Annotated in this window: 49 protein-coding genes, 4 tRNA genes, 6 rRNA genes and 1 pseudogene (1 of these 60 running past the window's edge); 57 read left to right on the top strand and 3 right to left on the bottom strand. The window is 46.7% G+C overall.

Annotated elements, in window-relative coordinates:
- The 15 genes from RRU94_RS08335 to RRU94_RS08265 form a co-directional block, all read left to right on the top strand.
- Positions 1-54 carry the final stretch of a YaaL family protein gene (locus tag RRU94_RS08335; RefSeq protein ID WP_315693657.1) on the top strand. It extends 165 nt beyond the left edge of the window, so 54 of the gene's 219 nt are visible here — the last part of the coding sequence; the start codon falls outside the window, past its left edge; it ends in the stop codon at positions 52-54.
- 34 nt (positions 55-88) lie between these two features.
- Positions 89-289, top strand: a complete 201-nt coding sequence (locus RRU94_RS08330; RefSeq protein ID WP_309091757.1) for a pro-sigmaK processing inhibitor BofA family protein — start codon at positions 89-91, stop codon at positions 287-289.
- A 294-nt stretch (positions 290-583) separates the two neighbouring features.
- Positions 584-2,136 (top strand): 16S ribosomal RNA (locus tag RRU94_RS08325).
- Between the two features lie 170 nt (positions 2,137-2,306).
- Positions 2,307-5,239 (top strand): 23S ribosomal RNA (locus tag RRU94_RS08320).
- Between the two features lie 89 nt (positions 5,240-5,328).
- A 5S ribosomal RNA gene (rrf, locus tag RRU94_RS08315) occupies positions 5,329-5,444 on the top strand.
- Together the 16S, 23S and 5S rRNA genes form the textbook arrangement of a ribosomal RNA operon.
- Positions 5,445-5,517: 73 nt before the next feature.
- Positions 5,518-6,921, top strand: coding sequence for an aminotransferase class I/II-fold pyridoxal phosphate-dependent enzyme (locus tag RRU94_RS08310; protein WP_315693656.1), 1,404 nt, complete (start codon positions 5,518-5,520; stop codon positions 6,919-6,921).
- Position 6,922: 1 nt separating this feature from the next.
- The gene (gene tmk / locus RRU94_RS08305; RefSeq protein WP_315693655.1) at positions 6,923-7,549 is read left to right on the top strand and encodes a dTMP kinase; all 627 of its coding nucleotides are present in this window, start codon (positions 6,923-6,925) and stop codon (positions 7,547-7,549) included.
- 43 nt (positions 7,550-7,592) lie between these two features.
- Complete coding sequence (locus RRU94_RS08300) at positions 7,593-7,922, top strand: cyclic-di-AMP receptor (protein WP_251274099.1); 330 nt, start codon at positions 7,593-7,595, stop codon at positions 7,920-7,922.
- Between the two features lie 14 nt (positions 7,923-7,936).
- Complete coding sequence (gene holB / locus RRU94_RS08295) at positions 7,937-8,944, top strand: DNA polymerase III subunit delta' (RefSeq protein ID WP_315693654.1); 1,008 nt, start codon at positions 7,937-7,939, stop codon at positions 8,942-8,944.
- Positions 8,937-9,764, top strand: a complete 828-nt coding sequence (locus RRU94_RS08290; protein WP_315693653.1) for a PSP1 domain-containing protein — start codon at positions 8,937-8,939, stop codon at positions 9,762-9,764. The genes holB and RRU94_RS08290 overlap by 8 nt, the downstream gene beginning before the upstream one ends.
- A 49-nt stretch (positions 9,765-9,813) precedes the next feature.
- Positions 9,814-10,128: a DNA replication initiation control protein YabA gene (yabA, locus tag RRU94_RS08285; RefSeq protein ID WP_410493036.1), complete on the top strand. Its 315-nt coding sequence runs from the start codon at positions 9,814-9,816 to the stop codon at positions 10,126-10,128.
- 58 nt (positions 10,129-10,186) lie between these two features.
- Positions 10,187-10,951, top strand: coding sequence for a tRNA1(Val) (adenine(37)-N6)-methyltransferase (locus RRU94_RS08280; RefSeq protein ID WP_315693651.1), 765 nt, complete (start codon positions 10,187-10,189; stop codon positions 10,949-10,951).
- Entirely contained in the window at positions 10,920-11,201 is a 282-nt protein-coding gene (locus RRU94_RS08275; RefSeq protein WP_315693650.1) for a GIY-YIG nuclease family protein, read from the top strand. Before RRU94_RS08280 ends, RRU94_RS08275 begins: the two co-directional genes overlap by 32 nt.
- A complete protein-coding gene (rsmI, locus tag RRU94_RS08270) occupies positions 11,179-12,051 on the top strand; it encodes a 16S rRNA (cytidine(1402)-2'-O)-methyltransferase (protein ID WP_315693649.1) in 873 nt (290 codons plus the stop codon). The genes RRU94_RS08275 and rsmI overlap by 23 nt, the downstream gene beginning before the upstream one ends.
- Before the next feature lie 171 nt (positions 12,052-12,222).
- The gene (locus RRU94_RS08265; RefSeq protein WP_315695875.1) at positions 12,223-13,635 is read left to right on the top strand and encodes a glycoside hydrolase family 18 protein; all 1,413 of its coding nucleotides are present in this window, start codon (positions 12,223-12,225) and stop codon (positions 13,633-13,635) included.
- Between the two features lie 125 nt (positions 13,636-13,760).
- Here RRU94_RS08265 and RRU94_RS08260 read toward each other — a convergent pair whose 3' ends face one another.
- Positions 13,761-14,045 (bottom strand): transition state genes transcriptional regulator AbrB, encoded by a 285-nt coding sequence (locus RRU94_RS08260; protein WP_315693647.1) that lies wholly within the window; start codon positions 14,043-14,045, stop codon positions 13,761-13,763.
- Between the two features lie 365 nt (positions 14,046-14,410).
- Here RRU94_RS08260 and metG point away from each other — a divergent pair.
- The 23 genes and pseudogenes from metG to RRU94_RS08145 all read left to right on the top strand — a co-directional run.
- Positions 14,411-16,423: pseudogene (metG, locus tag RRU94_RS08255) on the top strand (methionine--tRNA ligase); the annotation flags it as partial.
- Positions 16,424-16,456: 33 nt separating this feature from the next.
- Positions 16,457-17,224: a TatD family hydrolase gene (locus RRU94_RS08250; protein ID WP_251274074.1), complete on the top strand. Its 768-nt coding sequence runs from the start codon at positions 16,457-16,459 to the stop codon at positions 17,222-17,224.
- 153 nt (positions 17,225-17,377) lie between these two features.
- Positions 17,378-17,935: a ribonuclease M5 gene (gene rnmV, locus RRU94_RS08245; RefSeq protein ID WP_315693646.1), complete on the top strand. Its 558-nt coding sequence runs from the start codon at positions 17,378-17,380 to the stop codon at positions 17,933-17,935.
- Complete coding sequence (rsmA, locus tag RRU94_RS08240) at positions 17,929-18,813, top strand: 16S rRNA (adenine(1518)-N(6)/adenine(1519)-N(6))-dimethyltransferase RsmA (protein ID WP_315695873.1); 885 nt, start codon at positions 17,929-17,931, stop codon at positions 18,811-18,813. Before rnmV ends, rsmA begins: the two co-directional genes overlap by 7 nt.
- Positions 18,814-18,996: 183 nt before the next feature.
- Positions 18,997-19,254, top strand: a complete 258-nt coding sequence (gene veg, locus RRU94_RS08235) for a biofilm formation stimulator Veg (protein WP_242237000.1) — start codon at positions 18,997-18,999, stop codon at positions 19,252-19,254.
- Positions 19,255-19,393: 139 nt separating this feature from the next.
- Positions 19,394-20,263 (top strand): 4-(cytidine 5'-diphospho)-2-C-methyl-D-erythritol kinase, encoded by an 870-nt coding sequence (gene ispE, locus RRU94_RS08230; protein WP_315693644.1) that lies wholly within the window; start codon positions 19,394-19,396, stop codon positions 20,261-20,263.
- 68 nt (positions 20,264-20,331) lie between these two features.
- The gene (purR, locus tag RRU94_RS08225) at positions 20,332-21,177 is read left to right on the top strand and encodes a pur operon repressor (protein WP_251274067.1); all 846 of its coding nucleotides are present in this window, start codon (positions 20,332-20,334) and stop codon (positions 21,175-21,177) included.
- A complete protein-coding gene (locus RRU94_RS08220) occupies positions 21,174-21,551 on the top strand; it encodes a RidA family protein (protein ID WP_242237007.1) in 378 nt (125 codons plus the stop codon). Before purR ends, RRU94_RS08220 begins: the two co-directional genes overlap by 4 nt.
- A gap of 120 nt (positions 21,552-21,671) precedes the next feature.
- Positions 21,672-21,965 (top strand): septation regulator SpoVG, encoded by a 294-nt coding sequence (gene spoVG / locus RRU94_RS08215; protein ID WP_242237009.1) that lies wholly within the window; start codon positions 21,672-21,674, stop codon positions 21,963-21,965.
- A gap of 172 nt (positions 21,966-22,137) precedes the next feature.
- On the top strand, positions 22,138-23,508 hold the full coding sequence (gene glmU / locus RRU94_RS08210) for a bifunctional UDP-N-acetylglucosamine diphosphorylase/glucosamine-1-phosphate N-acetyltransferase GlmU (RefSeq protein WP_315693640.1): 1,371 nt from the start codon (positions 22,138-22,140) through the stop codon (positions 23,506-23,508).
- 28 nt (positions 23,509-23,536) lie between these two features.
- Positions 23,537-24,496 (top strand): ribose-phosphate diphosphokinase, encoded by a 960-nt coding sequence (locus tag RRU94_RS08205; RefSeq protein ID WP_251274064.1) that lies wholly within the window; start codon positions 23,537-23,539, stop codon positions 24,494-24,496.
- 139 nt (positions 24,497-24,635) lie between these two features.
- Positions 24,636-25,271, top strand: a complete 636-nt coding sequence (locus tag RRU94_RS08200) for a 50S ribosomal protein L25/general stress protein Ctc (RefSeq protein WP_315693638.1) — start codon at positions 24,636-24,638, stop codon at positions 25,269-25,271.
- A gap of 99 nt (positions 25,272-25,370) precedes the next feature.
- Positions 25,371-25,931 (top strand): aminoacyl-tRNA hydrolase, encoded by a 561-nt coding sequence (gene pth, locus RRU94_RS08195; RefSeq protein ID WP_315693637.1) that lies wholly within the window; start codon positions 25,371-25,373, stop codon positions 25,929-25,931.
- A gap of 71 nt (positions 25,932-26,002) precedes the next feature.
- Positions 26,003-29,524, top strand: coding sequence for a transcription-repair coupling factor (gene mfd, locus RRU94_RS08190; RefSeq protein ID WP_315693636.1), 3,522 nt, complete (start codon positions 26,003-26,005; stop codon positions 29,522-29,524).
- An 87-nt stretch (positions 29,525-29,611) separates the two neighbouring features.
- Positions 29,612-30,148, top strand: a complete 537-nt coding sequence (spoVT, locus tag RRU94_RS08185) for a stage V sporulation protein T (protein WP_242237073.1) — start codon at positions 29,612-29,614, stop codon at positions 30,146-30,148.
- A gap of 80 nt (positions 30,149-30,228) precedes the next feature.
- Positions 30,229-31,785, top strand: a complete 1,557-nt coding sequence (locus RRU94_RS08180; RefSeq protein WP_315693634.1) for a putative polysaccharide biosynthesis protein — start codon at positions 30,229-30,231, stop codon at positions 31,783-31,785.
- Positions 31,786-31,791: 6 nt separating this feature from the next.
- On the top strand, positions 31,792-33,258 hold the full coding sequence (mazG, locus tag RRU94_RS08175) for a bifunctional methyltransferase/pyrophosphohydrolase YabN (protein WP_315693633.1): 1,467 nt from the start codon (positions 31,792-31,794) through the stop codon (positions 33,256-33,258).
- Positions 33,255-33,515, top strand: a complete 261-nt coding sequence (locus tag RRU94_RS08170; RefSeq protein ID WP_242237027.1) for an RNA-binding S4 domain-containing protein — start codon at positions 33,255-33,257, stop codon at positions 33,513-33,515. The genes mazG and RRU94_RS08170 overlap by 4 nt, the downstream gene beginning before the upstream one ends.
- A gap of 83 nt (positions 33,516-33,598) precedes the next feature.
- The gene (locus RRU94_RS08165; protein WP_251274047.1) at positions 33,599-33,859 is read left to right on the top strand and encodes a YabP/YqfC family sporulation protein; all 261 of its coding nucleotides are present in this window, start codon (positions 33,599-33,601) and stop codon (positions 33,857-33,859) included.
- Complete coding sequence (gene yabQ, locus RRU94_RS08160; protein WP_315693632.1) at positions 33,856-34,326, top strand: spore cortex biosynthesis protein YabQ; 471 nt, start codon at positions 33,856-33,858, stop codon at positions 34,324-34,326. The genes RRU94_RS08165 and yabQ overlap by 4 nt, the downstream gene beginning before the upstream one ends.
- A gap of 16 nt (positions 34,327-34,342) precedes the next feature.
- Positions 34,343-34,738, top strand: a complete 396-nt coding sequence (locus tag RRU94_RS08155) for an FtsB family cell division protein (RefSeq protein ID WP_315693631.1) — start codon at positions 34,343-34,345, stop codon at positions 34,736-34,738.
- 89 nt (positions 34,739-34,827) lie between these two features.
- Positions 34,828-35,265, top strand: a complete 438-nt coding sequence (locus tag RRU94_RS08150) for a S1 domain-containing RNA-binding protein (RefSeq protein ID WP_050183679.1) — start codon at positions 34,828-34,830, stop codon at positions 35,263-35,265.
- 119 nt (positions 35,266-35,384) lie between these two features.
- Positions 35,385-36,476, top strand: coding sequence for a dipeptide epimerase (locus tag RRU94_RS08145; protein ID WP_315693630.1), 1,092 nt, complete (start codon positions 35,385-35,387; stop codon positions 36,474-36,476).
- Between the two features lie 72 nt (positions 36,477-36,548).
- Here RRU94_RS08145 and RRU94_RS08140 read toward each other — a convergent pair.
- Together RRU94_RS08140 and RRU94_RS08135 are read right to left on the bottom strand one after the other, a co-directional pair.
- Positions 36,549-36,620 (bottom strand) — tRNA-Glu (locus RRU94_RS08140).
- 106 nt (positions 36,621-36,726) lie between these two features.
- Positions 36,727-36,800, bottom strand: a tRNA-Met gene (locus tag RRU94_RS08135).
- Between the two features lie 188 nt (positions 36,801-36,988).
- Between RRU94_RS08135 and spoIIE the strand changes: the two genes are divergently transcribed.
- The 19 genes from spoIIE to rrf (RRU94_RS08040) all read left to right on the top strand — a co-directional run bounded on the left by spoIIE (position 36,989) and on the right by rrf (RRU94_RS08040) (position 57,647).
- Positions 36,989-39,463 carry a stage II sporulation protein E gene (gene spoIIE / locus RRU94_RS08130; protein ID WP_315693628.1) on the top strand — a complete coding sequence of 825 codons (2,475 nt, stop codon included), beginning with the start codon at positions 36,989-36,991 and terminating at the stop codon, positions 39,461-39,463.
- 53 nt (positions 39,464-39,516) lie between these two features.
- Positions 39,517-40,218, top strand: coding sequence for a vWA domain-containing protein (locus RRU94_RS08125; protein ID WP_315693627.1), 702 nt, complete (start codon positions 39,517-39,519; stop codon positions 40,216-40,218).
- Positions 40,202-41,095 carry a protein kinase domain-containing protein gene (locus RRU94_RS08120; RefSeq protein WP_315693626.1) on the top strand — a complete coding sequence of 298 codons (894 nt, stop codon included), beginning with the start codon at positions 40,202-40,204 and terminating at the stop codon, positions 41,093-41,095. The genes RRU94_RS08125 and RRU94_RS08120 overlap by 17 nt, the downstream gene beginning before the upstream one ends.
- Before the next feature lie 78 nt (positions 41,096-41,173).
- Entirely contained in the window at positions 41,174-42,487 is a 1,314-nt protein-coding gene (gene tilS, locus RRU94_RS08115; protein ID WP_315693625.1) for a tRNA lysidine(34) synthetase TilS, read from the top strand.
- 23 nt (positions 42,488-42,510) lie between these two features.
- Complete coding sequence (hpt, locus tag RRU94_RS08110) at positions 42,511-43,065, top strand: hypoxanthine phosphoribosyltransferase (RefSeq protein WP_251274027.1); 555 nt, start codon at positions 42,511-42,513, stop codon at positions 43,063-43,065.
- A 104-nt stretch (positions 43,066-43,169) separates the two neighbouring features.
- Positions 43,170-45,179 (top strand): ATP-dependent zinc metalloprotease FtsH, encoded by a 2,010-nt coding sequence (ftsH, locus tag RRU94_RS08105; RefSeq protein ID WP_251274021.1) that lies wholly within the window; start codon positions 43,170-43,172, stop codon positions 45,177-45,179.
- A 106-nt stretch (positions 45,180-45,285) separates the two neighbouring features.
- Positions 45,286-46,053, top strand: a complete 768-nt coding sequence (locus RRU94_RS08100; protein WP_315693623.1) for a type III pantothenate kinase — start codon at positions 45,286-45,288, stop codon at positions 46,051-46,053.
- Between the two features lie 15 nt (positions 46,054-46,068).
- Positions 46,069-46,944, top strand: a complete 876-nt coding sequence (gene hslO, locus RRU94_RS08095; RefSeq protein WP_315693622.1) for an Hsp33 family molecular chaperone HslO — start codon at positions 46,069-46,071, stop codon at positions 46,942-46,944.
- Between the two features lie 143 nt (positions 46,945-47,087).
- Positions 47,088-48,008: a cysteine synthase A gene (gene cysK / locus RRU94_RS08090; RefSeq protein ID WP_315693621.1), complete on the top strand. Its 921-nt coding sequence runs from the start codon at positions 47,088-47,090 to the stop codon at positions 48,006-48,008.
- 80 nt (positions 48,009-48,088) lie between these two features.
- On the top strand, positions 48,089-48,910 hold the full coding sequence (folP, locus tag RRU94_RS08085; RefSeq protein WP_315693620.1) for a dihydropteroate synthase: 822 nt from the start codon (positions 48,089-48,091) through the stop codon (positions 48,908-48,910).
- Positions 48,903-49,268 (top strand): dihydroneopterin aldolase, encoded by a 366-nt coding sequence (gene folB / locus RRU94_RS08080; protein ID WP_315693619.1) that lies wholly within the window; start codon positions 48,903-48,905, stop codon positions 49,266-49,268. The genes folP and folB overlap by 8 nt, the downstream gene beginning before the upstream one ends.
- Complete coding sequence (folK, locus tag RRU94_RS08075) at positions 49,265-49,777, top strand: 2-amino-4-hydroxy-6-hydroxymethyldihydropteridine diphosphokinase (protein ID WP_315693618.1); 513 nt, start codon at positions 49,265-49,267, stop codon at positions 49,775-49,777. The genes folB and folK overlap by 4 nt, the downstream gene beginning before the upstream one ends.
- Before the next feature lie 20 nt (positions 49,778-49,797).
- Positions 49,798-50,796: a tRNA dihydrouridine synthase DusB gene (gene dusB / locus RRU94_RS08070; RefSeq protein WP_315693617.1), complete on the top strand. Its 999-nt coding sequence runs from the start codon at positions 49,798-49,800 to the stop codon at positions 50,794-50,796.
- A gap of 15 nt (positions 50,797-50,811) precedes the next feature.
- Entirely contained in the window at positions 50,812-52,296 is a 1,485-nt protein-coding gene (lysS, locus tag RRU94_RS08065) for a lysine--tRNA ligase (protein ID WP_315693616.1), read from the top strand.
- A 306-nt stretch (positions 52,297-52,602) separates the two neighbouring features.
- A 16S ribosomal RNA gene (locus RRU94_RS08060) occupies positions 52,603-54,155 on the top strand.
- Positions 54,156-54,257: 102 nt separating this feature from the next.
- A tRNA-Ile gene (locus RRU94_RS08055) sits at positions 54,258-54,334 on the top strand.
- Positions 54,335-54,351: 17 nt separating this feature from the next.
- Positions 54,352-54,427 (top strand) — tRNA-Ala (locus RRU94_RS08050).
- An 82-nt stretch (positions 54,428-54,509) separates the two neighbouring features.
- Positions 54,510-57,442 (top strand): 23S ribosomal RNA (locus tag RRU94_RS08045).
- Positions 57,443-57,531: 89 nt separating this feature from the next.
- Positions 57,532-57,647 (top strand): 5S ribosomal RNA (gene rrf / locus RRU94_RS08040).
- Positions 57,648-57,671 lie beyond the last annotated feature (24 nt).

The following is a 57,671-nucleotide window of genomic DNA, read 5'->3' as shown; positions in this document are numbered from 1 at the left end:
TATTTCTTTTTGTTCCGCGAAGCGAAAAAACGGCAAATTCGCATAAAAGAATAATTCTCTTCTATATATAGAGGAGGAGCGTGAAAAAATGCGAAAATTGAGCGAGATTCTGATGATGATTTTTAAGAAAACAGTGATAGGTGCTTTTCTTTTATACGTAATCAATGTATGTATACAAGAGACGGATCTGTATATTGTGATAAATCCATTTACCGCTTTTTTAGCCGGTTTCCTCGGGCTGCCGGGAGTTCTCTCTCTGGCAGCTATTTATTTTTTTGTTTTCCCGTAAAAAAACATTGGAAAGTTATTGACGCAAAAGAGACGAGCTGGTATATTAATAAAGTTGCTGCTGAAAAGCAGTCAGCAAGAAATAAAAAAGTTAAAAAAGATATTGACACATCGCATCAAATGATGATATGATGTTATAGCTGTCGCAGAGATGGCATGAGCGAATTGAACATTGAACATTGAACATTGAACATTGAAAACTGAACAAAATCAATAAAAACGTCAACGTTTTAAATTTTTATCTTCCACTAAAAACACCCCGTGTTTTAGTGGAAACAAATGAGCAAGTCAAACTTTTTTGGAGAGTTTGATCCTGGCTCAGGACGAACGCTGGCGGCGTGCCTAATACATGCAAGTCGAGCGGACTTGACAGAGCTTGCTCTGTTCAAGTTAGCGGCGGACGGGTGAGTAACACGTGGGTAACCTGCCTGTAAGACTGGGATAACTCCGGGAAACCGGGGCTAATACCGGATAATATCAAGAGCTGCATGGCTCTTGATTGAAAGGCGGCTTCGGCTGTCACTTACAGATGGACCCGCGGCGCATTAGCTAGTTGGTGAGGTAACGGCTCACCAAGGCGACGATGCGTAGCCGACCTGAGAGGGTGATCGGCCACACTGGGACTGAGACACGGCCCAGACTCCTACGGGAGGCAGCAGTAGGGAATCTTCCGCAATGGACGAAAGTCTGACGGAGCAACGCCGCGTGAGTGAAGAAGGTTTTCGGATCGTAAAACTCTGTTGTCAGGGAAGAACAAGTATGGGAGTAACTGCCCGTACCTTGACGGTACCTGGCCAGAAAGCCACGGCTAACTACGTGCCAGCAGCCGCGGTAATACGTAGGTGGCAAGCGTTGTCCGGAATTATTGGGCGTAAAGCGCGCGCAGGCGGCCTTTTAAGTCTGATGTGAAAGCCCACGGCTCAACCGTGGAGGGTCATTGGAAACTGGAAGGCTTGAGTGCAGAAGAGAAGAGCGGAATTCCACGTGTAGCGGTGAAATGCGTAGAGATGTGGAGGAACACCAGTGGCGAAGGCGGCTCTTTGGTCTGTAACTGACGCTGAGGCGCGAAAGCGTGGGGAGCGAACAGGATTAGATACCCTGGTAGTCCACGCCGTAAACGATGAGTGCTAAGTGTTGGGGGGTTTCCGCCCCTCAGTGCTGCAGCTAACGCATTAAGCACTCCGCCTGGGGAGTACGGCCGCAAGGCTGAAACTCAAAGGAATTGACGGGGGCCCGCACAAGCGGTGGAGCATGTGGTTTAATTCGAAGCAACGCGAAGAACCTTACCAGGTCTTGACATCCCGCTGACCGGTCTGGAGACAGATCTTCCCCTTCGGGGGCAGCGGTGACAGGTGGTGCATGGTTGTCGTCAGCTCGTGTCGTGAGATGTTGGGTTAAGTCCCGCAACGAGCGCAACCCTTGATCTTAGTTGCCAGCATTCAGTTGGGCACTCTAAGGTGACTGCCGGTGACAAACCGGAGGAAGGTGGGGATGACGTCAAATCATCATGCCCCTTATGACCTGGGCTACACACGTGCTACAATGGATGGTACAAAGGGCTGCAAGACCGCGAGGTTTAGCCAATCCCATAAAACCATTCTCAGTTCGGATTGCAGGCTGCAACTCGCCTGCATGAAGCTGGAATCGCTAGTAATCGCGGATCAGCATGCCGCGGTGAATACGTTCCCGGGCCTTGTACACACCGCCCGTCACACCACGAGAGTTTGCAACACCCGAAGTCGGTGGGGTAACCCTTACGGGAGCCAGCCGCCGAAGGTGGGGCAGATGATTGGGGTGAAGTCGTAACAAGGTAGCCGTATCGGAAGGTGCGGCTGGATCACCTCCTTTCTAAGGATATTTACGGAAGTGAGAACTTGGTTCTCACACACGTTGACGTTTGATTTTGTTCAGTTTTGAAGGTTCAATCCTTCAAGATGAAACTGTTCTTTGAAAACTGGATAGAAGCAACACATTGTATGACCAAAGCAAAAAACCGAGTAAGATACACCGCCATTTTAGGTTAAGTTAGAAAGGGCGCACGGTGGATGCCTTGGCACTAGGAGCCGAAGAAGGACGGGACTAACACCGATATGCTCCGGGGAGCTGTAAGTAAGCTTTGATCCGGAGATTTCCGAATGGGGAAACCCACCATCCGTAATGGGATGGCACCCCTGCCTGAATACATAGGGCAGGAGGAGGCATACCCGGGGAACTGAAACATCTAAGTACCCGGAGGAAGAGAAAGCAAACGCGATTCCCTGAGTAGCGGCGAGCGAAACGGGACATAGCCCAAACCAAGAAGCTTGCTTCTTGGGGTTGTAGGACACTCTATACGGAGTTACAAAGGAAGAGGATAGGTGAAGCGATCTGGAAAGATCCGCGGTACAAGGTAACAGCCCTGTAGCTGAAATTCTCTTCTCTCTTGAGTGTATCCTGAGTACGGCGGAACACGAGGAATTCCGTCGGAATCCGGGAGGACCATCTCCCAAGGCTAAATACTCCCTAGTGACCGATAGTGAACCAGTACCGTGAGGGAAAGGTGAAAAGCACCCCGGAAGGGGAGTGAAAGAGATCCTGAAACCGTGTGCCTACAAGTAGTTAGAGCCCTTTAACGGGTGATAGCGTGCCTTTTGTAGAATGAACCGGCGAGTTACGATTTCATGCAAGGTTAAGCTGATAAAGCGGAGCCGCAGCGAAAGCGAGTCTGAATAGGGCGCATGAGTATGAGGTCGTAGACCCGAAACCAGGTGATCTACCCATGTCCAGGATGAAGGTGAGGTAACACTCACTGGAGGTCCGAACCCACGCACGTTGAAAAGTGCGGGGATGAGGTGTGGGTAGCGGTGAAATTCCAATCGAACCTGGAGATAGCTGGTTCTCTCCGAAATAGCTTTAGGGCTAGCCTCAAACGAAGAGTACTGGAGGTAGAGCACTGTTTGGACTAGGGGCCCATCCCGGGTTACCGAATTCAGACAAACTCCGAATGCCAGATACTTATGTTTGGGAGTCAGACTGCGAGTGATAAGATCCGTAGTCAAGAGGGAAACAGCCCAGACCACCAGCTAAGGTCCCAAAGTATACGTTAAGTGGAAAAGGATGTGGAGTTGCCCAGACAACCAGGATGTTGGCTTAGAAGCAGCCACCATTTAAAGAGTGCGTAATAGCTCACTGGTCGAGTGACTCTGCGCCGAAAATGTACCGGGGCTAAACGTATCACCGAAGCTGTGGATTGACACCTTATGGTGTCAGTGGTAGGAGAGCGTTCCAGAGGCTGTGAAGTCAGACCGGAAGGACTGGTGGAGCGTCTGGAAGTGAGAATGCCGGTATGAGTAGCGAAAGAAGGGTGAGAATCCCTTCCACCGAATGCCTAAGGTTTCCTGAGGAAGGCTCGTCCTCTCAGGGTTAGTCGGGACCTAAGCCGAGGCCGAAAGGCGTAGGCGATGGATAACAGGTTGATATTCCTGTACCACCAAGCATCGTTTGAGTGATGGGGGGACGCAGGAGGATAGGAGATCACGCAGCTGGATACGCGTGTTTAAGCAGTCAGGCTGGAAATGAGGCAAATCCCGTTTCCATTAAGGCTGAGCTGTGATGACGAGGGAATTTTAGTACCGAAGTCTTCGATTCCACACTGCCAAGAAAAGCCTCTAGCGAGATGTAAGGTGCCCGTACCGCAAACCGACACAGGTAGGCGAGGAGAGAATCCTAAGGTGAGCGAGTGAACTCTCGTTAAGGAACTCGGCAAAATGACCCCGTAACTTCGGGAGAAGGGGTGCTCTGGTAGGGTGCAAGCCCGAGAGAGCCGCAGTGAATAGGCCCAGGCGACTGTTTAGCAAAAACACAGGTCTCTGCAAAGCCGCAAGGCGACGTATAGGGGCTGACGCCTGCCCGGTGCTGGAAGGTTAAGAGGAGGGCTTAGCGCAAGCGAAGGTCTGAATTGAAGCCCCAGTAAACGGCGGCCGTAACTATAACGGTCCTAAGGTAGCGAAATTCCTTGTCGGGTAAGTTCCGACCCGCACGAAAGGCGCAACGATCTGGGCACTGTCTCAACGAGAGACTCGGTGAAATTATAGTACCTGTGAAGATGCAGGTTACCCGCGACAGGACGGAAAGACCCCGTGGAGCTTTACTGCAGCCTGATATTGAATTTTGGCACAGTCTGCACAGGATAGGCAGGAGCCTTGGAAGCCGGAGCGCCAGCTTCGGTGGAGGCGCTGGTGGGATACTGCCCTGACTGTGTTGAAATTCTAACCCGCACCCGTGATCCGGGTGGGAGACAGTGTCAGGCGGGCAGTTTGACTGGGGCGGTCGCCTCCTAAAATGTAACGGAGGCGCCCAAAGGTTCCCTCAGAATGGTTGGAAATCATTCGCAGAGTGTAAAGGCACAAGGGAGCTTGACTGCGAGACCTACAAGTCGAGCAGGGACGAAAGTCGGGCTTAGTGATCCGGTGGTTCCGCATGGAAGGGCCATCGCTCAACGGATAAAAGCTACCCCGGGGATAACAGGCTTATCTCCCCCAAGAGTCCACATCGACGGGGAGGTTTGGCACCTCGATGTCGGCTCATCGCATCCTGGGGCTGTAGTCGGTCCCAAGGGTTGGGCTGTTCGCCCATTAAAGCGGTACGCGAGCTGGGTTCAGAACGTCGTGAGACAGTTCGGTCCCTATCCGTCGCGGGCGCAGGAAATTTGAGAGGAGCTGTCCTTAGTACGAGAGGACCGGGATGGACACACCGCTGGTGTACCAGTTGTCTCGCCAGAGGCATCGCTGGGTAGCTATGTGTGGACGGGATAAGTGCTGAAAGCATCTAAGCATGAAGCCCCCCTCAAGATGAGATTTCCCATTACGCAAGTAAGTAAGATCCCTTGAAGATGACGAGGTAGATAGGTTCGAGGTGGAAGTGCGGCGACGCATGGAGCTGACGAATACTAATCGATCGAGGACTTAATCAATGTACACTTGGCGTGTAACCGAAAGGTTTTTGCCCATACAATAACGCTTCTATCCAGTTTTGAAAGAACACTTCTTTCAAACTTCATAGTCAGGTGGCAATAGCGAAGAGGTCACACCCGTTCCCATCCCGAACACGGCCGTTAAGCTCTTCAGCGCCGATGGTAGTTGGGGGTTTCCCCCTGTGAGAGCAGGACGCCGCCTGGCAATAATGAAAAAGAGATGACTTCGTGTCGTCTCTTTTTTTTATATTGTTTATTCGATAAAGGAGAATTCGTAAATGAATCATTCCCGTATGCCTTTGCTTGAAGCTTTAAAAAAACATCAGCAGAAAAAGCCTATTTCTTTTCACGTACCCGGCCACAAAAATGGCTTGCTTGCTTCTTGGATGGAGCTTTCACTGGATGTAACCGAATTAACGGGTTTGGATGACCTTCATGCTCCAGAAGAATGTATTAAAGAAGCAGAAGACCTGCTTTCGGACTTACATAATACGGTGGAAAGCAAGTTTCTTGTGAATGGAAGTACAGTCGGCAACCTTGCCATGATTCTTGGTACCCTTTCCAAAGGCGATATTGTGTTTGTTCAGCGCAATTGCCATAAGTCTGTGTTAAACGCCTTAAAAATGGCTCAAGTCTTCCCCGTTTTTTTAACACCCGATTTTGACGAACATACACAGACAGCAGCCCAAGTATCCAAGCAAACATTAATGGAGGCATACAAAACATATCCTGAAAGTAAAGCGGTCATTTTTACGTATCCGACGTATTATGGAATAACCGGTTCTTTTCAGGAATTGGCGGCTATTGCCAAGTCTCACGGTTCCTTGGTGCTTGTGGACGAGGCGCATGGAGCCCACTTTGGTGCTGTGGAAGGAGAAGTGCCCATGAGCGCCCTGCAGCTGGGAGGAGATATCGTTGTACAGTCTGCGCACAAAATGCTGCCTGCTATGACGATGGGTGCTTACCTTCATATTAATTCTTCCCAAATCGATCGCACGCGCCTTCAATTTTATCTGCAGGCTCTGCAGTCAAGCAGTCCGTCTTATCCAATTATGGCTTCCTTGGATTATGCCCGTTTTTATGCCGCTTCCTATACGAGAAAAGATCATACTTACTCTATGGCTGTAAAAAACAGAGTGATTCAGTTTCTCCAATTAAAGGGGTTCGTTTGTATATCTACAGATGATCCGTACAAACTGCTTGTAAGGGCTGAAGGGCTGACAGGATATGAGTTACAGGCTTTGTTTGAAGAAGCAGGCATCTATATTGAACTCGCCGACCCTTATCAGATACTGCTCGTTTTTCCTCTTTTAGAAGCAGAAGAGAATCTCTTTGAAGCACAAGCTATGCAAAAACTGGGCAGCTTGTCGTTTAAAACAGGAAAAACATCTCCTTCTTTTTCAGGAAATTTGCCGTCTGCTTATGTATCCACTCTCGACTTGCCTTATAATGAGCATAGTTGCTTCCAAAAAGAAGCTGTTTCCTTGAAAGACGCAGCCGGCGAAGTGGCAGCTGAAATGATTATTCCGTACCCGCCTGGTATACCGCTCGTGATGGAGGGGGAACGGATTTCAAGGGCTCACGTAGAGCAGATTGAGTGGCTGGTCAGTCAAGGCGCCCGCTTTCATGGGGGAGAAAGATTGAACGAACAGAAGCTTATGGTGTTTCGGAAGGAGAACTAATGTGCCAGGATTATTTATTACAATAGAAGGACCAGAAGGAGCAGGGAAAACGACCGTGCTCCAGCGGATTGTTGAAGAGCTTGAAAAAAAGGGGTACCCGATTGTTCAAACGAGAGAACCGGGCGGCATAGCTATTGCGGAGCAAATACGCTCGGTTATTTTAAATAAAGACAACACAAAGATGGATGCTCGCACAGAAGCACTTCTTTATGCAGCAGCCCGCCGCCAGCATTTGGTGGAAAAAGTCATACCGGCTCTTCAAAAAGACTTTATTGTCCTTTGTGACCGCTTTGTCGACAGCTCTCTTGCGTACCAAGGCTATGCAAGGGGGCTTGGTATGGAGGAAGTGGCCTCCATTAATGCTTTTGCGATTGATGGCATGATGCCTGCCTTGACGTTATTATTTGATGTGCAGCCTGAAGTCGGGCTTGCCCGTATTCATCGCCATGATGGACGGGAAGTCAACCGGCTTGACCTGGAGGATCTTTCTTTTCACCAGAAAGTACGGGAAGGATATTTGAAATTGGCCGAGGCCAACCGGGAACGCATCGTGGTGATTGATGCCGAGCAGGAGCAGGAGCTCGTGTACCGGGCTGCACTTTCTGAAATTGAAAAAGTGCTTGGCTAAAAGATTTGGTATAATAGAAGAAATCCTGTAAGGGGGAAAAAATATGAAATTGATTACCGCAGTCGTACAGGACCAGGACAGCAATAAATTATCACAGGCACTGATTAAACATCAATTCCGCGCAACGAAGCTTGCTTCAACTGGTGGCTTTTTAAGAGCAGGCAATACAACATTCATGATCGGCGTAGAAGATGACCGTGTGCAGGAAGCACTAGAGCTTATCAAAAAAAATTGCCAGTCTCGTGAACAGGTTGCTCCTCCCGTATCGCCGATGGGCGGCAATGTTGATGCGTATGTGCCGTATCCGGTAGAGGTGCCAGTAGGCGGTGCGACTGTTTTTGTTCTGCCGGTTGAACAGTTTCATCAATTTTAAAGGGTGTGAATTTCGTGTCTAACCCATGGAAGGAAGCAGAAGGGCGCCAGCCGATCGTCATGAGGATGATTGAAAACAGTTTACTTCGTGACCGTGTAGCGCATGCTTATTTGTTTGAAGGAGATCCGGGAACCGGAAAAAAAGAAACAGCCCTGCTGTTTGCAAAAAGTTTGTTTTGCCGGGAACCACTGGATGGGTATCAGCCGTGTGGGGCATGTATTAACTGCCGCCGCATCCAAAATGGGAATCATCCCGACCTTCATGTGATTGAGCCGGATGGCTTATCGATTAAAAAAGAGCAAATTCAATTTTTACAGCAGGAATTCAAAAAAACTGCGGTTGAATCCGGCTGGAAAGTATATATTATCAATCAGGCAGACAAAATGACGGCAAGTGCGGCGAACAGCCTGCTCAAGTTTTTAGAAGAGCCTTCCGCCCGCACCGCCGCCTTTTTATTAACAGAGCAAAGCAGTCTTGTGCTGCCGACCATTTTATCGCGCTGCCAGCAGCTGACGTTTCGTCCTATTGATTCAAGCGAGCTTAAGCAACGCTTGATCGAAGAAGAAATTAATGTGCCGATGGCTTCCATTGTCTCCAAATTAACCAATCATTTGGATGAAGCGCTCCAGCTTGCACAAGATGAGTGGTTTGCACAGGCACGACTAGTAGTGTTAAAATTATACGAAGGTCTGAAAGGCGGCAGGCTCTCGGCTATTGTTTCGCTTTCAGAAGAATTTCACTCTCATTTTAAAGAGAAACAGCAGGTCAGTCTTGCCCTTGATCTTTTTGTTCTAATTCACAGGGATTTGCTTTCCATTATGACCGGGGAAGAAAAAGGTCTTGCATTTCCCGACCGTCTTGCTTCTTTTCAGCAGGATGCCCTGCATTTGTCAGCAGAAGCGCTGGCAGACCGGATGGCATTCATTTTAGAGGCAAAACGAAAGCTCAGCCGCAATATGAACCAGCAGCTGCTAATGGAGCAGCTTTTGTTAAAGTTACAGGGGGGACACGCCTTTGTGTAATGTAGTAGGTGTACGCTTTAAACAAGCGGGTAAAATATATTATTTTGATCCAGGTGACCTCGGGATCCAAAAGGAAGACCACGTTATTGTGGAAACGGTACGCGGGGTTGAATATGGACATGTTGTTGTCGGGCCAAAAGAAGTCGATGAAGATGATGTTGTTCTGCCATTGAAAAAAGTGATCCGGGCGGCGGATCAGAAAGATCGTTTGGCTGTACAGGAAAACAGTGAAGCAGCTATACAGGCATTTGAAACTTGTACGAGTAAAATTACCGAGCATAACCTAGATATGAAGCTTGTTGATGTAGAATACACCTTTGACCGCAATAAAGTGATTTTCTATTTCACAGCGGATGGGCGGGTGGATTTCCGAGAGCTCGTAAAAGATTTGGCTTCGATTTTCCGGACGCGCATTGAGCTGCGCCAAATTGGCGTTCGGGATGAAGCGAAAATGCTCGGCGGTATCGGGCCATGTGGACGGATGCTTTGCTGTTCAACATTCCTTGGTGATTTTGAGCCGGTCTCAATCAAGATGGCAAAAGATCAAAACCTGTCCCTGAATCCAGCTAAAATTTCCGGTTTATGCGGCCGATTAATGTGCTGCTTAAAGTACGAAAACGATGAGTATGAGGATGCGCGCCGTGAATTGCCGGATGTGGGCCAAAAAGTAACAACGCCAAGCGGGAACGGGCGTGTGACGGGCTTAAATATTTTAGAACGGCTCGTACAGGTGCATCTTCCGGAACTGGAACGGACGCTTGAATTCTCATCTGATGAGATCGGAAGAGAGGGAGCCGTTTCTGTGAAAGCAGGTGATTGAGACGGTGGAAAAGTTAGATAAAAAAGGTATTTTTGATTCTGTCATCCATATGGAGCTGCAAATTGGTGAATTATATCAGCAGCTTGGCGAAGTAAAGGTACAGCTTGCGGAAATACTAGAAGAAAACAATTCATTACTGATTGAAAATGATCACTTGCGCCGCCGTCTTGAAGAGCTAGACCAGCAGGAGCAAAAAGTGTCAGGACCTGTCAGCGTGCAAGCACGCGGAGCGGATATCGGTGAAGGATATGATAATCTGGCCCGCTTGTACCAAGAAGGCTTTCATATTTGCAGCGTGCATTTCGGGAGCCCGCGTAAAGATGAAGACTGTCTGTTTTGCTTGTCTTTTTTAAATAAAAAATAATGTGATCGAAGCCTTCCTTTTCAAAGGAAGGTTCTTTTGTGCAAAAGGAGAAACAAGTATGGTTGAATTAAAACAAGATGAGCGGCTTGATTATCTGCTGGCGGAAGAGCTGCGGATTATCCAAAGCCCGTCTGTTTTTTCGTTTTCGCTGGATGCCGTCCTGCTGGCACGGTTTGCTTCCGTGCCTAAGACACGCGGCGCTATTGTAGATCTTTGTTCCGGCAACGGTGTTGTGCCGCTTTTGATGTCAGCCAGAACCAAGGTGCCGATCATCGGTGTGGAAATACAGGAGCGTCTGTATGATATGGCGGTTCGCAGCGTAGCATATAATGGCTTGGGTGAGCAAATCAGGATGGTGCACGGTGATTTAAAGCAATCACCACAGCAGCTCGGAAAAGAAAAGTATACGCTGGTAACATGTAACCCGCCTTATTTTTTAACGCCATCTCAAAATGAAATGAATGCAAATGAGCATTTTGCCATTGCCCGTCATGAAATTATGTGCACGCTCGAAGATTGTATCGTATCGGCTTCCCAGCTTTTAAAGCAGGGAGGAAAAGCCGCTTTTGTGCACAGGCCAGGCCGTCTGCTTGATATTGTCACGCTGATGAGAACATATCGGCTTGAGCCGAAGCGGATTCGCTTTGTGTACCCGAAAGCAGGAAACAAAGAAGCCAACACCGTTCTTGTGGAAGGGATAAAAGATGGAGCAGCGGACTTAAAGATTTTGCCGCCGCTTTTTGTGTATGATGATAAAGGCGAATATACAGATGAAGTGAGGACTCTTCTATATGGAGACGAGCCACCATTTTTACGTCGTTAAATGCAAAGATGATTCTCTGTATGCAGGATATACAAATGATCTAAATAGGCGGATAAGCGTTCATAATGCAGGAAAAGGTGCAAAGTATACACGAGCCCGCCGGCCGGTTACCCTTATTCACAGTGAATCGTTTGAAACAAAACAAGAAGCGATGCGGGCAGAATATGCGTTTAAGCAGCTGTCGCGTCCCCAAAAAATGAATTATTTGCGGAAAAGAGGTGCAAAGAATGAAATCACAGAAAAGTTTTGACCGTGAAGAAGGGCTTCTTTACCTTGTTCCGGTTCCCATTGGCAATTTAGAAGATATGACAATACGGGCTCTGCGTATCTTGAAGGAAGCCGATGTTATTGCAGCAGAAGATACCCGCAATACGAAAAAGCTGTGCAATTATTTCGAGATCGCGACACCTGTTGTCAGCTACCATGAACATAGCAGTGAAGCAGCCGGCCGCAAACTCATTGAACGCGTGCAATCTGGTGAAACCGTTGCGCTTGTGAGTGATGCCGGTACGCCTTGTATTTCAGATCCAGGACATGAGCTTGTGCTGCTGGCCCTCCAAAATGAGGTGAATGTGGTGCCGCTCCCAGGAGCAAATGCTGCCATAACGGCACTGATTGCCTCTGGTATTGCGCCGCAGCCTTTTTATTTTTACGGTTTTTTAAATCGGGGGAAAAAAGAAAAAAAGAAAGAGCTTGAGAAATTGTCCGCTTGTCGCGAAACATTTATCTTATATGAATCCCCTCACCGTTTAAAAGAAACGTTGACGCTGATGGAAGAGTTTTTAGGAGCGGAACGGCAGATCGTTTTATGCCGGGAGCTGACGAAAAAGTTTGAAGAATTTTTGCGCGGCACGATCAGTGAAGCCCGTGTGTGGGCTGAGGAGTCCAAAATAATGGGTGAATTTTGTCTCATCATAGAAGGAAATCCAGAGGCATCAGACTCTTTGGAAGAAACAGCATGGTGGAGTGACATATCCATTGAAGCGCATGTTGAACAGTATGTAACAGAGCAGAAAATGACGCCAAAAGAAGCGGTAAAGCAGGTGGCAAAAGAGCGTGGCCTGCCGAAGCGGGATGTGTACACTGCCTATCATACATAAAGTCTCTTTATTCATTTAAAACGTAAGCTGGCTGCCAAATGCAATAGGCGCCAGTTTTTTTATTTTGTTTAACACCCTGTACAATGCGTTCGATCCAGTCCCCATAATCATATTGGGAGGCTTTAGGTAATAAGATGAATGGACATTGTGTTGGAAAGCGGGGCTGTAAAGATGAGAATCCATGTAGTGAGAAGCGGAGATTTACTCTGGCGTATTGCCCGGCAATACCGAATAGATCCTGCCCTTATCGTTCGAGCTAATGATCTTGAACAGCCGGATCGGCTGGTGATTGGCCAGGCACTGGTGATTCCCGAACCTTATTTTCAGTACCTTGTTCAGCCTGGGGATACCCTTGGAAACATTGGGAGTACGTACGGTGTAACGGTTCAAGAAATACTGCAGCTAAACCGACTCAACAATCCTTCTGCTATTTATCCAGGACAAATACTTACGATTCCAGTGATTTATCATACCGTAATGGCCGGGGAGAGTCTTTCTGTTATCGCCAGCCGCTATGGAACAACCGTTCAATCAATCGTTCAGGTTAATCGATTAACAGCACCGTCACGTCTTTATATCGGCCAGGTTTTAAGAATTCCAGCCCCAACAAAGCCCGTCATTGATGTAAATGCTTTTACATATGCATTTGGTCAGACAGGAGCCAGAGAAGTACGTGAAGTCGCTTATGATTTAACGTATATCAGTCCATTTGCATATAGGATGCAGGAAGACGGCGGTCTCGAACCAATTGATGATACTCCTGCTATAGAAGCTGCCCGCTCAAATGGCGTTGTTCCCATGATGGCTATTACAAATTTTTCAAGTACAGAAGCAGGAACCGAACTTGCCCACACGATCCTTTCAAGCCCAACTTTAGTTGAAACACTGTTAACGAATGTAATAGATATGATGAGAGAAAAAGGATACAGCGGTGTGAATATCGACTTTGAAAACGTAGCACCGGAGGATCGCCAGTTTTATAACCGATTTCTTGAAAGAGCGGTAGAACGGCTGCATGCTGAAGGTTATTTTGTTTCTTCTTCTCTTGCTCCAAAAACGAGCGGTGAACAGAGGGGATTGTTAGTTGAAGCGCAGGATTACCCGGCACACGGGCGCATTCTTGATTTTGTTGTGTTGATGACATATGAGTGGGGATATCGCAAAGGACCTCCGCAGGCTATTTCACCTATTAACCAAATGAAGCGTGTTCTCGATTATGCGGTAACGGTTATTCCAAGAAATAAAATCCTGCTCGGTTTTCAAATTTACGCCCGGGATTGGCTTTTGCCTCACAGAGAAGGACAGGAAGCGGAAACATTCGATATGCAGGAAGCCATCAGGCGTGCGATTCGATATGGAGCAGAGATAAAATATGATCAGGTGAGTCAGTCACCTTATTACCGTTACGTAGACAATAATGGACGGTCTCATGAGGTTTGGTTTGAAGACGCACGCAGTGCAAAAGCAAAATTCGACCTGGTCAACACGTATAACCTTAGAGGACTCAGTTACTGGGTGCTTGGTTATCCATTTCCCCAAAACTGGGAACTTCTTGGGGATACATTTATTGTGCGGAAGAGGTAAGAGACGATATAACATGGCGGCATAAGGAGTCTCGTGTTCTGCCGGTCATATGAAAAAACACCCGGGCTTTACATTAGATTTTTATCTAATGTAAAGTCTCCGGGTGTTTTTGTGATAACAGCGGATTACTTGCCGCTTTTGAATGCTTCCTGAATTTCTTTCATAAGAAGTTCAGCGCCTTCATGGCTAAGGATCAATTTGCCGTCAGCAAGCTTGATGTTGTCATCAGATACTTCGCCTGTTACTTGGCAAGTCATGCTTGGCTTGTACTTTTTAAGGATGATTTTATCGTCATCCACGTAAATTTCAAGTGCATCTTTTTCAGCGATGCCCAATGTGCGGCGCAATTCAATTGGAATAACAACTCGGCCGAGTTCGTCAACTTTACGTACAATTCCTGTTGATTTCATGTTAAAACTCCTCCCAAATGGATACATTTATTTTAAATAGCTTCGTATAAATTTAATTCGTCAATATTCGACAAAAACTTAATGCTTGACGTAATTGTACCAAGAGTTCCCATAGACGTCAACAATAAAATGTAATTTTTCAATTAACTGTAAGAAGAGAAAACGTTGGTATATCAACGTTTTAAAAGATACTCTGTAAAAGAGCTGGAAAAATATTTTCTAAATTTGTCGAAGGGTGTCGAATAAGGAAGAACATTCGACAAATAAATCAACAGAAAAAAAAGGGTTCATATTTACATTTATTCTTATATGGGGGACAATAAAAGAAGTGACTAAAAAAGCTTGCGCCATATAAGCAGACGCTTTTTAAGGAGGATTTTCGAGTGAGTGAACATAAAAAAACGTTTTATTTAACAACACCTATTTACTACCCGAGCGGCAATTTGCATATCGGGCATGCGTATACAACAGTAGCAGGAGATGCCATGGCACGCTACAAGCGTCTGCGTGGATTCGATGTTATGTATTTAACGGGAACAGACGAACACGGTCAAAAAATCCAGGAAAAAGCAGATGAAAAAGGCGTTACACCACAGGAGTATGTCGATGAAATTGTATCCGGCATTCAAAAGCTTTGGAAAACGATGCATATCTCAAACGATGATTTTATCCGTACGACAGAAGAACGCCACAAAAAAGTGGTCGAAAAGATCTTTCAGCGCCTGCTTGATCAGGGAGATATTTACCTTGGTGAATATGAAGGCTGGTATTCTGTTCCAGATGAAACTTTTTATACAGAAACACAGCTTGTTGACAAAGAACTGAATGATCAGGGAGAAGTCATCGGCGGGAAAAGCCCGGACAGCGGCCACCCGGTCGAAAAAGTGCGGGAAGAGTCTTACTTTTTCCGGATGAGCAAATATGCGGACCGTTTGTTGAAATATTACGAGGAAAACCCGACGTTTATTCAGCCGGAATCACGCAAAAATGAAATGATCAATAACTTCATCAAACCAGGTCTTGAAGATTTGGCGGTATCCCGGACAACGTTTGACTGGGGCGTAAAAGTACCGGGTAATCCGAAGCATGTTGTATATGTATGGATTGACGCCCTTTCAAATTATATTACCGCACTTGGCTATGGAACAGAAAACGATACGAAATACAAACAGTACTGGCCGGCTGATGTTCACTTAGTCGGAAAAGAAATTGTCCGCTTCCATACTATTTATTGGCCAATTATGCTGATGGCACTTGACCTGCCGCTGCCAAAGAAAGTCTTTGCTCACGGCTGGCTGCTGATGAAAGACGGAAAAATGTCTAAATCAAAAGGCAATGTTGTGGATCCTGTTACGCTTATCGACCGTTACGGCCTGGATGCGCTTCGTTACTATTTGCTGCGCGAAGTGCCATTTGGCTCTGATGGCGTATTTACACCGGAAGGGTTTGTTGAGCGGATTAATTATGATCTTGCCAATGACCTGGGCAATCTGCTGAACCGGACTGTAGCGATGATCAACAAATACTTCGGCGGAGAAATCCCGGCATACAGCGGCTCAGAAGGTGAGTTTGAAAAAGCGCTTATGGACGCAAACGAAAAAACGGTCCGCGAGTATGAAGAAGCGATGGAAAACATGGAGTTCTCCGTTGCGCTGACATCCCTCTGGCAGCTTATCAGCCGGACAAACAAATATATAGATGAAACACAGCCGTGGGTACTGGCGAAAGAAGAGAAAAAAGGTGAACTCGGTACAGTAATGTATCACTTAGCAGAATCACTGCGCCGTGCTGCTGTCCTGTTAACGCCATTTTTAACCGGAACACCGGAAAAGATTTTTGAACAGCTGGGATTAGCCGATGAAAGCCTTCAAAAGTGGGAAAGTCTTCAAACATTTGGAGCCATTCAAGCCGGCGTTAAAGTAGTGAAAAAAGGAGAGCCGATTTTTCCTCGCCTTGATATAGAAGAAGAAGTGAACTTTATCAAAGAAAAAATGCAGGGGCCTGCTCCGGTTGAGGAAGAAAAACCAGCGGCGGAAGACTATGCTCCTGTTGGTGATGAAATCAGCATCGATGATTTTATGAAAATAGATCTTCGGGCTGCAACAGTCATTGAGGCTTCTCCTGTTAAAAAAGCAGATAAGCTGTTAAAATTGCAGCTGGATCTCGGTTTTGAAAAACGCCAGGTTGTTTCCGGAATCGCCCAGTATTATAAACCGGAGGAGCTTGTTGGCCGCAAGGTTGTCGTTGTCGCTAACTTAAAGCCGGTAAAACTGCGCGGAGAACTGTCACAGGGAATGATTTTGGCCGGATCAAAAGATGGCATTTTAACCCTGGCCGAGGTGCCGGAAAACTTGCCAAATGGCGCAAAAATCAAATAATTGTTTCACGTGAAACAAAAGACGGGTGATAACATGCTGTTTGATACACACGTTCATTTAAATGCAGATCAGTTTCAAGAAGATATAGAAGAAGTAATCGGGCGCGCGCAGGAAGCGGGCGTCCACCGAATGGTCGTTGTCGGGTTTGACAGGCTGACGATCGAGCGGGCTATGGAGCTTATTGAAAAGTATGACTTTCTTTATGCTGCAGTGGGCTGGCATCCGGTTGATGCGATCGATATGACCGATGAAGACCTGGCTTGGATTGAAGAGCTGGCAGCTCATCCAAAAGTTGTCGCAATAGGAGAAATGGGTCTCGATTATCATTGGGATAAGTCACCGAAAGACATACAGAAGGATGTGTTTCGCCGTCAGATCGCTCTGGCAAAACGAGTGAAGCTGCCGATTGTCATTCATAACCGGGAAGCAACACAGGACATTGTTGATATCTTAAAAGAAGAAGGCGCGGAAGAAGTGGGCGGCATTATGCATTGTTTCAGCGGCAGTGCGGAGACAGCCCTTGAATGTGTTAAAATGAATTTTTACATTTCTCTTGGCGGTCCGGTTACGTTTAAAAATGCAAAAAAGCCGAAAGAAGTAGCCGAAGCCGTGCCGCTTGAGAAGCTGCTTATTGAAACGGACTGCCCGTACTTAGCGCCGCACCCTTACCGCGGAAAACGAAATGAACCTGCTTACGTCAAGCTCGTAGCCCAGGAGATCGCTGCACTAAAGGGAATTACGTACGAGGAAGTAGCAGCTGCAACCACTCAAAACGCCAATACATTGTTTCAACTTAAATAAGCAGGGGGCTCATACAGCCTCCGCTTTTTTACATGTCCGGGCAGCATGGACTAAATGGAAGAATGGGATGACGCGTTTTGATGTACAGGATATCGTTGATAAAAGGGCTGCAGCAAAAAATGATTTACAGCTTTTTGTTATCATGGAGGAAAAATGAAAATAAAAGAAATTATTGTAGTGGAAGGAAAAGACGATACCGTTAAAATTAAACTGGCGGTAGACGCCGATACGATTGAAACGCGCGGGTCGGCTGTGGATGACAGTGTGATCGAGCAAATTCGGCATGCCCAGGAAACGCGTGGTGTTATTATTTTAACAGACCCGGATTATCCCGGACAGCGCATTCGCAGTTTAATCGATGAAAAGGTACCGGGCTGCCGTCACGCTTTTCTGCCTAAAAATGAAGCCATTGAAAAGCACGGGCGCGGTGTAGGGGTTGAGCATGCGTCGGTTGAATCAATTCGCAGAGCGCTTCGTCATGCGCAGTATACAGATGAAGAAGCAGTGGAAGAAATAACGAGAGAGGACCTGGTCACAGCTGGCCTTATTGGTGGTCCAACGGCAAAATCACGCCGTGAAGCTATTGGACAAAAACTTAAAATCGGTTACGTAAACGGAAAACAGCTGCACAAGCGGCTGATGATGTTTCAGATCACAGGCGAGCAGTTCGCTAAAGCATTAGCGGAAGTGCTGGAGGAGGAACAATCATGAAGGATATTGCAACACCCTCGCGGACAAAGGACATTCTGGCCCGTCATGGTTTTTCATTTAAGAAAAGCCTCGGTCAAAATTTCTTGATTGACCCGAATATATTACAGCGAATCACAGAAACAGCCGAGCTGACAAAAGAAACCGGTGTAATTGAAATTGGACCGGGAATCGGGGCCCTTACAGAGCATTTAGCACGTTCTGCCGGAAAAGTGGTCGCATTTGAAATTGACCAGCGCCTGCTGCCTATTTTGGATGAAACGCTAGCACCGTACGATAATGTCACCGTTATTAATGAAGATGTGTTAAAAGCAGATGTAAAAGGAGTAGTAGAGCGGGAGTTTGCCGGATTTGACCGCTTAATGGTTGTCGCAAACCTTCCTTATTACGTGACAACACCGATTATTATGAAGCTGCTTGAAGACAAAATACCGGTAAACGGATTTGTGGTGATGCTGCAAAAAGAAGTAGGCGACCGTATTTCGGCCCGTCCGTCTTCAAAAGAATATGGATCGCTTTCGATTGCTGTCCAATATTATACAGAAGCCTCCATTGCATTCATTGTCCCAAAAACGGTGTTTATGCCGCCTCCAAATGTGGATTCTGCCATTATTAAACTTGATGTGCGCAGTAAGCCGGCCGTCTCTGTAGAAGACGAAGACTTCTTTTTCCTTGTCACGCGGACATCGTTTGCCCAGCGTCGGAAAACGATTTTAAACAACCTTGTCAACGGTCTTCCGGGAGGAAAAGAAAAAAAAGAAGCGATTATCGAAGCACTTGAGGAAGCAGGCATTGAGCCATCGAGACGCGGTGAAACGTTGTCACTGGCTGAATTTGCTGCATTGGCTAAGGCATTAGCAGACAAAGGAATAAGCCAATAAAAAACCGCTCTTTCAAAAAGAGCGGTTTTTTTTAAGAGGTTGGGAAATACTAGCGTTAGCGAAAAAAATCGTTATTTGCCGAATAAAAAATATTGACATTAGATGGACACGCTGATAAAATATTTTGTTTATTTGACTAAAACGAAAGTTTGTGCTACACTAAACATAGTGAGGTGGATGCAGATGCCGAAAACATTAGCTGACATTAAAAAAACGCTTGATTGTCATTTGGGTAAAAGATTATTGCTAAAAGCAAATGGTGGACGTCGGAAGACCGTTGAGCGTTCTGGTATTTTAACGGAGACGTATCCTGCTGTTTTTGTTGTAGAACTTGATCAGGACGAGAATTCATTTGAACGCGTTTCTTACAGTTACGCGGATATACTCACTGAGACAGTGGAACTAACATTTGAAGATACGGCGGCAGGCAGCGCAGTATAAATGACGTGCTTCTGGTAAAACAGCACATCAGAGAGCAGGCTCAAAAGATTCAATTCGAATCTTTTGAGCCTGCTCTTTTTCTTTTGTGATAAAATAAGACAATAATTTATTGTGTATAACGCAAAGTAGGTGGATTGAAATGAAATTAATGATTAAAGCGCCGGCGAAAATTAATTTAACACTCGATGTGCTGCATAAACGGCCGGACGGTTACCACGAAGTAGAAATGATTATGACGACAGTTGATTTAGCAGACCGGCTTGAGCTGGAAAGCTTAAATAAAAATGAAATCCGAATCATTTCCCATAATCGGTTTGTTCCGGATGACAGCCGAAATCTCGCTTATCAGGCAGCCAGGCTGTTAAAGGATCGATACGGCATTAAAAAAGGTGTATCTATTCAAATCGACAAAATCATTCCGGTTGCCGCAGGGCTGGCAGGCGGCAGCAGTGATGCGGCAGCGGCACTCAAAGGATTGAACCAGCTGTGGGGCCTTGGCCTGTCACTCGACGAGCTTGCGGAGATTGGAGCAGAGATCGGTTCGGATGTTTCATTTTGCGTCTATGGAGGCACAGCGCTTGCGACAGGGCGCGGTGAAAAAATTGAACATCTGCCGGCTCCGCCCAACTGCTGGGTTGTTTTAGCTAAGCCGACGATTGGCGTTTCAACCGGTGAGGTGTATAAGAATTTAAAATTGGACCGCATGAAGCGGCCGGACACACGTGCGATGATCGATGCCATCAAAGAAAGCAATTATGAGAAAATGTGCCGGAATATGGGTAACGTTCTGGAATCTGTCACCCTTCATGCTCATCCCGAAGTCGCTCTGATTAAAGAGCAGATGATTCGTTTCGGAGCGGATGCTGTACTGATGAGCGGCAGCGGTCCGACAGTGTTTGGTTTGATCCGTCATGATTCCCGCATGCATCGGGTGTACAACTGCCTGCGTGGATTTTGTGACCAGGTATACGCAGTACGTATGCTTGGGGATACCGACCTGGTTGATTAAAACCGTATATTAAGATATATTGTAATTAAAATATTCGGTTTTACTCCCCAGGAGGTTTAAATAGAACGATGAAGTTTCGTCGAAGTGAACGTATTATTGATATGACACATTATTTGCTCGAACATCCGCATCAGCTTGTGTCACTGACTCTTTTTGCCAATCGGTTCGGTTCTGCCAAGTCTTCGATCAGTGAAGACTTGGCCATTATTAAAGAAACGTTTGAAAAACGTGGTATCGGCACACTGCAAACGGTTCCGGGAGCAGCAGGCGGTGTAAAATTCTATGCCCGTGTTGACAGGGAAAGCGCAAAGGAATTTATTACCGATTTGTGCCGGCAGATTGAAAACCCGGACCGCCTTCTGCCAGGCGGCTATCTGTACATCATGGATCTGCTTGGAAATCCTGCTGTGATGAATAAGATCGGCAAGCTTCTTGCTTCCGCCTATGCAGACAAAAAAATTGATGCGGTCATGACGGTCGCCACAAAAGGGATCCCGATTGCACATGCCATTGCGGCACATTTAAATGTGCCGGTTGTTGTCGTGCGCCGTGACAGTAAAGTAACGGAAGGGCCGACTGTCAGCATCAATTATGTCTCTGGTTCTACAAAACGCATTCAGGCGATGGTGCTTTCTAAGCGCAGTTTAAAAGAAGGATCAAAAGTGCTTTTGGTCGACGACTTTATGAAAGGCGGCGGCACCATCAATGGGATGATCAGCCTGCTGGCTGAGTTTAACGCTTCTGTCGCAGGTATTGCTGTTTTAGTGGAAGCGGAATATCCGGATTGCTTGATTGAGGATTATATTTCACTCGTGAAGCTGAAGGATGTAGATGAAAAAAGCGCAGCGATCTCTATAGTGGAAGGCAACTATTTTGAAAAAAATACTGAATTTTTACAGGGGGAATCAGAATGAACATTGTAAACACAAAAAAAGCACCGGCTGCTATCGGCCCGTATGTACAAGGCGTTGTGGTTAACAACTTGTTTTACAGTTCCGGCCAAATCCCTTTAACAGCTGAAGGAACACTTGTGGAAGGAACGATTGAAGAACAGACACATCAAGTGTTTGCCAATTTAAAAGCTGTGCTGGAAGAAGCAGGCGCTTCTCTTGAAACGGTTGTGAAAGCGACTGTTTTCTTATCGGATATGAACGAGTTCGTTCCATTCAATGAAGTGTATGGTGAATATTTCTCGGCGCATAAACCAGCCCGTTCATGCGTAGAAGTCGCTCGTCTTCCAAAAGACGTAAAAGTAGAAATTGAAGTAATTGCACTTGTAAGAGCATAAACCGGCCCCGTGCCGGTTTTTCTATTTTATTTTTTTTCAAGAAAAAAGAGGGAATATTGCAACGATTATGGAATTAGTAGTTTAAGCTTTTTTAAATATGGGAAAAGGGGGTGAATATGCGTGGAAATAACAGATATAAGATTACGACGTGTTCAAACGGATGGACGAATGAGAGCGATCGCATCAATCACATTTGACGGGGAGTTTGTTATTCATGACATTCGCGTGATTGATGGCAACAACGGCCTGTTTGTGGCTATGCCAAGTAAACGAACGCCGGAGGGAGAATTCCGCGACATTGCGCACCCCATCAATTCCGGAACCCGCGGAAAAATTCAAGATACCGTTCTTGGTGAATACCACCGTATCTGCAAATTAGAGCAGGAAGAACTGGTTGTGCTTGAAGAAGCATAAATACAATATGTTTTATCTGCGAGGCGGTCTCCGCCTTTTTCCACAAGAGCCTAGGGAATCCGACAGGCTCTTTTTTTGCGTTGTGAAAAATGTGTCAATTTCGGTCTAGCATTGAAATCAGCTGCTATTTAAGATATATTCAATAGTGGATAATTAGGTGAGGAGGCCTTTTATGACGAATATCTACGCTGTCATTCTGGCTGCAGGACAGGGAACTCGCATGAAATCGAAGTTGTACAAAGTACTGCATCCAGTCTGTGGAAAGCCAATGGTAGAACATGTTATCGATCAAATTTCAGATTTACATACAGAGCAGATTGTAACCATTGTAGGCCATGGGGCTGAGATGGTAAAAGCGCAGCTGGGCGAACGTTCTGCGTACGCACTACAGGCAGAACAGCTTGGGACAGCACACGCTGTGATCCAGGCGGAATCGATTTTAGGAGACAAAAAAGGCTGCACGCTTGTTGTATGTGGAGATACACCACTTATTCAAACATCGACAATGGAAGCGCTCGTGAAGCATCATGAAGAAACAGGTGCAAAAGTTACGATTTTAACGGCTCACGCTGAAAAGCCGGATGGATATGGCCGCATTATTCGCGGTGCGGATGGTTCTGTCAGCCGGATTGTGGAACATAAAGATGCATCGGCAGAAGAACGGGCGGTAAAAGAAATTAATACAGGCACGTACTGCTTTGATAACGAATCGCTGTTTCGTGCGTTGAAAAATGTATCAAATGATAACGTACAAGGTGAATACTACTTACCAGACGTGATTGAAATCTTAAAAGAAGCAGGCGAAACGATTTCAGCGTATCAAACTGAAAGCTTTGATGAAACACTAGGTGTAAATGATCGTGTAGCCCTTAGCGAAGCAGAGCGAATTATGCGTTCACGTATCAATGAAAAGCATATGCGTGCAGGTGTAACAATCATTGATCCGCAGAATACTTATATCGGACCGGATGTTGTGATTGGTTCAGATACGGTAATTCACCCTGGCACGGTTCTTTCCGGCGATACGTCTATCGGCGAAGATTGCGTTATTGGACCAAACAGTGAAATTGCGGCGTGCCAAGTGGGAGACCGGACTGTTATTCGTCAGTCAGCGGCTTTTGAAAGCCAAATTGGTTCAGATGTAGCGATTGGGCCATTCGCACACATCCGTCCAAGCTCGGCACTTGCTGATCACGTGAAAATTGGAAACTTTGTCGAAATAAAGAAAGCATCGTTTGGCGAAGGAAGCAAAGCTTCTCATTTAAGTTATATTGGTGATGCGAATGTTGGCAGTGATGTAAACATTGGCTGCGGAACCATTACGGTAAACTACGATGGGAAAAACAAATTTTTAACAACGATTGAAGATGGTGCGTTCATCGGCTGCAATTCGAATTTAATTGCGCCGGTTACGGTAAGAAAAGGCGCTTATGTAGCAGCTGGATCTACGATCACAAGTGAAGTACCAGAAGAAGCGATGGCAATTGCACGGGCCCGTCAAGTGAATAAAGAAAATTATGTTTCAAAAATATTTCCAAAATAATGAGTAAATCAGGACTGTGGAGGTCATCATGAGCAATCAGTATTTAGATCCAAACTTGAAAATCTTTTCGTTAAATTCAAATCCGGCACTTGCTCAGGAGATTGCAGAATTTATCGGAGTTGAACTTGGAAAATGTTCCGTTACCCGTTTCAGTGATGGTGAAGTACAAATTAACATTGAGGAAAGCATTCGCGGCTGCGACGTTTATATCGTTCAATCAACAAGCGGCCCGGTCAATGAACATTTGATGGAATTGCTCATTATGATTGATGCATTAAAAAGAGCGTCTGCCAAAACAATCAATGTTGTACTTCCGTACTACGGCTATGCACGCCAGGATCGTAAAGCGCGTGCCCGTGAGCCGATTACAGCCAAGCTTGTGGCAAATCTTCTTGAGACAGCAGGAACAACCCGTTTAATCACATTGGATCTTCATGCGCCTCAAATTCAAGGCTTCTTCGATGTACCAATCGATCACTTAATGGGTGTGCCGATCTTAGGTGATTATTTTAAGAAAAAAGAATTCAACAAAGACGAAGTGGTCATTGTATCGCCAGATCACGGCGGTGTAACACGTGCGCGTAAGCTGGCGGACCGTCTAAAAGCACCAATTGCCATTATTGACAAACGCCGTCCTCGCCCGAACGTTGCTGAAGTGATGAACATTGTCGGAAACGTCGAAGGAAAAATTGCGATTTTAATTGATGATATTATCGATACAGCAGGTACGATTACACTTGCAGCAAACGCTATTTCAGAAAGCGGAGCGAAAGAAGTATATGCGTGCTGTACACATCCAGTGCTTTCAGGTCCGGCAATGGAACGTATTGAGAACTCAAATATTAAAGAGCTCGTTGTGACAAACTCTATTGCACTTGCTTCTGAAAAGAAAACAGACAAGGTTGTTGAATTATCCGTGGCGCCGCTTCTTGGTGAAGCGATTATCCGCGTTCATGAAGAACAATCTGTCAGCACATTATTTGATTAATAACTGCTCGAAGGCCGGTGCTTTTTTAAAGCGCCGGTTTTCTTTTTTGCCGCCATGTTTATAAGTCAGCGATTTAGGGAATAAACAGTGATGTACAGATAAAAGCGTTCGATTTATAAACAGGAGGGTGAAGGAGTTTATGACTACATTACAAGCCAAAAAACGTGAAGGATTTACAAGAGCAGCACTAACGGAGATTCGTACATCAGGTTCTTTTCCCGCTGTTGTATACGGAAAAGGAGTAGAATCAAAACCGGTTTCTGTAGAGGAAGCTGAATTTATTAAAACGATCCGTGAAGTGGGAAGAAACGGATTGATTTCATTGCAAGTAGATGGAAGTCAGCATGACGTAATTCTGCAGGAATATCAGCAGGATCCAATCAAAGGATTTATCGTCCATGCAGATTTTCTTGCAGTTGACCGTTCTTCTGAAATTACATCACAAGTACGTGTTGACCTTGAAGGGGAAGCGGCCGGAGCGAAAGAAGGCGGCGTCATTCAGCAGCCGTTGTTCGAATTAAACGTGACGGCAAAAGTATCCGAATTCCCGGAGAACGTAACAGTGGACGTATCAGAACTTTCAATCGGCGATTCGATCTCGGTTGGCGACATTCGCACTAAGTACGCCTTCGTCATCGAAAACGAAGATGAAGAAACGATCGTTTCCGTTCTTCCTCCACAAAAAATTGAAGAAGAAACAGAAGAAGGTGCGGATGAAGCTGCAGAAGCAGAAGAAACAGACGTACCTGCTGAAGAGGAAACAAAAGAGGCGTAATTCTTTGGACAAACAAAAACAGGCAGAGCGATCTGCCTGTTTTTTTTGCATGCAGTCATGTATACTAAGAATAACTGTGAAAATTGAGGTGCAAGAAGAATGAAATTAATCGTAGGCCTTGGCAATCCAGGCGCGAAGTATGCTGGGACGCGGCATAATATCGGTTTCGATGTGATTGATGAACTAGCAAAGCAGCTCGGCGCAGAATTAACCGAAGCAAAGCATAAAGGGCTGTATAGCGTTGCTCGTAAAGGATTAGAAAAAGTCATTTTGCTAAAGCCGCTCACTTACATGAATTTGTCGGGTGAAAGCATTGGCGAAGTGATGCGTTATTATAATATTGAAACAGATGATGTGATCGTCGTATATGATGATCTTGATTTACCGCAGGGAAAAATAAGACTGCGCGAAAGAGGAAGTGCAGGCGGTCATAATGGCATCAAATCAACGATTGCTCATTTAGGCACCGATCAATTTAAGCGGGTGCGGGTAGGCATCGGCCGGCCGGACGGACCGATCAAAACGGTTGACTATGTGCTGGGCAAATTCAGCAGCGAGGAACAAATCGCGATGAATGAAGCCGTTCAAAAAAGTGCAGATGCTTGTTTGTATGCAATAGATCATTCATTTATTGAAGTCATGAACGAATTTAACCAATAAGAATCAGCATAAAAGCTTTGGGTGTATGCCCCAAAGCGTTTTTCTGTTTTGGAAAAGGGGGAACAGCAGGGATGAACCATTTACTTGATTTGTTTTTAAAAAATGACGAGGCAAAATCGATTATCGATGGAATGGAAGCGGGAATGAAAGAACAGCTGGCTGCAGGCCTGTCCGGCTCATTGCGGGCTGTTTTTGCTGCTGCGGCCCACCGAAAGCTTCAAAAGCCGGTTATGATCCTCACCTACAATATGCTGCAGGCTCAAAAGCTGTACGATGATATGGTGCAGTTTGTGCCGGAAGATGAAGTGTATTTGTATGCGGCTAACGAGCTGATTGCAGCAGAAATCAGCGTAGCCAGCCCAGAGCTGCGCGCACAGCGAATTGAAATGCTGAATCACCTTGCGCTGAAGGGGACAGGGGTTTACATCGTTCCTGTAGCGGGACTGAAAAAATTACTGCCTTCTAAAGAAATATGGAAGCGACTTCAAAAAACATTTACAACTGGAGAAGAAGTCGAGCTGGAAAGCTTGAAGCATGAGCTGGTGGAAATGGGTTATGAGCGGGCTGATATGGTATATGCACCAGGAGAATTCAGCATCCGCGGCGGCATTGTCGACCTGTATCCGCTGACCTCCGAGCATCCGGTTCGGATTGAGCTGTTTGATACGGAGATTGATTCTATTCGGACATTTGCGCCCGATACACAGCGTTCCATTGAAAATATGACCTCCATCTTAGTAGGCCCGGCAGCGGAAATGCCTGCTTCAACAGAAGACCTGGCTGCGCTTGCCGGCCGTCTGCAGGAAGCGCTGGATGCGACCATTAAAAAAATCGGCAGTGCAGAAGTAAAGCAGCAGCTGTCTTCTTATGTAGGAGGAGATATTGAAAAGCTGAAGCAGGGCATTCGGATTGACGAACTGGGTAAATACACATCGCTTCTTTACGATCAAACGTCGGTCGTAACCTCGTATTTGTCGGAGGGAGGACTTGTTTTTTGGGATGAAATGAGCCGGATCAAAGAAATTAGCGAATCGCTTGAGAAAGAAGAAGCAGAATGGTATACCGCTCTTATTGAAGAAGGCAAAGCTGTTCACGGTTTAACGCTTGCTCACACGCTTCAGGAAGCGATGCAGGCGACCGTGCAGCCGTCCGTTTATTTGTCGCTGTTTATGCGTCAGACGGCAGGCGGAAAGCCGGAAAACATCGTGAACTTTTCTGCCCGTCCTATGCAGAGTTTTCACGGGCAGATGAATGTGCTCGAAGGCGAAATGGAGCGGTGGAAAAAGTCTGGAACGACAGTACTGTTCTTAGGTGAAACAGCCGAGCGGGTCGAGAAAATCAAAACGACCTTAAATGACTACGGCATGGAAATTACGATGCTTAAAGATCAAAATGAAGTGATTGAGGGAGTTGTTCAAACGGGTCCAGGTACCCTGACGGCCGGGTTTGAATTTCCATTGCTGAAAATTGCCGTTGTGACTGAGCAGGAGCTCTTCAACAAGAAAGCGCCAAAAAGCAAGCGGCGCCAGAAGCTTTCGAATGCAGAGCGAATCAAGAGCTATTCTGAGCTGAAGGCCGGGGACTACGTTGTTCACATAAACCACGGAATCGGTAAGTATCTCGGGATTGAGACACTCCAAATTAATGGGATTCATAAAGATTATTTAAAAATCAAATATCAGGGCACAGATGAACTGTTTGTACCGGTCGATCAAATTGAGCTTGTTCAAAAATACGTAGGCTCGGAAGGAAAAGAGCCGAAAATTTACAAGCTTGGCGGCAGCGACTGGAAACGGGTGAAGCGAAAAGTTGAATCGTCTGTACAAGATATCGCCGATGATTTAATCAAGCTGTATGCCGAAAGGGAAGCGGCGCGTGGTTATGCTTTTTCACCGGACGGAGATATGCAGCGGGAATTTGAAGCCGCTTTTGCTTATGAAGAAACAGAAGATCAGCTGCGTTCGATTCAAGAAATTAAACGGGACATGGAGCGGGAGCAGCCGATGGACCGCCTGCTTTGCGGCGACGTTGGCTACGGCAAAACAGAAGTGGCCATTCGCGCAGCGTTTAAAGCAACCGCGGACGGCAAGCAGGTCGCGATCCTCGTTCCTACGACAATTCTTGCCCAGCAGCACTACGAAACACTGAAAGAAAGACTTCAGGACTTTCCGGTAAACGTCGGCCTGCTCAGCCGTTTCCGCACGCGCAAGCAGCAAACGGAAACATTAAAAGGTGTCAAGGCCGGCACCGTTGATATTGTCATCGGTACACACCGTCTCCTGTCTAAAGATGTACAATATCAGGATTTAGGCCTTTTGATTGTCGATGAAGAGCAGCGCTTCGGGGTCACCCATAAAGAAAAAATCAAACAGCTAAAAACGAACGTGGATGTGCTGACACTGACGGCAACACCTATTCCGCGGACTCTTCATATGTCTATGCTTGGTGTACGGGATTTGTCTGTTATTGAAACACCGCCGGAAAACCGCTTCCCGGTACAGACCTATGTAGTGGAACATAACCTTGGTCTTGTCCGTGAAGCAGTCGAGCGGGAAATTGCCCGCGACGGGCAGGTATTCTATTTGTATAACCGGGTGGAAGATATCGAGCGGCGAGCTGAGGAAATTTCGATGCTTGTGCCGGATGCCAAGGTTGCTTATGCTCATGGCCAAATGACGGAAACAGAACTTGAGGCAGTGATTCTTAGCTTTTTAGAAGGAGAATCTGATGTGCTGGTTACAACGACGATTATTGAAACCGGCGTTGATATTCCAAATGTGAATACGCTGATCGTGCACGATGCGGACCGGATGGGGCTGTCACAGCTCTACCAAATCCGTGGACGCGTCGGCCGTTCAAACCGGGTGGCATATTCTTACTTTATGTACCGAAAAGACAAAGTGCTGTCTGAACCGGCGGAAAAGCGCCTGCAGGCAATTAAAGAATTTACCGAACTCGGTTCCGGATTTAAAATTGCGATGCGCGACTTGTCAATCCGTGGAGCAGGAAATCTGCTCGGCTCCCAGCAGCACGGATTCATTGATTCGGTCGGCTTCGATTTGTATTCACAAATGCTGAAAGAAGCAATCGAACAAAAACAAGGCGGCGACAAGGAAGAAAAAGCGCCGGTCTTTGAAGTGGATGTTACGATTGATGCGTACATTCCGGATGCGTATATTACGGACAGCGCTCAGAAAATTGATATGTACAAACGGTTCCGCTCAGCAGATTCATTGGAGGAAATTGACGAGCTAAAAGAAGAAATGACAGACCGCTTTGGCGACTATCCACAGGAAGTGGCCGACTTGTTCCGGGTGGCAGAAATGAAAATTTACGCAGCCCGGACAAAGCTGGAGTCGATGAAGCAGTCGAAGGACGTTATTACTTTGTTAATGAGCGAAGAAGGTACAAAAGAAATAGATGGGTCCAAAGTATTTGCGGTTTGCAACAAATTTGGCAATATGTGTGGAATCGGTATGGAAGAGCAGCGGCTGAAGATCACGATTGACCAACGAAAAGCACCGGAGCAAGGCTGGTTTGCAGCTGTATTTGAATTAATAAAAGAACTTGAAGGCGCAAAAAAACAAATGTAATTTCATGTATAGAATGTTTCCTCTTGAAAGATAATAACGCCAAGAAATGGTTTCGATATTTTGATGGTGAAAGAGAGGCATTCGATGATGAAAGCTACAGGTATTGTTCGACGCATTGATGATCTTGGCCGTGTGGTCATTCCGAAAGAAATTCGCCGTACCCTTCGTATTCGCGAAGGAGACCCGCTTGAAATATTTGTGGATCGTGACGGCGAAGTGATTTTGAAAAAATATTCACCTTTTACAGAACTCGGTGACTTTTCCCAGGAGTATGCAGAAGCACTGCATGACAGTTTAAACTATTCAGTGCTGATCTGTGACCGTGATACAGTCATTTCGGCTGCCGGTGTTAAAAAGAAAGACTTCGTAGAACGAAAAATCGGCCCGGTAGTCGAATCGGTTATTCAGGAAAGACGCTCAGCTGAGAGCAGTGAGCAGCGCAGCGTAGAATTCGCGGATGGCCGCACGGTAGAAGCTCAATCGTATTTTATTACGCCGATTATTGCGGCTGGCGATACGATCGGAGCAGTTGCCCTGTTTTCAGAAGACCGCACGGCAGGTGAAGCGGAACAAAAAGCCGCTTTTGTCGCAGCTTCTTTTTTTGGGAAACAAATGGAACATTAACCCGGACTCCCGCCTTGGGAGGCCGGGTTTTTCTTTTCAAAGCGGAAAAAAATCAGTAAAGTAGTCACTGAGGTGGTTGCGTGAATTGGGAAAAATCATTTTTAAAAGGGGCTTTTTTATTAACAGCCGCCGCATTGTTTGTGAAAGTATTAAGCGCTGTGTACCGGGTTCCTTTTCAAAATATCGTTGGAGACACCGGCTTTTATATTTACCAGCAGGTGTATCCGTTTTATGGGATTGCAGCGGGGCTTGCGGTATCTGGATTTCCAGTGGTACTTTCCCGGCTGACATCAAGTACGGATGAACGAAGAGAGAGGGTCATCGTCCATACAGCCTTTATAACGATTGGGGCGATGGGCTTCGCTGCTTTTTTGCTGCTTTTTTTGGGTGCCGGCTGGATTGCCCAAGCAATGGCAGATGAAGCGTTGAAGCCGCTTATCCAGTGCAGCGCCCTGTTTTTTTTAGTTGTTCCGTATATTGCGGTTCGGCGGGGTGCATTCCAGGGAGTGGGGAACATGGTGCCGACCGCTTCTTCTCAAATGATTGAACAGTCGGTACGGGTTGCAGGAATTTTGTTCTTTTCTTTTTTTATTGTTTTTTCAGGCAGGTCGCTTTATGATGCGGGTCTTGGTGCCGTTTTTGCATCGCTTTTAGGAATGGCCGCTTCTGCCATTGTATTGTGGAAACACAGCAGAACGGGTCGGCAGGCGATTTTATTTTTGTTTGACCGCCGGACGGCTGTTCAAGTGGCACTGCATGGGACGGCTGTTTGTGTGTCTGCCCTAACGCTCGTTCTGCTTCAGCTGGCCGACTCGTTTCAAGTATACAGCGGTCTTCTTGCCGCTGACATGATAGAAACAAGCGCTAAAGCGTGGAAAGGTATTTTTGACCGCGGCCAGCCTATGCTTCAGCTCGGTGTAACCGCGGCTGTTTCTATTTCTCTTACGATTGTGCCGCTTATTTCAAGAGCGCGTAAGGAGCAAAACAAACAAGCGGAGGCTTCTTTCAGCCAGCTGGCACTTCGGGTGAGTTTTGCGCTGGGGCTGGCTGCTTCAGCTGGCTTAGCGGCTGTTATGGTTCCTCTTAATGTGATGCTGTTTAAAACGGCTGATGGATCAGGCTTTCTGGCCGTTTTCGGTTTATCGATCTTTTTTTATTCGATTATGGCAACGATGAACGCCGTTTTCCAAGGGAAGGGAAATGACTGGGTGCCGGCCGCTGGAACGGTGTTAACTGTGGTCGTGAAGTGGGGGGGCAATGCGCTGTTGATTCCGCTCTGTGGCCTTTACGGTGCAGCCTTTGCGACAGTAGGCTCACTTTTAGCCGGTGTTTGCTTTTTAATCATCATGTGGAAAAGAAAGCGTGAGCCGTTTTTACCTTTCGTATTTATGTGGAAAACCACAGCAGCAGCTTCTTTAATGGCAGGTCTTGTTTTTCTTTTTGTACATGGCATGGTTACGCCCGAATCAGGAAGACTCTGGAGTGGCGTGGCGGCTGTAAGCGGAGCACTGCTCGGCGCCTGTTTGTTTTTGGTTTTCATGGTAAAATGGAGAATATGGAATGATGACGATTTGCGTATCCTGCCGTTCGGCGAAAAATGGATCAAACGAGCAGGAATGCGGATAAGAAGGAAGTGATAGACAGTGACGAACCAAATTACGATTGTCGGTCTTGGCGCGGCGGATTTGAACCAGATGCCGCTTGGCGTTTACCGGCTTCTTAAAGAAGCAGAGGTCGTTTGGCTGCGAACGAAGGAGCACCCGGCCGTAGCAGCGTTAGAGAAAGAAGGAGTCCGCTTTGAAAGCTTTGATGCCATTTATGAAAAGCACGGCCGGTTTGAAGAAGTATACGATGAAATCGTAGCAGCACTGCTTCAAAAAGCAGAGCAGGGACCCGTCCTTTATGCAGTTCCGGGTCACCCAATGGCTGCGGAAAGAACGGTGCAGCTTTTATTAGAACGAAAGCAGAAAGGTGAAGCAGAGGTCGTGATTGGGGGAGGACAGAGCTTTCTCGATGCTTTATTTACAAGCGTTGGAATTGATCCAGCAGACGGCTTTCAGCTGCTCGATGGGACGGCTCTAAACCGTGACGACATCCGAATTGCTGGCCACTTGATTATTGCCCAGGTATACGACGCTTTTGTTGCCTCTGATGTGAAGCTGACACTGATGGAGAAGTATCCGGATGAGCATGAAGTAACGGTCGTGACAGCGGCGGGAAGCGAGCAGGAAACGGTGCGCAAAGTGCCGCTTTATGAGCTGGATCACGGTATGGAACTAAATAACCTGACGAGCGTTTATGTGCCGCCTGTCCAAAGAGAAGAAGATACGTACCGGGAATTTTCTGTCCTGCGCGGGATTATTGCGCGCCTCCGGGACCCAGAAGGCGGATGCCCTTGGGATATCAAACAGACACATGCTTCGCTGAAAAAGTACCTGCTTGAGGAAACATATGAATTGTTTGAGGCAATCGACAACGAAGATGATGAAGAAATGGCAGCTGAGCTCGGTGATGTTCTGCTTCAAGTGCTTCTTCATGCACAAATCGGGGAAGACGAAGGCATGTTTACGATTGAAGACGTGATTGCCTCCACATCTGCCAAAATGATTCGCCGGCACCCTCACGTGTTTGGTGATGCAACAGCTGAAACGGCTGAAGAAGTCAAAGTAAACTGGCAGGAAATCAAAGCCGCTGAAAAAGGAAACAAAGAAGAACGGATCCTGGACGGCATTCCAAAAGGGCAGCCGGCGTTGATGGAAGCATATGATCTTCAGAAAAAAGCGGCGAAAACAGGCTTTGACTGGCCGGACGCAGAAGGCGTCATTGAAAAAGTAAAAGAAGAATGGGCTGAATTTTTAGTAGAAACCGAAACAGGTCATCCAGACCGGCTTCGGGAAGAATTTGGCGATGTTTTATTCACGTTGATCAACGCAGCGCGGTTTTGGGATATTCATCCGGAAGAAGCCCTTCAAGCGGTTAACCGTAAATTCCGGCGCCGCTTCGGGTTTGTGGAAGATAGGGTGAAAGAAAGCGGACGTCCATTTTCTGATTTTACCTTAAAAGAATTAGATGAATTTTGGGATTTGGCCAAAGGAGAGGAACGAGCATGAGGCTTGATAAATTTTTAAAAGTATCCCGCATTATTAAACGGCGCACACTGGCAAAAGAAGTAGCTGACCAGGGGCGCATTCTCATTAACGGCACGGAAGGAAAAGCAAGTTCCAACGTAAAAGTGGGAGATGAGCTGACAGTCCGGCTCGGCCGCCGTGTCATGACTGTAAAAATCGAAAAGCTGCTCGATACAACGAAAAAAGAAGAAGCAGCCGGCATGTACACCGTATTAAAAGAAGAACACATTGGCGAATAAGAAAAAGCACCCGTTTCAGGCGGGTGTTTTTTTCATGAAAGCCCCTTGCTGTGCATAGGATGTCCATAAAGGGGATGGATGCAATGGATATGAAACAAGGCCATACCGTAAAAATGGACGGGCGTAAAATGATTGAGATGACAGGCGTCATTCAGGTGGAGCGATTTGACAGCACAGAATTTCTGCTTGAGACCATTATGGGAAAGCTGAAGATCCGCGGCACTGGTTTAAAAATGAAATATTTTGACACAGTGAATAAATCAGCAGCCATTGAAGGGCGCATTACTGCTTTTATGTATGTGGAAGGCGGTATGGGCAAATCATTTTTTAGACGGTCGACATGAATATTCACGTACAATTTGATACAGCTCTCGCGATGGTCAGCATGGGCATTTGTTTTGGGCTGCTGCTTGAATGCTACCGCCGTATTCGTCCTAAAAAAACCGGTCTAGTATTTGTAACAGATGTATTGTTTTGGATTTTGTATGCGATCTTGCTGTTCACTTCCCTGTACAAAGTAAATGATGGTATTGTTCGGCCGTCTTTTTTCCTTTTTTGGACGGCCGGCTGCCTGATGTATGGCACATTCCTGCGCCGGTTTTTTCTTCCGATCGTAGATGGTCTTTTTTTCTCGATTCGTTTTTTGTATCGAATGATTTCAGGAATCATCCGTATCTTTCTTGTTGCTCCGCTTCTTTTTGCCGTAAAATGTATCCTTTCTCTTGCCAGAATGAGTAAGTTTCTATTATCATGGTTGGTAAAGGTAGTGATCGTGCGGCCATGGACGGCTATACGCCGTCCGAAAAAATAAAAGCGGAGGAACATTGATGCGCGGATTCAATAAAGAAAAAGTAGCTTCCTTAAAAAACGCCTTTGTCCTAAGTGAAGAAAGAAAATCAATGTTTAAGATGAAGCACAAACAGAAATTAATGCGCAGACTGGCAGCTTTTGGTGTAGTGGCATTGATCATTTTAGGTACGGTGTCATCTGCTTTGTTCTCACAAATTGGAAATTTAAATGAGAAGAAGGAAGATCTGGCAAAAGCAAAACAGTCACTGGCTGAACTAAAGCAGCAGCAAAAAGAGTCGGAGGAAGAGCTGGTCCGGCTGCAGGATGATGAGTATATTGCGAAGCTTGCTCGGAAAGAATATTTTTATTCAGAAGATGGAGAAATTCTCTTTAATATTCCGGAAGATGAGGAAAAAGCCAAAGATACAGAATAGTAAAGAAAGCATGTCATGTTGACACGCTTTTTTTACGTACTATAATAATAAGTAAAGTTCGAACAATTTTAAGGAGGAACAATTTTTTTATGTCAATCGAAGTGGGCAGCAAGTTACAGGGTAAAGTAACCGGCATTACAAAATTTGGCGCATTCGTACAATTGCCGGAAGGTTCGACGGGTCTTGTTCATATTAGTGAAGTGGCGGATAATTACGTCAAGGACATCAACGACCATCTAACTGTTGGCGATGAAGTGGAAGTAAAAGTTTTGAATGTGGAGAAAGACGGTAAGATCGGCTTATCGATTCGTAAAGCAAAAGATAACCCGCCGCCGCAAACGCAATATCGTCCGCGTCCACAACGCCAGGGTGATTTCCGTCAAAAAGGACCGCGCGGCGGCCAGCCGCCTGTCGAGAACTTTGAATCGAAAATGGCCCGTTTCTTGAAAGATAGCGAAGAACGCATTTCAACGTTGAAGCGTCAAACAGACTCACGCCGAGGCGGAAGAGGCGGAAGACGCGGATAACGCTTGCTCCCTGTCGATCTCAATAAATGTGTACTAAGCATAAGCACTTATTTTTAAAGTCCCGAATACTATAATTCGGGGCTTTTTTATTTTTTATTGGGGAAAAGAGGGATTGCGGTTTGCTTATTCAACATCTATACGTCGAGCGCCGTTCTGCGGCATTAACAAAGCCGTTTATTACGGCATTAAGAACGGTTACGTCCATTGAGTTTATAGTGGTTCGCCTTTTGCTGGAGGATGGGACAGAAGGCATTGGGTCTGCTGCACCGACAATGGTGATTACGGGAGACTCAATTCAAAGTATGGAGGCAGCTATTCAAACGATCATCTCTCCTCTCTTAATAGGCAAGGAAGTGAATGATATCAGGGCGCTGTCACAGGCGGTTCAGCTTTCCTGTGTAGGAAACACAAGTGCCAAAGCAGCTGTAGAAATCGCTTTGTTTGATGCTTATGCTAAAGGAATGAACATACCGCTTTATCAAGTGTTTGGCGGTAAAACCAACGTCCTTCAAAACGATCTGACCATCAGCATCAATCAAACCAGCATGATGGTGAAGGATGCAGTCGATGCTGTTCAAAACGGGTTTACTGCATTGAAAGTAAAAGCCGGGCTGAGTGCAGACGAAGATCTTAAAAGGATTGTGGCTATTCGTGAAGCCGTTGGAGAAGCCGTTGAAATCCGCGTAGATGCGAATCAAGGCTGGACAAAAAAAGAAGCCGTGCGCATCATTCACCGATGGCAGCATGAGGGACTGAATATTGCAGTGGTTGAACAGCCCGTAGCAGCGGGAGATCTGGAGGCTTTAAAATATGTAACAGACCGTGTTGAAACGCCGATTATGGCAGATGAAAGTGTTTTTTCGCCCGAGCAGGCAATGGAGCTCGTGCAAAGAAAAGCGGTAGATTGGCTGAATATTAAGCTGATGAAAACAGGAGGCATTGTGAGAGCTTTGCAAATTGCAGACATTGCACAGGCAGGCGGAGTTCCCTGTATGATCGGAAGCATGATGGAAAGCAGTATTAGCGTGATGGCTGCTGCTCACTTGGCCGCTGCCCATCCAAATATTAAAAAAATCGATCTGGATGCGCCGCTGTGGCTTAAGGAGGGCCGAGTAAAAGATTTTCCTTTTAACGGACCGGCGATTATGCTGGGTAAACAGCCGGGCATTGGCTATCACTTTTTAAAAGATGGTAAAGAAAAGGGGACATAGTATCCTCTTTAAATATCCGAAAAAAAGCAAAAAAAGACCGGCAAGCTTTTGCCTGCCGATCTTTTTGCTGTATGACCCCTACGGGATTCGAACCCGTGTTACCGCCGTGAAAGGGCGGTGTCTTAACCGCTTGACCAAGGGGCCGTTATAGAAATAAAGTGTGTCTGGCTTTAACGGCCAGCTCCTCAAGCTGTAAGCAGTGATGTCTTACGTCTGTTGGAGCTGGACAATCGTTTCAGCTCTTCTTTTATAGCGGCGGAGGGGATCGAACCCCCGACCTCACGGGTATGAACCGTACGCTCTAGCCAGCTGAGCTACACCGCCAAGTTGTGGTTGTCTGTAACAGCACAAAATCTATAATAATGGCGGAACGAAAAAAAGTCAACACTATTTCCGGAATTTTTTCATTCTAATTTTGTCGAACGATTTTTCTTGCCTATTTCCTTCGTTTGACAAAGTTTTGACAATCAATCTTTTATACTTCTCGATAACGATTAAAAGGGAGTGGTATTGTGCAAAGAGCGGAGCTGGGAATGACAGGAGAAGCGGTTCTAGGCCATGGATGGGGAAAAGGGTTTGCAGGAAAAACGGCCTTTGTTTTGCTGGATCGTGGCTGGATTTTAGTGCCGGCCGGCTTTTTGTTTGGACGGGCACTGCTGCTTTCGCAGCTGTCGCCATTCGCGCTTGCCTTTTTTGCGGCCGTCTTTATGTTGAAGAAAGAAGTCGCCCCTCGGGTATTTTTAGCTATACTAGCCGGAGCGCTTACGATTTCGCCTATTCAAGCATCAGTGGCTTTCACTTTATTATTTTGCTTTCTGATCGTTCATCGGGTGTTTCGATCCCTTCATAAGGGAGAAATAGCACCTGTTCCATTCTTTGTTTTTTTTACAACACTCGCTGTGAAAAGTGTTTTTTCTTATATTATAAACGGATCCCAGTTTGTGCCTGCATATGATCTGGTGCTGGCGGCTGTAGAGGCCTCACTTGCGTTTGTGCTGTCGCTTATCTTTATGCAGTGTATGCCGTTTTTATCCCTCTCCGGACGAATTCGGACATTGAAAACGGAAGAATGGATCAGCTTGTTAATTGTTTTCGCTTCTGCCGCGACCGGTATGGCTGGCTGGGTGGTTGGGGGGCTGGAAGCCGATCATATTGCTGCCCGCTATTTAGTTACAGTGGTTTCTTTTTTATCTGGTGCCGCATTTGGATCGGCAGCGGGTGTGGTCAGCGGACTAGTCTTAAGCCTTTCGGGCGTAAATGATTTTCATGAAATGAGCATCCTGGCTTTTGCGGGTCTGCTCGGGGGGCTGTTTAAAGAGTGGAGGAGGGGCGGTGCGATTGCGGGCTTGATGACAGCCACTGTCCTTGCTGGTTTTTATGGAGAAGGCAGCCTGACCAATATGGATGCCTTATACGAATCAGCCATTGCGGCTGTCCTGTTATTCTTAACGCCAAAAGCCTGGACAGACCACCTGTCAAAATTAATACCAGGCACAACCGAACATTCGATTGAGCAGCAGCGCTACCTGCGGAAAGTACGGGATGTGACAGCCAATCGGATGGAACAGTTTTCGGATTTATTTGATGCGCTTTCAAAAAGCTTTTCTCAGTCGGGCCATTTTCACGAAACCGCTGAACGGGAAGTGGACCTGTTCCTCAGCGGAATCACAGAGAAAACATGTCAGACCTGCTTTAAGAAAGAGCAATGCTGGGCCTATCAGTTTGATGAAACGTACAAGCTGATGAAAGATATATTGGAAGACGCCGATCAAGGGGCTGACGCGCTTTCTCCTCATTTAGCAAAAGAGCTGGAGCAATACTGCTTCCGTCCAGCCAGGGTTGAAGCGGAGATTCGCTCGCAGCTGACCTATTACCGGGCAAACAAAAAGCTGAAGCAGCAAATGAGAGAGAGCCGGACAATTGTCGCTGATCAGCTTGAAGGCGTTTCAAAAGTGATGCAGGATTTTGCCGCTGAAATGAAACGAGAGGAAGAAACACATATTTCTCAGGAAGAAAAAATCACAACAGCCATTGAATCGTTTGGAATGGAAATTACCGATATCAGTGTTTTTAGTGTTCAAAAAGGTGCGATCGATATTGAGATGACGCTTCCTCATTCAAAAGTGCACGGAGAGAGCGAGAAAATTATCGCACCCATTCTTTCTGACCTGCTGAACGAATACATCATTGTGGTGGACGAGCAGCAGGATGGCTCGGGTGTTCGGAGCGTGTTTCGTTCGGCTAAAGCTTTTCGCGTTGTAACAGGCCTTGCCCATGCAGCAAAAGGCGGCGGCTTAATTTCAGGGGACTCCTTTTCTGCTATTGAAATCGGGACAGGAAAATTTGCTCTGGCGATCAGCGATGGAATGGGAAATGGAGGACGGGCCCACGACGAGAGCAGCGCAACGATCAGCCTGCTGAAGCAAATTCTTCAGTCAGGTATTGAAGAAACAGTAGCTGTAAAGTCGATTAATTCGATTCTTTCTCTTCGGACGAATGATGAGGTGTTTTCTACGCTTGATTTGGCGATTATTGATTTGCAGGATGCCCGCACGGTCTTTTTGAAAGTCGGTTCCTCGCCAAGCTTTATTAAACGGGGCAGCCAGGTCATCAAAGTAGAAGCCGGCAATGTGCCGATTGGTATTTTACAGCAGCTTGAAGTGGAGACGGTTCATGAACAGCTGAAGTCAGGAGATTTACTGATTACGATGAGTGATGGTGTGTTTGAAGGACCTGAATTTATCGAAAACGCCGACGTATGGATGAAGAGAAAAATTAAATCTATTGAAACCAATGATCCACAGGCGTTTGCTGATTTATTAATGGATGAAGTGATGCGGGCGCAGTCCAATGAAATCCGGGATGATATGACGCTTTGTGTAGCACGTGTTGAACACAATGTACCGGAATGGGCGGCCATTCCTATTTATGACATTGAGCCGTCTGCCAAAACAAAAAAACGGTCTGCAAGACGCCGGGCTGTATAAAATTCCCCTTTTCAGTCGAATATGAAGAAAACGAGTGAAAGGCGGGCGTAATCATGAAAATGGGCACGATGAGGCAATTGCTTTTACTGACGGACGGCTGTTCGAATACAGGGGAAGATCCAGCAATGATGGCCGCTTTTGCCCGGCGGCGTGGTATTACCGTCAATGTGATTGGGATTGTCGATGGAAACGGAACGGATCCAGGACTTGCTGAGATTGAAGCGATCGCCAAAGCGGGAGGGGGAGAAAGCCGGATTGTGCAGGCAGCGGCCCTGTCAGAGACCGTGGTAAATGTGACAAGGCAGGCGATGACAGGCACTATTTACAGCATTATTAACGAAGAACTGCGTGGTATTTTAAACAAAGAAGCGAACGTTGAGTCTCTGCCGCCGGCTACAAGAAGCGAGATTGCCGAAAAGGTGGAGGACATTAGCGAAGAAGCAGCGCTTGAGCTGCTCGTTTTGACAGATATGAGTGCCAGTATGAAGTTAAAGCTGCCGGCAGTAAAAGAAGCGCTGTATGATCTTTCTATGTCAATGCAGTCACGTATCGGCCCATCTTCTTTTTCGCTTTGGACATTTCCAGGGAAATATAGTGCAGCAGAAGAGCGGATTGGCTGGACCAACGATGCCGGTAAATTAGCAGAGTCATTTCCGCAGCTTCTGTCAGGAGGTATCACACCGACTGGACCGGCTATTCGCCAGGCGCTGTCTTCCTTTATGGAAATGAGCGAATACGATGAAAAATCGATATGAAGCAAGCCCCGGTGAACAGATTAAGGGAAAATGGACGGGGCATGTATGGCGAGTCGAGCGGGAAATTGGCCGCGGAGCGAATGGGATTGTTTATCTTGTAAGAGGGTCGGCTGGACGAGCTGCACTCAAATTTGCAGATTCCGCTTCTGTTGCGTCTGAGACAAATGCTTTAACAGCACTTGAGCGGGTCAGGGGAGCATCTCCCGGCCCTTTTTTCATTGAAGCGGACGATCTGGAAAAAGAGGATGCTGTTTATCCATTTTTTTTAATGGAGTTCATTGATGGACCGATGCTTCATACATTTATAAAAGGCAAAAAAGAAGAATGGGCCATTATTTTATTAATCTGGCTTCTTACCTTTTTGGATTCCCTTCATCGGCTGGGGCATGTAATGGGTGATTTGAAGCCGGAAAATTTCATTGTTGTCAGCCAAAAAGCGATTCGGGCCGTTGATGTAGGAGGCATGACAAAGTTTGGGCGGTCTATCAAAGAGTACACAGCGCTTTATGACCGGGCGGCATGGCAGGCCGGAACAAGAAGAGCTGAACCTGCGTATGACTTGTTTGGAGCGGCAGTGCTCACGGTTTCCCTCCTTCATAAACAGGCTGTGCAAAGGGCAATCGGGCATATCGACGATCTAAAAAGCATCGTTCAATCGTCTCCAGCCCTGCAGCTGATTGAGCCTGTTTTATTCAATGCGTTTGCAGGCAAATACGAGAGTGCCTCCGCTATGAAAAGAGACTTGCTTCTCTGCTTTGCGAAAACAAAAACAAGGACAAGAACAGGAAGGCAAAAAAGAAAAACCTTTTGGGCAGGAAAATGGTTCGTGCTGGCAGGCGCTTTGGCCGCCATCTTGATGCTGTTTTTGTTACACTAAAAGAAAACGCAGAGAGGCGGCGCAGGAGCTGTGCATTTTTTTGAAGAAAGTATTAAGAGGTTTATCGAGAAAAAAGAAATGATAAAAAAGGGAGATCACGTAGCTGTGGCCGTTTCAGGCGGAGTGGATTCAATGGTGCTTCTTTCTGTTTTGCATAAGCAGCGGAACCGGCTTGGCATTACGGTGAGTGCTATCCATGTGGATCATATGCTTCGGGGGGAGGAATCGTATGAGGATTTCCGTTTTGTAGAATCTTTTTGCCGGAAGCATGCTATTTCTTTTTTTGGCCGCCGGGCAGATGCCGGCCGGAAAGCGAGTGAAAGCGGTATGGGTATTCAAGTCGCAGCCAGAGAAGTGCGTTATGCCCTTTTTCGAGAAGGAATGGAGAAGCTTGGAGCGAATAAACTGGCGACGGCCCATCATGCAGATGATCAAGCAGAAACGGTGCTTATGCAGCTGTCGCGGGGCGGCCACACACACTCTGGCATGCCGGCTGTGCGGCTTTTTGCGAGCGGCATGCTAATCCGTCCTTTGTTATGTGTGGAAAAGGAGGAAATTGCTGCCTACGCGGCGAAGCATTTTATTTCATATAGGGAAGATCCGAGCAACGCAAAAAGTACGTATACGAGAAATCGATATCGTCATCAGCTTCTTTCGTTTTTAAAAAATGAAAATCCAAAAGCTGCGGTGCACATTGGCTATTTTGCCCAAGATCAGCAGGAAGACGAACTTTTTTTACAGGCGATGGCCAAGGAAAAAATAAAGAATATGGCGGTCTGGAAACAGGAATCGGTTTCGCTGCAAATTGAACCGTTTCGCGAGGTGCCTTTGCCTTTACAAAGAAGGGCGATTCATCTAATATTAAACTATCTTTATCATGGAAAAACAGCGTTTTCTTTCCTACATATTCACCATATTTTACAACTGCTTCAATCAACTGCCCCATCAGGGAAACTAAACCTTCCATCACGCCTTTCCGTACGCAAACTAAACGAACAGTGTGTCTTTGCTTACGAAGCGGATGACAGGCCGAATAACAGAACTGATTTGTTATTTGCCGAAAATCGGCTGTACAGGCAGGGTGCCGGCACATTTAAGCTGAAGGAAGCCAGCGAGTGCCCGGACGGAGCAGAGTGTTTTCGTTTGAAGCTCAACACGCCTCTTCCGCTTTCGATTCGGATGCGGCAGGATGGAGATCGAATTCAGTTAAAAGGAATGAGTGGTTCGAAAAAGCTTGCACGGCTTTTAATCGATGAAAAGATTCCCCTTGCCTTTCGCGACCGCGTTCCAGTGGTAACGGATGCAGATGGTACGATTCTTTGGATACCGGGAATCCGCAAGTCGCTTCATGAAGGTGACGGGCCGCTGCTGTTGATTTATGAAAAGGAATGAACCAACTTTGGGAGGAAAATCTATTGCTACGTAACGATATTGAAGAAATATTAATTTCGGAAGAAGAAATACAAGAAAAAGTGAAAGAGCTCGGAGCGCAGCTCACTGAAGAGTATAATGACCGCTTTCCACTTTTCGTTTGTGTGTTAAAAGGTGCTATGCCGTTTATGTCTGATTTGGTTAAGCGGGTGGATACACATCTTGAAATGGATTTTATGGACGTTTCAAGCTACGGAGCTTCAACCGTATCGTCTGGGGAAGTAAAAATCGTCAAAGATTTAAACACTTCCGTAGAAGGCCGTGATGTCTTAATTATTGAAGACATTATCGACAGCGGATTAACATTAAGCTATCTGGCGGAGCTGTTTCATTACCGGAAAGCAAAATCTGTGAAGATTGTCACGCTTCTGGATAAACCAACCGGCCGAAAAGCGAAAATTAAAGCAGATATGATCGGCTTTACGGTGCCGGATGCATTCGTTGTCGGCTACGGTCTTGATTACGCTGAACGCTACCGGAACCTGCCGTATATCGGTGTTTTAAAGCCATCTGTTTACACGGCAGCCGAAGAGGAATAAGGGAGCCGGATGAATAGGCTAAAAGAAGGTTCAAATAGTTGTAAGGCCAACTTTTTGTATGATAACATTGCATATAGTCAGTTTTTCTCGGGAGGAGGTAAGGGATGAACAGAATTTTTCGCTACACCATATTTTACCTATTGGTTTTTCTTGTTATTATCGGCGTTGTGAGTTATTTCAATAACAACAACGCGCCAACAAACAATGTCACATACAATGAATTCCTGACATATCTTGAGCAGGATGACGTTGAGAAATTTACCATTCAGCCTGAGCGCGGTGTTTATGAAATACGCGGCCAATTAAAAGGGGCAGAGGACAATGAAATGTTTGTTGCGTATGCAACAGGCAATGACTCTACTTTAAACCGCATTAATGAAGCGTCTCAAAACACACAGGCAGAAGTTCTTCCAGCGAAAGAAACAAGCGGATGGGTGCAGTTCTTCACAACCATCATCCCATTCCTTATCATTTTTATTTTCTTTTTCTTCTTACTGAACCAAGCGCAGGGCGGCGGTGGCGGCCGTGTGATGAACTTCGGTAAAAGTAAAGCTCGTCTTTACAACGATGAAAAGAAAAAAGTCCGGTTTAACGATGTAGCCGGCGCAGATGAAGAAAAGCAGGAGCTTGTCGAGGTTGTAGAATTTTTAAAAGACCCGCGTAAGTTTTCTGAGCTTGGCGCCCGTATTCCAAAAGGGGTTTTATTAGTTGGACCTCCAGGTACCGGTAAAACTTTGCTTGCCAAAGCGGTAGCCGGAGAAGCAGGCGTACCATTCTTCTCCATCAGTGGTTCCGACTTCGTTGAAATGTTTGTCGGTGTCGGGGCTTCCCGTGTTCGTGATTTGTTTGAAAACGCGAAAAAGAATTCCCCTTGTATCATCTTTATCGATGAGATTGATGCGGTGGGACGTCAGCGTGGTGCTGGTCTTGGCGGCGGTCACGATGAGCGCGAACAAACGCTGAACCAGTTGCTTGTAGAAATGGATGGCTTCAGTGCCAACGAAGGAATCATTATGATTGCCGCAACAAACCGCGCAGACATTTTGGATCCAGCCCTTCTTCGTCCAGGCCGTTTCGACCGTCAAATTACGGTTGACCGTCCAGACGTAAACGGCCGTGAAGCAGTTCTGCGTGTACATGCGCGTAACAAACCGCTTCACGAATCAGTAGATTTAAAAGCGATTGCTCAGCGAACGCCTGGATTCTCCGGTGCGGACCTTGAAAACTTATTGAACGAAGCGGCGCTTGTGGCTGCCCGTGCCGATAAAAAGAAAATTGACATGAGTGATGTGGATGAAGCGACGGATCGTGTAATTGCCGGTCCAGCGAAAAAGAGTCGTGTGATTTCCAAGAAAGAACGAAAAATCGTGGCATTCCACGAAGCTGGTCATACTGTAATCGGCCTTGTTCTTGATGATGCCGATATCGTGCATAAAGTAACCATTGTCCCTCGTGGCCAGGCAGGCGGCTATGCCGTAATGCTTCCAAGAGAAGACCGCTACTTTATGACAAAGCCGGAACTTTTGGATAAAATCACGGGCCTTCTTGGCGGCCGTGTAGCCGAAGATATTATTTTCGGTGAAGTGTCAACAGGAGCTCATAACGACTTCCAGCGTGCGACAGGCATTGCCCGCCGTATGGTGACGGAATTTGGTATGAGTGACAAGCTTGGACCGCTTCAGTTCGGACAGTCACAGGGACAGGTGTTCCTTGGCCGTGACTTTAACAGTGAGCAAAACTATTCTGATCGGATTGCCTATGAGATTGATACGGAAATCCAGACGATCATTAAAGAGTGTTATGAGAGAGCGAAACAAATTCTAACAGAGAACCGTGATAAGCTCGAACTTATTGCAAATACACTTTTAGAAGTTGAAACGCTTGATGCAGCACAAATTAAGCATTTATCAGATCACGGAACGCTGCCGGATCGCAATTACAGCGACAACCAAAGCAAAACCGTGAAAGACAATGCAGGTCAAGCGGGTGAAACAGCGCAAACAGCGCAAACACCGGCAACTGAAACAACCAATCTGCCGGCTGAGCCAGCTGATCAACCAGAAGTGCGCGACGATCTTCAAAATCCACCGAACAATGGTGGACCGAAAGCATAATCACAAAGACGCCTGAAAAGCATTTCTTTCAGGCGTCTTTTCTCTTCTTTTCGGGAAGTGTATGTTATGATAAAACACGAAAATTAGACGGACAGGTGTGGTGAAGGTGATTTTTGTACTGGATGTAGGGAATACCAATACTGTGCTCGGTGTATACAAAGGGGAAACGTTAAAACATCACTGGCGCATTGAAACGAACCGGAATAAAACCGAAGATGAATATGGCATGATGATTAAAAGCCTGTTTCAGCATGATGGCCTGCAGTTTGAACAAATTGAGGGCGTGATTATTTCTTCTGTTGTTCCGCCAATTATGGCAGCACTCGAGCGCATGTGTGAAAAGTATTTCCACACAAAGCCGCTTGTCGTCGGACCAGGTGTGAAGACTGGTTTGAATATTAAATATGAAAATCCACGTGAAGTTGGAGCCGACCGGATTGTAAACGCAGTGGCCGGCATCCATGAATATGGCACGCCGATCATTATTGTTGATTTTGGAACAGCGACGACCTATTGTTATATCGACGAAAGCAGCCATTATATGGGCGGTTTGATTGCACCGGGCATTGGCATTTCTACAGAAGCCCTTTATACAAGAGCTTCTAAGCTGCCGCGTATTGAAATTACCCGACCGGAAACCGTAGTCGGGAAAAATACGGTTTCGGCTATGCAGGCCGGCATTTTATACGGATATGTAGGCCAGGTTGAAGGAATTGTCAGCCGAATTAAAAAGGAATATAACGCGGACCCTACTGTTATTGCCACAGGCGGTCTTGCTGGGCTGATTGCAAAGGAATGCAGCATGATTGATGTAGTGGATCCTGATTTAACGTTAAAGGGCCTTCGATTGATTTATAAGCGAAATACCCAATAAGAGAGGAAGAGGACTGTGAGCGATTATTTAGTAAAAGCATTAGCTTTTAATGGACAGGTTCGTGCGTATGCAGTGAATACAACGAAAGCGGTCGGGGAAGCGCAAAGAAGACATGGTTCATGGCCGACTGCTTCTGCAGCACTTGGTCGTACAATGACAGCAGGCGTCATGATGGGTGCTATGATGAAGGGTGAAGAGAAAATCACCTTAAAAGTTGAAGGCAATGGTGAAGCTGGCCCCATTCTTGTAGACAGCGATGCGAAAGGCAATGTGCGCGGCTATATTACGCGCCCGCAAACGCATTTTGATTTAAATGAACAAGGGAAGCTGGATGTGCGCCGGGCGGTCGGAACAGAAGGGATGCTGACTGTCGTGAAAGACTTGGGCCTGCGTGAAAATTTCAGCGGCCAGACGCCAATCGTCTCTGGAGAATTGGGCGAAGACTTTACGTACTATTTCGCTGTTTCTGAACAGGTTCCTTCCTCTGTGGGGGTAGGCGTGCTTGTGAATCCAGATAACACAATTTTAGCTGCCGGAGGATTTATCGTGCAGCTGCTGCCGAATACCGATGATGCAACAGTTACGATTTTAGAGGAGCGCATCACAACGATGGAGCCGATCTCAAAACTGATCGAACGCGGATTAACGCCCGAGCAGATTTTGATTTATATCCTTGGTGAAGAAAACGTTAAGTTTTTAGAAACGATGCCCGTCCAGTTTAACTGTAAGTGTTCGAAAGAACGCTTCGGAAACGCCATCATCAGCCTGGGACGCGAGGAAATCCAGGAAATGATCAATGAAGACCATGGAGCAGAAGCGCAATGCCATTTCTGTAATGAGAAATACCAATTCTCTGAAGAAGAGCTGGAGCAATTAAAGCAAGAAGTGTAAAAGTAAAAAAACCTGCCTGCAAAGGCAGGTTTTTTTATAGCTGCCCCGAAGTTAAATTAAAGTAATTGACTTTTCACTAAAAAGCTGGTAAATTCTATATAACCAATAAAAATACTCGGCATTTAACTGGAGGTAACAAATTCATGGTACGTGTGGCGAATTCAGTAGCAGATTTAGTTGGTCAAACACCTGTTGTAAAACTAAACAATGTGGTGGGCGAAAACAGTGCAGATGTTTACGTAAAACTTGAATATATGAACCCGGGCAGCAGTGTAAAAGATCGTATTGCGCTTGCGATGATCGAATCAGCTGAGAAAAAAGGCAGCCTGCAGCCAGGCGGTACACTTATTGAACCGACAAGCGGAAACACAGGAATCGGTCTTGCGATGATCGCAGCTGCAAAAGGCTATAAAGCGATTTTAGTTATGCCTGAAACAATGAGCATGGAGCGCCGCAACCTTCTTCGCGCTTACGGTGCAGAGCTTGTGCTTACACCAGGTCCTGAAGGCATGGGCGGTGCGATCCGTAAAGCAAAAGAGCTTGCAGAAGAGCACGGCTACTTCCTGCCTCAGCAATTTGAAAACGAAGCAAATCCTGAGGTTCACCGCTTAACAACAGGAAAAGAAATCACAGAGCAATTTGATCAGCTTGACGCGTTTGTAGCAGGTATCGGTACAGGCGGTACTATTACAGGAGCAGGCCAAGTGATCAAAGAAAAATGGGAAAATGCAAAGGTTTTTGCAGTAGAGCCAAAAGACTCACCGGTTCTTTCAGGTGGAAAACCAGGTCCGCATAAAATTCAAGGAATCGGTGCAGGCTTTGTACCGGCAATCCTTGATACACAAATTTATGATGAAGTCATTCAAATTGATAACGACACAGCATTTGAAACAGCACGCCGTGTTGCGCGCGAAGAAGGAATTCTTGGCGGGATTTCATCCGGTGCCGCTATTGCAGCTGCAATTCAAGTCGCTGAAAAGCTTGGTAAAGGCAAAAAAGTATTGGCGATTCTTCCATCAAACGGAGAGCGCTACTTGAGCACACCGCTTTATCAATTCGATTAATCGAGCTTCGGCCAGACTGCTAAACGCAGTCTGGCTTTTTTTCGTGTTAAAATAAGAAATGGAAAAGGAGCGGTGCGAAAATGAAAGCAGGAAAGTTCATTCTTAATTTTGAAGAAGCGATTCACGTAATGGGGATTTTAAATATTACACCCGATTCGTTTTCGGATGGCGGCCGCTACAACGAGAAGGAAGCTGCCGTACACCGTGCCGTACAAATGGTTGCAGACGGTGCACACATCATCGATATCGGCGGTGAATCCACACGTCCGGGCTATACACCGGTTTCTGTTGAAGAAGAAATCAGCAGAACGGTCCCTGTTATTGAAGCTGTATCTCGGGAAGTGGACGTCCCTATTTCTATAGATACATTTAAAGCGCGTACAGCCGAAAAAGCAGTAGAAGCAGGTGCGTCCATTATTAATGACATTTGGGGAGCGAAAAAGGAGCCAGACATTGCCGCGGTGGCGGCCCAAAAGCAGGTTCCGATTATTTTAATGCACAATCGTGAAGAAAAGAATTACACCAGCTTTATGAAGGACTGCTTAAACGACTTGGATGAAAGTATTACAATTGCCAAAAAAGCCGGAGTAGCCGATGACCAAATTATCGTCGATCCGGGCATCGGGTTTGCCAAAACAATGAAGCAAAACATTGAAATGATGCAAAACCTTGATCAGATTGCTGCTCTTGGTTATCCTGTTTTGCTCGGCACCTCGCGCAAACGGGTAATCGACTATGTTTTAAATGTGCCTGTAGAAGAACGGATGGAAGGAACGGGCGCTACCTGCTGCTTTGGAGCGCAAAAAGGCTGCCGCATTATGCGGGTACATGACGTTAAGCCAATTGCCAGAATGATGAAGATGATGGATGCTTTAATCGGAAAGGAGCCGGATCGTGGATAAGATATACGTTACAGGAATGGAGTTTTGGGGCTATCACGGTGTATTCCCGGAAGAAAACAAGCTTGGCCAGCGGTTTAGGGCTGATGTAACCCTGCACGTTTCTTTAAAGAAAGCAGGTCAAACCGATAACCTGGAGTATTCCGTTAATTATGCAGACGTCTACCATGCATGCAAAAAAGTCATTGAAGGCGAGCCGGTCAAACTTGTTGAAACATTAGCGGAGAGAATCGCTGCCAGCATTTTAGGAGATTTTTCAGCTGTGAAGTCCTGCACGGTGAAAATTATAAAGCCGGATCCTCCTATTCCAGGTCATTATGACTTTGTTGCTGTTGAAATTACACGGGGGCGCGAAGAATGATCCACGAAGCCTATTTATCACTCGGCACTAATATGGGAAACAGGGAAGACCAGTTGAAAGAAGCTGTTCGTCAGCTGGAGGAGCAAAAAAGCCTGCGGCTGCTGGCAGTCTCTTCTATTTATGAAACAGATCCTGTCGGCTTCACGGACCAGCCGTCTTTTTTTAATATCGTAGTTAAGCTAAAAACATCCATGACACCGGATGAACTGCTTGCAGCCTGCCAGGAAATCGAAAACAAACTAGGTCGTGAGCGGATCGTTCGATGGGGTCCGCGTACAATAGACCTTGACATTTTACTGTATAATCACGACAATATTAAATCAGATAGTCTTATTATTCCTCACCCGCGAATGACAGAACGTGCTTTTGTGCTCATTCCGCTGGCAGAAATAGATACAGCAATAACGCTTCCTGGTACAAGTTTGCCGCTGGAGCAATACGTAAAGAACGTGCAAGGGAAAGAAGGCGTCAAGCTATGGAAAACAGCAGACGCCTTTTACCGCTTGTGAAAATAGAAAGGTGATTGTACATGTTCAATATCGGACCGGTTGAAATCAAAAACCGGGTAGTGCTTGCGCCGATGGCTGGCATATGTAACTCTGCTTTCCGTCTTACAGTTAAGGAATTTGGCGCCGGCATGGTGTGCGCTGAAATGGTTAGTGATAAAGGGATTGTTCTTCAAAATGCAAAAACAATGAATATGCTTTATATCGATGAGCGTGAAAACCCGCTTAGCCTGCAGATTTTTGGCGGCGAAAAAGAAACGCTCGTTCAAGCGGCAAGCTTCGTTGATAAAAATACGAACGCAGATATTATCGATATCAATATGGGCTGCCCGGTTCCGAAAATCACAAAATGTGATGCTGGAGCTAAATGGCTGCTTGATCCAAATAAAATTTACGAAATGGTTTCTGCAGTCGTAGATGCGGTAGACAAGCCAGTTACGGTAAAAATGCGTATGGGCTGGGATGAAGATCATATTTATGCAGTTGAAAATGCCCGTGCAGTAGAGCGTGCCGGCGGCCAGGCTATTGCGCTTCATGGACGTACGCGTGTACAAATGTATGAAGGCCATGCGAACTGGGATATTATTAAAGAAGTAAAACAGGCCATTAATATTCCGCTGATCGGAAATGGTGATGTTCAAACGCCACAGGATGCTAAACGTATGCTAGAGGAGACAGGCTGTGATGGTGTTATGATCGGCCGGGCAGCGCTTGGAAACCCGTGGATGATTTATCAAACAGTTCATTACCTTGAAACAGGTGAACTAATTGGGGAACCAACACCTCGTGAAAAAATTGACGTATGCCTGCTTCATTTAGATCGCCTGATCGGCTTGAAAAATGAAAACGTAGCTGTACGTGAAATGAGAAAGCATGCGGCTTGGTACTTAAAAGGAATCCGTGGAAACGGTAAAGTGCGTAAAGAAGTTAATGAATGTGAAACACGTGACCAGCTTGCAACACTGCTGACCACATTTGTAAATGAAGTAGAAGAAAAAGAAGCGTCCAATCAGGCGGTTTAATTAGGAGTGAACGGAATGAGTGAAGAATTAAACGACCAGTTGTTAGTCAGAAGAGAGAAAATGCGGGCATTGCAGGAAAAAGGCTTAGACCCGTTTGGCGGCCGTTTTGAGCGGAGCCACACAGCGGAAAGCGTTGCTGCTGAATTCGAATCGTTTTCGAAGGAAGATCTTGAAGAAAAAGGGGCGGAAGTAGTCGTTGCCGGCCGTATTATGACAAAACGGGGCAAAGGAAAAGCTGGATTCGCTCACGTACAGGACTTAACTGGACAAATTCAAATTTATGTACGGAAAGATGCAGTAGGTGAAGAACAATACGATTTGTTTACTTCAACAGACCTTGGCGACATTGTGGGCGTGAGAGGGAAAGTGTTTAAAACAAACGTAGGTGAGCTGTCTGTTAAAGCAACAGAATATGTGTTTTTAACAAAAGCGCTTCGTCCGCTTCCAGACAAGCACCATGGGCTGAAGGATGTTGAACAGCGTTACCGTCAGCGTTATTTGGACTTGATCACTAATCAAGAAAGCCAAAAAACGTTTATTACACGCAGCCGCATTATTCAGTCAATGCGCCGCTATCTCGATAACAACGGTTATTTAGAAGTGGAAACACCAATGATGCATGCGATTGCTGGTGGAGCTTCAGCTCGTCCGTTCGTAACTCATCATAATGCACTTGATATGGAACTATATATGCGGATTGCGATTGAGCTGCACTTGAAGCGTCTAATCGTAGGCGGTATGGAAAAAGTGTATGAAATTGGCCGCGTATTCCGTAACGAAGGTGTATCGACACGCCACAATCCTGAATTTACAATGATTGAGCTGTATGAAGCATATGCAGATTATAAAGATATCATGAGCTTAACTGAGAATTTAATTGCTCATGTGGCGCAGGAAGTGCTCGGTACGACAACGGTTCAATATGGAGAAGATACGGTAGAATTAAAACCAGAATGGCGCCGTCTTCATATGGTGGATGCAGTAAAAGAATATACAGGCGTTGATTTCTGGAAAGAAATGAACGATGAAGAAGCACGGGCACTTGCGAAAGAACACGGCATTGATTACAAAGAAACGATGCAATATGGACATATTGTCAACGAGTTCTTTGAGCAGAAAGTAGAAGAAGAGCTTGTTCAGCCTACGTTCATTTATGGACATCCGGTTGAGATTTCACCACTGGCGAAAAAGAATCCGGAAGATCCTCGTTTCACAGATCGTTTTGAGTTGTTTATCGTTCGTCGTGAACACGCTAATGCCTTCACAGAGCTCAATGATCCAATTGATCAGCGTGAACGGTTTGAAGCGCAATTAAAAGAGCGTGAGCAAGGAAATGACGAAGCACATGAAATGGATGATGATTTCATCGAAGCACTGGAATACGGTATGCCTCCAACAGGCGGTTTAGGTATCGGTATCGACCGTTTGGTTATGCTTTTAACGAACGCTCCATCTATTCGTGACGTTCTTCTATTCCCGCATATGAGACATAAAGATTAATAAACAAATCTCCGGTGAAAGCACCGGAGATTTTATTTTGAAAAAAACTTTTAAAAAAAGCTTGCGTCGGATGAATCACGGTGGTATATTTATATTCGTTGTCAGCAACATAGAACAACAAACTTAAAAAATACTTCAAAAAAGTGATTGACATCACTTGAGAGAAGTGTTAAGATATTAAAGTCGCAAATGACACATTGAACATTGAAAACTGAACAAAATCAATAAAAACGTCAACGTTTTAAATTTTTATCTTCCACTAAAAACACCCCGTGTTTTAGTGGAAACAAATGAGCAAGTCAAACTTTTTTGGAGAGTTTGATCCTGGCTCAGGACGAACGCTGGCGGCGTGCCTAATACATGCAAGTCGAGCGGACTTGACAGAGCTTGCTCTGTTCAAGTTAGCGGCGGACGGGTGAGTAACACGTGGGTAACCTGCCTGTAAGACTGGGATAACTCCGGGAAACCGGGGCTAATACCGGATAATGTCAAGAGCTGCATGGCTCTTGATTGAAAGGCGGCTTCGGCTGTCACTTACAGATGGACCCGCGGCGCATTAGCTAGTTGGTGAGGTAACGGCTCACCAAGGCGACGATGCGTAGCCGACCTGAGAGGGTGATCGGCCACACTGGGACTGAGACACGGCCCAGACTCCTACGGGAGGCAGCAGTAGGGAATCTTCCGCAATGGACGAAAGTCTGACGGAGCAACGCCGCGTGAGTGAAGAAGGTTTTCGGATCGTAAAACTCTGTTGTCAGGGAAGAACAAGTACGGGAGTAACTGCCCGTACCTTGACGGTACCTGGCCAGAAAGCCACGGCTAACTACGTGCCAGCAGCCGCGGTAATACGTAGGTGGCAAGCGTTGTCCGGAATTATTGGGCGTAAAGCGCGCGCAGGCGGCCTTTTAAGTCTGATGTGAAAGCCCACGGCTCAACCGTGGAGGGTCATTGGAAACTGGAAGGCTTGAGTGCAGAAGAGAAGAGCGGAATTCCACGTGTAGCGGTGAAATGCGTAGAGATGTGGAGGAACACCAGTGGCGAAGGCGGCTCTTTGGTCTGTAACTGACGCTGAGGCGCGAAAGCGTGGGGAGCGAACAGGATTAGATACCCTGGTAGTCCACGCCGTAAACGATGAGTGCTAAGTGTTGGGGGGTTTCCGCCCCTCAGTGCTGCAGCTAACGCATTAAGCACTCCGCCTGGGGAGTACGGCCGCAAGGCTGAAACTCAAAGGAATTGACGGGGGCCCGCACAAGCGGTGGAGCATGTGGTTTAATTCGAAGCAACGCGAAGAACCTTACCAGGTCTTGACATCCCGCTGACCTCCCTGGAGACAGGGCTTTCCCTTCGGGGACAGCGGTGACAGGTGGTGCATGGTTGTCGTCAGCTCGTGTCGTGAGATGTTGGGTTAAGTCCCGCAACGAGCGCAACCCTTGATCTTAGTTGCCAGCATTTAGTTGGGCACTCTAAGGTGACTGCCGGTGACAAACCGGAGGAAGGTGGGGATGACGTCAAATCATCATGCCCCTTATGACCTGGGCTACACACGTGCTACAATGGATGGTACAAAGGGCTGCAAGACCGCGAGGTTTAGCCAATCCCATAAAACCATTCTCAGTTCGGATTGCAGGCTGCAACTCGCCTGCATGAAGCTGGAATCGCTAGTAATCGCGGATCAGCATGCCGCGGTGAATACGTTCCCGGGCCTTGTACACACCGCCCGTCACACCACGAGAGTTTGCAACACCCGAAGTCGGTGGGGTAACCCTTACGGGAGCCAGCCGCCGAAGGTGGGGCAGATGATTGGGGTGAAGTCGTAACAAGGTAGCCGTATCGGAAGGTGCGGCTGGATCACCTCCTTTCTAAGGATATTTACGGAAGTGAGAACTTGGTTCTCGCAAACGTTTGACGTTTGATTTTGTTCAGTTTTGAAGGTTCAATCTGAAACTTCATAATGGAAGTAGGGGCCTATAGCTCAGCTGGTTAGAGCGCACGCCTGATAAGCGTGAGGTCGATGGTTCGAGTCCATTTAGGCCCACCATTCTTACTTCTTTATACGGGGCCTTAGCTCAGCTGGGAGAGCGCCTGCTTTGCACGCAGGAGGTCAGCGGTTCGATCCCGCTAGGCTCCACCATATTATGTTCTTTGAAAACTGGATAGAAGCAACACATTGTATGACCAAAGCAAAAAACCGAGTAAGATACACCGCCATTTTAGGTTAAGTTAGAAAGGGCGCACGGTGGATGCCTTGGCACTAGGAGCCGAAGAAGGACGGGACTAACACCGATATGCTCCGGGGAGCTGTAAGTAAGCTTTGATCCGGAGATTTCCGAATGGGGAAACCCGCCATCCGTAATGGGGTGGCACCCCTGCCTGAATACATAGGGCAGGAGGAGGCATACCCGGGGAACTGAAACATCTAAGTACCCGGAGGAAGAGAAAGCAAACGCGATTCCCTGAGTAGCGGCGAGCGAAACGGGACATAGCCCAAACCAAGAAGCTTGCTTCTTGGGGTTGTAGGACACTCTATACGGAGTTACAAAGGAAGAGGATAGGTGAAGCGATCTGGAAAGATCCGCGGTACAAGGTAACAGCCCTGTAGCCGAAATTCTCTTCTCTCTTGAGTGTATCCTGAGTACGGCGGAACACGAGGAATTCCGTCGGAATCCGGGAGGACCATCTCCCAAGGCTAAATACTCCCTAGTGACCGATAGTGAACCAGTACCGTGAGGGAAAGGTGAAAAGCACCCCGGAAGGGGAGTGAAAGAGATCCTGAAACCGTGTGCCTACAAGTAGTTAGAGCCCTTTAACGGGTGATAGCGTGCCTTTTGTAGAATGAACCGGCGAGTTACGATTTCATGCAAGGTTAAGCTGATAAGGCGGAGCCGCAGCGAAAGCGAGTCTGAATAGGGCGCATGAGTATGAGGTCGTAGACCCGAAACCAGGTGATCTACCCATGTCCAGGATGAAGGTGAGGTAACACTCACTGGAGGTCCGAACCCACGCACGTTGAAAAGTGCGGGGATGAGGTGTGGGTAGCGGTGAAATTCCAATCGAACCTGGAGATAGCTGGTTCTCTCCGAAATAGCTTTAGGGCTAGCCTCAAACGAAGAGTACTGGAGGTAGAGCACTGTTTGGACTAGGGGCCCATCCCGGGTTACCGAATTCAGACAAACTCCGAATGCCAGATACTTATGTTTGGGAGTCAGACTGCGAGTGATAAGATCCGTAGTCAAGAGGGAAACAGCCCAGACCACCAGCTAAGGTCCCAAAGTATACGTTAAGTGGAAAAGGATGTGGAGTTGCCCAGACAACCAGGATGTTGGCTTAGAAGCAGCCACCATTTAAAGAGTGCGTAATAGCTCACTGGTCGAGTGACTCTGCGCCGAAAATGTACCGGGGCTAAACGTATCACCGAAGCTGTGGATTGACACCTTTCGGTGTCAGTGGTAGGAGAGCGTTCCAGGGGCTGTGAAGCCAGACCGGAAGGACTGGTGGAGCGCCTGGAAGTGAGAATGCCGGTATGAGTAGCGAAAGAAGGGTGAGAATCCCTTCCACCGAATGCCTAAGGTTTCCTGAGGAAGGCTCGTCCTCTCAGGGTTAGTCGGGACCTAAGCCGAGGCCGAAAGGCGTAGGCGATGGATAACAGGTTGATATTCCTGTACCACCAAGCATCGTTTGAGTGATGGGGGGACGCAGGAGGATAGGAGATCACGCAGCTGGATACGCGTGTTTAAGCAGTCAGGCTGGAAATGAGGCAAATCCCGTTTCCATTAAGGCTGAGCTGTGATGACGAGGGAATTTTAGTACCGAAGTCTTCGATTCCACACTGCCAAGAAAAGCCTCTAGCGAGATGTAAGGTGCCCGTACCGCAAACCGACACAGGTAGGCGAGGAGAGAATCCTAAGGTGAGCGAGTGAACTCTCGTTAAGGAACTCGGCAAAATGACCCCGTAACTTCGGGAGAAGGGGTGCTCTGGTAGGGTGCAAGCCCGAGAGAGCCGCAGTGAATAGGCCCAGGCGACTGTTTAGCAAAAACACAGGTCTCTGCAAAGCCGCAAGGCGACGTATAGGGGCTGACGCCTGCCCGGTGCTGGAAGGTTAAGAGGAGGGCTTAGCGCAAGCGAAGGTCTGAATTGAAGCCCCAGTAAACGGCGGCCGTAACTATAACGGTCCTAAGGTAGCGAAATTCCTTGTCGGGTAAGTTCCGACCCGCACGAAAGGCGCAACGATCTGGGCACTGTCTCAACGAGAGACTCGGTGAAATTATAGTACCTGTGAAGATGCAGGTTACCCGCGACAGGACGGAAAGACCCCGTGGAGCTTTACTGCAGCCTGATATTGAATTTTGGCACAGTCTGCACAGGATAGGCAGGAGCCTTGGAAGCCGGAGCGCCAGCTTCGGTGGAGGCGCTGGTGGGATACTGCCCTGACTGTGTTGAAATTCTAACCCGCACCCGTGATCCGGGTGGGAGACAGTGTCAGGCGGGCAGTTTGACTGGGGCGGTCGCCTCCTAAAATGTAACGGAGGCGCCCAAAGGTTCCCTCAGAATGGTTGGAAATCATTCGCAGAGTGTAAAGGCACAAGGGAGCTTGACTGCGAGACCTACAAGTCGAGCAGGGACGAAAGTCGGGCTTAGTGATCCGGTGGTTCCGCATGGAAGGGCCATCGCTCAACGGATAAAAGCTACCCCGGGGATAACAGGCTTATCTCCCCCAAGAGTCCACATCGACGGGGAGGTTTGGCACCTCGATGTCGGCTCATCGCATCCTGGGGCTGTAGTCGGTCCCAAGGGTTGGGCTGTTCGCCCATTAAAGCGGTACGCGAGCTGGGTTCAGAACGTCGTGAGACAGTTCGGTCCCTATCCGTCGCGGGCGCAGGAAATTTGAGAGGAGCTGTCCTTAGTACGAGAGGACCGGGATGGACACACCGCTGGTGTACCAGTTGTCTCGCCAGAGGCATCGCTGGGTAGCTATGTGTGGACGGGATAAGTGCTGAAAGCATCTAAGCATGAAGCCCCCCTCAAGATGAGATTTCCCATTACGCAAGTAAGTAAGATCCCTTGAAGATGACGAGGTAGATAGGTTCGAGGTGGAAGTGCGGCGACGCATGGAGCTGACGAATACTAATCGATCGAGGACTTAATCAATGTACACTTGGCGTGTAACCGAAAGGTTTTTGCCCATACAATAACGCTTCTATCCAGTTTTGAAAGAACACTTCTTTCAAACTTCATAGTCAGGTGGCAATAGCGAAGAGGTCACACCCGTTCCCATCCCGAACACGGCCGTTAAGCTCTTCAGCGCCGATGGTAGTTGGGGGTTTCCCCCTGTGAGAGCAGGACGCCGCCTGGCACGCTAAGACAACTTGAGAAATCA

Source organism: Domibacillus sp. DTU_2020_1001157_1_SI_ALB_TIR_016 (assembly GCF_032341995.1).
Lineage (GTDB): Bacteria > Bacillota > Bacilli > Bacillales > Domibacillaceae > Domibacillus > Domibacillus indicus_A.
This window is presented reverse-complemented; position numbering and strand designations above follow the sequence as displayed.

What these genes read in the sequence shown, in the direction of transcription:
- RRU94_RS08120 (WP_315693626.1), top strand. Translation starts at nt 40,202, where the DNA reads ATGAAAAATCGATATGAAGCAAGCCCCGGTGAACAGATTAAGGGAAAA.
- ftsH (WP_251274021.1), top strand. Translation starts at nt 43,170, where the DNA reads ATGAACAGAATTTTTCGCTACACCATATTTTACCTATTGGTTTTTCTT.
- folK (WP_315693618.1), top strand. Translation starts at nt 49,265, where the DNA reads ATGATCCACGAAGCCTATTTATCACTCGGCACTAATATGGGAAACAGG.
- RRU94_RS08250 (WP_251274074.1), top strand. Translation starts at nt 16,457, where the DNA reads ATGCTGTTTGATACACACGTTCATTTAAATGCAGATCAGTTTCAAGAA.
- RRU94_RS08155 (WP_315693631.1), top strand. Translation starts at nt 34,343, where the DNA reads ATGCGCGGATTCAATAAAGAAAAAGTAGCTTCCTTAAAAAACGCCTTT.
- RRU94_RS08170 (WP_242237027.1), top strand. Translation starts at nt 33,255, where the DNA reads ATGAGGCTTGATAAATTTTTAAAAGTATCCCGCATTATTAAACGGCGC.
- yabQ (WP_315693632.1), top strand. Translation starts at nt 33,856, where the DNA reads ATGAATATTCACGTACAATTTGATACAGCTCTCGCGATGGTCAGCATG.
- yabA (WP_410493036.1), top strand. Translation starts at nt 9,814, where the DNA reads ATGGAGCTGCAAATTGGTGAATTATATCAGCAGCTTGGCGAAGTAAAG.
- dusB (WP_315693617.1), top strand. Translation starts at nt 49,798, where the DNA reads ATGTTCAATATCGGACCGGTTGAAATCAAAAACCGGGTAGTGCTTGCG.
- veg (WP_242237000.1), top strand. Translation starts at nt 18,997, where the DNA reads ATGCCGAAAACATTAGCTGACATTAAAAAAACGCTTGATTGTCATTTG.
- lysS (WP_315693616.1), top strand. Translation starts at nt 50,812, where the DNA reads ATGAGTGAAGAATTAAACGACCAGTTGTTAGTCAGAAGAGAGAAAATG.
- glmU (WP_315693640.1), top strand. Translation starts at nt 22,138, where the DNA reads ATGACGAATATCTACGCTGTCATTCTGGCTGCAGGACAGGGAACTCGC.
- cysK (WP_315693621.1), top strand. Translation starts at nt 47,088, where the DNA reads ATGGTACGTGTGGCGAATTCAGTAGCAGATTTAGTTGGTCAAACACCT.
- RRU94_RS08300 (WP_251274099.1), top strand. Translation starts at nt 7,593, where the DNA reads ATGAAATTGATTACCGCAGTCGTACAGGACCAGGACAGCAATAAATTA.
- RRU94_RS08200 (WP_315693638.1), top strand. Translation starts at nt 24,636, where the DNA reads ATGACTACATTACAAGCCAAAAAACGTGAAGGATTTACAAGAGCAGCA.
- RRU94_RS08330 (WP_309091757.1), top strand. Translation starts at nt 89, where the DNA reads ATGCGAAAATTGAGCGAGATTCTGATGATGATTTTTAAGAAAACAGTG.
- tilS (WP_315693625.1), top strand. Translation starts at nt 41,174, where the DNA reads ATGATAAAAAAGGGAGATCACGTAGCTGTGGCCGTTTCAGGCGGAGTG.
- folP (WP_315693620.1), top strand. Translation starts at nt 48,089, where the DNA reads ATGAAAGCAGGAAAGTTCATTCTTAATTTTGAAGAAGCGATTCACGTA.
- purR (WP_251274067.1), top strand. Translation starts at nt 20,332, where the DNA reads ATGAAGTTTCGTCGAAGTGAACGTATTATTGATATGACACATTATTTG.
- RRU94_RS08165 (WP_251274047.1), top strand. Translation starts at nt 33,599, where the DNA reads ATGGATATGAAACAAGGCCATACCGTAAAAATGGACGGGCGTAAAATG.
- rnmV (WP_315693646.1), top strand. Translation starts at nt 17,378, where the DNA reads ATGAAAATAAAAGAAATTATTGTAGTGGAAGGAAAAGACGATACCGTT.
- RRU94_RS08125 (WP_315693627.1), top strand. Translation starts at nt 39,517, where the DNA reads ATGAAAATGGGCACGATGAGGCAATTGCTTTTACTGACGGACGGCTGT.
- spoVT (WP_242237073.1), top strand. Translation starts at nt 29,612, where the DNA reads ATGAAAGCTACAGGTATTGTTCGACGCATTGATGATCTTGGCCGTGTG.
- ispE (WP_315693644.1), top strand. Translation starts at nt 19,394, where the DNA reads ATGAAATTAATGATTAAAGCGCCGGCGAAAATTAATTTAACACTCGAT.
- mfd (WP_315693636.1), top strand. Translation starts at nt 26,003, where the DNA reads ATGAACCATTTACTTGATTTGTTTTTAAAAAATGACGAGGCAAAATCG.
- pth (WP_315693637.1), top strand. Translation starts at nt 25,371, where the DNA reads ATGAAATTAATCGTAGGCCTTGGCAATCCAGGCGCGAAGTATGCTGGG.
- RRU94_RS08220 (WP_242237007.1), top strand. Translation starts at nt 21,174, where the DNA reads ATGAACATTGTAAACACAAAAAAAGCACCGGCTGCTATCGGCCCGTAT.
- RRU94_RS08265 (WP_315695875.1), top strand. Translation starts at nt 12,223, where the DNA reads ATGAGAATCCATGTAGTGAGAAGCGGAGATTTACTCTGGCGTATTGCC.
- RRU94_RS08205 (WP_251274064.1), top strand. Translation starts at nt 23,537, where the DNA reads ATGAGCAATCAGTATTTAGATCCAAACTTGAAAATCTTTTCGTTAAAT.
- rsmI (WP_315693649.1), top strand. Translation starts at nt 11,179, where the DNA reads ATGAAATCACAGAAAAGTTTTGACCGTGAAGAAGGGCTTCTTTACCTT.
- RRU94_RS08150 (WP_050183679.1), top strand. Translation starts at nt 34,828, where the DNA reads ATGTCAATCGAAGTGGGCAGCAAGTTACAGGGTAAAGTAACCGGCATT.
- RRU94_RS08280 (WP_315693651.1), top strand. Translation starts at nt 10,187, where the DNA reads ATGGTTGAATTAAAACAAGATGAGCGGCTTGATTATCTGCTGGCGGAA.
- RRU94_RS08260 (WP_315693647.1), bottom strand. Translation starts at nt 14,045, where the DNA reads ATGAAATCAACAGGAATTGTACGTAAAGTTGACGAACTCGGCCGAGTT.
- RRU94_RS08310 (WP_315693656.1), top strand. Translation starts at nt 5,518, where the DNA reads ATGAATCATTCCCGTATGCCTTTGCTTGAAGCTTTAAAAAAACATCAG.
- RRU94_RS08275 (WP_315693650.1), top strand. Translation starts at nt 10,920, where the DNA reads ATGGAGACGAGCCACCATTTTTACGTCGTTAAATGCAAAGATGATTCT.